This is a genomic window from Telluria sp. BA11 (assembly GCF_056680305.1).
Map to the genome: position 1 here is coordinate 1,204,057 of NZ_CM155275.1, position 56,757 is coordinate 1,260,813.

The window sequence follows — 56,757 nt, forward strand, 5'->3', positions numbered from 1 at the left end:
TCGGTCGAGCCATCCGGCAGGCGCTCGAGGCGCGTGCGGAACTTGTCGCGCTCGCCGGTCGAGTAGGCGCTGTCGAACACGCGGCCGATGGCACGGCGCACGAAGTCTTGCGGAATCTTCGAGCGGTTCTCGACCCAGGCGGTTTCCATGGTGCCGGTGGTGGCCGACTCGGTCTCGAGCGCGAAGCCCTGCTCTTCCCAGAACTGGCGCAGTTGCGGCCACAGCTGTTCAGGCGTTTGCTTGACCACCAGCCAGCGCTGGTCGCCATTGCGCTGCACGCTGACAGCGTCGGTCGAGATCGGGCCGATCGGCTGGCCGGATGCCGACATACCGGCAACCGACGGCACGCCGCCGGCAGCCGCTGCGGCCTGGCCCTGCTGGAATTCGGATGCGGTGGCAACGCCACGGCCATCCGGAATCGCGTAGCGGTTGTCGCGCTGCAGCTTGGTCAGGTCGGGCGGCACGTCCAGCGGTGCGGCCTTCTTGGTACCCTTGTAGTCGACTTTGTCGCCACTGAAAATCGTGGTGCAGGCTGCCAGGCTGAACGCGATGACCGTGAGCGAGAGCACACGGGCGGCGGCAGGAGCGTTGATCAGGGATGCGCCGTTTGAATTCTTAGTCTTGCGAATAGTCATGTCGTTCGATATCAGGTCAGTAACCCGAACCCTTGCGGATTCAGGATGGGGAATGAACGCCGGCTTCCACCAGGGCGGCACGTACGATCTCGTGGTATTGGGAGGACAGCGGCGCGAGCGGCAGGCGCAGGCCCGCCGGCATCTTGCCCATCTCGGCCAGCGCCCATTTGACGGGCACCGGATTCGGTTCGACGAACAGCCTGGCGTGCAGGCCGAGCACGCGGTTGTTGATCTCGAGCGCGCGTGCGATGTCGCCGTTCATGGCAGCCACACACAGTTCGTGCATTGCGCGCGGCGCCACGTTGGCGGTCACCGAAATATTGCCGGCGCCGCCGCAGAACATCAGCGCCATCGCGGTCGGATCGTCGCCCGAGTACACGGCGAAGGATTTATCGACCATCTTGAGCAGTTCGATGCCGCGCCCGATATTGCCGGTGGCGTCCTTGATGCCGACGATGTTCTCGATCGGCGCCAGACGCGCGACGGTCTCGTTGGCCATGTCGGCCACGGTACGGCCCGGCACGTTGTACAGGATGATCGGCAAGTCGACGGCTTCGGCAATCGTGCGGAAGTGGCGGTACATGCCCTCTTGCGTCGGCCGGTTGTAGTACGGCACGACCTGCAGGGACGCGTCCGCGCCGACGGCTTTCGCATGGCGGGTCAGCGCAATGGCTTCCACGGTCGAATTGCCGCCGGTGCCGGCGATGACAGGGATGCGGCCGGCGACATGGTCGACAGCCAGCTTGACGAGTTCGCAATGCTCTTCCGGCGACAGGGTCGCCGATTCGCCGGTCGTGCCCACGATGACGATCGCGTCGGTACCTTCGGCGATGTGCCAGTCGATCAGCGCGCGCAGGGAATCGCGGTCGACGGTGCCATCTTCGAACATCGGGGTGACGATTGCTACGATACTGCCCTTAATCATAATCTTTGGACCGTGCCATTCATTTAAAAATCTGATTGTAGCGGATAGCCCGCCCCTATGGTTCATTCCTGACCACAATATGGTCGAGCCAGGCCTCGGTTTTGCGGTACGCATGGCCGGCGGCGCACAGGCGCTGCACCTGCGCCGGATGGGGCCGCTCAACGTGGCCATCCTCATACGCCAGCACCTGCAGACCGCCATCATGGGCCAGCGCCAGCAGTTCGCCGGGCGCGAGCAGGAACGCCGGATTCGACGGCTTCCCATAGACCTCGTTGCCTTGCGCGAAGGTTTCGTAGATCAGGATCCCGTCGGGCCGCAGGCTGGCCGCGATCTGCGCAAACAGCGGCCGGTGCAGGTAATTGGTAACGACGATGACGGCAAAGCGCCCTGCTTCGAATGGCCAGCTTGCGCCATCGGCTTCGAGATCGCAGGCCAAGGTCGTCACGCCCTCGCCCGCGCTGGCGGCCAGCGCAGCCGGATTGCGATCAACGGCCAGCACCTGGAAACCTTGCGCCGCGAGCAGGCGCGTGTGGCGCCCGTTGCCACAGGCCAGATCAAGCGCTTCGCCTGGCCTGGCCAGCGGTGCGAAGCGCGCTACCCAGGGCGACGCGGGCAAGGCCGCCATATGTGTGCCGGTGGTCATCGGCTCAGAGCAGGAAGAACGTGAAGGGCGTGGCTGCCAGCTGCACCAGATAACCACCCAGCGCCATCACCGGCGTGAGCCAGTAGCCGACGACCCTGAGCATGACCAGCGCCAGCACGATGAAGAAGCCGTATGGCTCGATGCGGGCAAACGCATAGGCCGCGCGATGCGGCAGCATCGCCGTCACGACCCGGCCACCATCGAGCGGCGGGATCGGGAGCAGGTTGAAGGCCATGATCAAGAGGTTGACGACGATGCCGGCCTGCGCCATCTTGTGCGGGAATTCTTCGCCGACCTGGAAGAATACGAGCAGCACGCCCAGGATCAGCCACAGCACGGCCATGACGAAGTTGGCAAACGGGCCGGCCAGCGATACCCACGCCATATCGCGCTTCGGATTGCGCAGACGCCCGAATTCGACGGGCACCGGTTTGGCATAGCCGAACACGAACGGCGTGAACAGGAACATCAGAACGGGGATCACGATCGTGCCCCAGATGTCGATGTGCACCAGCGGGTTGAGGCTCATGCGCCCCTGCGAATAGGCGGTATTGTCGCCAAAGTACTTGGCGGCGTAGGCGTGGGCGGCTTCGTGCAGCGTGATTGCAAAAAGGACCGGCAGCGCATACACCGCGATGGTGCGAATCGTTTCTTCCATGGGGGCTGATTCTATCAGAGCGCGGCGCGTACTTGACCGGTGGAATACTTAAGGCAGCCTTGCAGGCTGCAGCCCGGTTGATTACAGGCCGAACGCCGCCGGGTCGCCCCTGCCCTCGCGAATCAGCACCGGCTCGGGACCGGTCAGGTCGATCACGGTGGTGGCTTCCAGCATGCCGGCGCCGCCGTCGATGATCAGTTCGATCTGCTTTTCGAGGCGCTCGCGCACTTCATCGGGATCGGACAGCATGTGCTCGTCGCCCGGCAGTTGCAGCGTGGTGCCGATCAGCGGCTCGCCCAGCTCTTCGAGCAGCGCCAGCGTGATGCGGTTTTCGGGCACGCGCAGGCCAATCGTTTTGCGCGATGGATGCGACAGGCGCCGCGGCAGCTCGCGCGTGGCCTCCAGGATCACCGTGTACGGCCCCGGCATCGTGGCCTTGAGCAGGCGGTATTGCGTGTTATCCACGCGCGCATACTGTGCCACCTCGGACAGGTCGCGCACCAGCAGCGTCAGGTGGTGCTTGTCATCGACGCCACGAATGCGGCGCAGCTTCTCGACCGCGTTCTTGTCGTCCAGCCGGCAGACGAGTGCGTATGCGGAATCGGTTGGCAGCGCGACGATGCCGCCGGCGCTGACGATCTGCGCGGCCTGCTTGATCAGGCGCGCTTGCGGGTTTTCAGGGTGGATCTGGAAAAACTGGCCCATGGATGGTGTCCTTGTTATTGGTTAGGCAGCGACTGGAGCGCGGCAATACGCTGCTCCATCGGCGGGTGGGTCGAGAACAGCGCGCCCCAGCCGCCGCCGCTGCCGGAAATGCCCGAGGCCGACATCGCTTTCGGCAGCGCGCCCGGCGCGAAGCCGCCCAGACGGGCCAGCGCGTGCTGCATCGGCACCGGGCTGCCCATCAGCTTGGCGGCGCCGGCGTCGGCGCGGAATTCACGCTGGCGCGAGAACCAGGCCACGATGATCGAGGCCAGCAGGCCGAACAGGATTTCGCAGACCATCACGGTCGCGTAATAGCCAATGCCGGGCGCGTCGCCCTCTTTACGGAACAGCACCTTGTCGACAAAGAAGCCGACCACGCGCGCGAAGAACACGACGAAGGTATTGACCACGCCCTGGATCAGCGTCAGCGTGACCATGTCGCCATTGGCGATGTGGGCGACTTCGTGGCCCAGGACGGCTTCGACTTCATCCTGATTCATGCTTTGCAGCAGCCCAGTAGAAACGGCGACCAGCGCCGAATTCTTGAACGCGCCGGTGGCGAACGCATTTGGCTCGCCATCGTAGACGGCGACTTCGGGCATGCCGATGCCGGCACGTTCGGCCAGGCGGCGCACGGTGTCCACCAGCCATTGCTCGGTGGAGTTGGCCGGTTGCTCGATCACGCGCGCACCGGTCGACCATTTGGCCATCGGTTTGCTGATCAACAGCGAGATGAACGAACCGGTAAAGCCGATGACCAGCGACATCACGGCCAGCGAAGCGAAGTCGATGCCCTGCGCCGAGACGGCGCGGCCAAGACCGAGCACGTTCATGACCAGCGACAGCACCAGGACGACGGCAAGATTGGTGGCGAGGAAAAGAACAATGCGCTTCATGGCAGACAACTCCTGAATTAATGACAGGATGCCAATATTGGGCTGCCTGTCGGAAAATTCAAGGGCACAGTCGCGCGTGCCTGCCGTATCAGCGTTGTGCGCCCAGGAAGAAGCGCAGCATCTCCTTCGACGCCGATGGCCCCGCCGCATCGGTATGCGATCCTGCCGCATTGCCACCGGCCCAGGCATGCCCTGCGCCCTGCACGACCCACTGCTCCGCCATCGCCCGGCCCGCATCATCGCGCCAGACACTGCGGCGGCAACGGCGCCCGCCATGGGCGGCATCGTCGTGGCGCACGCTCAGCGGCGCAGCGTGCAGGCCGGCGTGAGCGCCCACATACTGCTGCAGCACGGCGTCGCCATTGGCCGGCGTCACCACGTGATCGGTGCTGCCATGGAACACGATGACAGGCACTGCTTCGCGCAAGGTGCGCCCCTTGGCCGGCTTCTTCATGGCCTGCAAGCCGGTGATCATGTCGCGCCCGCTACCGGCCGGCAAACCGGAGTGCACGCCCACTGCCGCGAACAGGTCCGGATACTCGGCGCCCAGCACGGCCGCCATCGCCCCGCCCGCCGACATGCCGGCCACAAACACCTGCGCCGGATCGGCGCCGTGTTCCTTGACGATTTGCCGCGTCAGCCCGGCAATGATGCCCGGTTCGCCCGCATCGCGCGCCTGGTGGCCTGACTCGAACCAGTTCCAGCACTGGGTGCGGTTCGACGCGCTGTCCTGCTCCGGATACAGCACGAGGCAGTTGGCTTCTTCGGCCAGCCGGTTCATGCCGGTGCCGAGCGCGAAATCGTCGGGATTCTGCGTGCAGCCGTGCAGCATGACGATCAGCGGGCGCGGCGCGGTCGCCGGTTGCGACGGAATGTACAGCTTGTAGCGGCGGCGGCCGGCGGCGTTTGAAAAGACGCCCGCCGTGAAGGTGCCACCGGCGATGTCGTCCATGACCGCCACATCGTCATCTTGAGGCATGCCAATGCCGACACCGACGCCGGCGGCGCGCATGGCGGCCTGACCCTTGCGCAGCTGGGCTTGCCAATCCGGCGCCGGGTTGATGTCCACAAATGCCGTAGCGTCCTTGCTGGCAGGTGCGGTGCTCTGCCCTTGTCCATGCCCCTGCCCCGGCATCAGGCCGGCCTGCGCCAGCGCTTGCTGGATCGTGGCGGTGGCCGAGGCCACATCCTTGTTCTGCACGAGGCGGGCAGAGGTCATCATCTTGTTCATGAATTGGTCGAGCGATTTCATAGCATTCCAGTCTAGGTAAGGGTGCGATCTGCCAGCGCGGCGCGCACGGCAGGTGATGCAACAAAGGCGCCCAGGACCTGGATCGAAGCGATCGCATTCCGGGCAAGTTCGGGTGATACGTTGTCTTCGATGACCGCGAGGCCCAGCACATGGATATCCAGTTGCTGACCCTCTGCCACCAGTTGTTCGAGTTCCTGCACCGAGTAGCGGTACAGGCCCATCACATAGCGCTTGCGCACGATGGTCTGGCGGATCACGTCGGCATGCTGCGTGAGCAGGTTGCGAATGGCCGTGCGCACCAGATCGGTACGGTTGGAATAGAACCCTTCCTCGACGAGCAAGTCCACCTGGGCCAGGTCGACCAGGCCAACGTTGACCGTGACCTTGTCGCTGTCGGGGAGTTTCTGTTGGGGTAAAACTGCTTTCATTGTGCTCTCCATACGCTGCATATACTCCAATTGGAGTATAAAACGGCTTTTACAAGAGCTAGTCGGCAAATTCTTTATAAAAATAGGAAAGCAAAAGGCGTAACGCGGCCAGCCGCAGAAGCGGCAGCCGTACAGTCAGACGCCAGGGAGGGTTAGAACCAGTCGTGCCAGACCGGCGTCACGCCAGATGGCAATGGGGGCAGTTCGGCGAACTCGACCCGCGATTCGCCGGGCGCGTGGAAGTCGGTGCCGCGCGATGCAAGAAAACCATAACGGCGCGCGACTTCGGCGTAGGTGCCGTACTGGTCCGGCGTGTGGCTGCCGGTGACCACCTCGATGGCAGTGCCGCCCAGCTGGCGGAATTCATCGAACAGTGCGCCCTGGGCCGTGTCGCTGAAGCGGTAGCGGCCCGGATGCGCGATGACGGCGATGCCGCCCGCCCCCTGGATCCAGCCCATTGCTTCGCCGAGCGTGGCCCAGCGATGCGGCACATAACCCGGCTTGCCTTCGGTGAGGAAGCGGCGGAACACGTCGGACGTCGTCGTGCAGACGCCGATCTCGCACAGGTAGCGCGCAAAATGGGTGCGCGACATCAGGTCGGGATTGGCGACGTAGCGCAGCGCGCCTTCATACGGCGTGGGAATGCCGGCCTGCTCGAGCTGCGCCGCCATTTCGCGGGCCCTTTTTTCGCGCCCATTGCGGGTTGCGGCCAGGCCGGCGATCAGCGCAGGGTTGTTTTCATCGACCTGTAGCCCGACGACGTGCACCGTCTCGTTGGCCCAGGTCACCGAAATCTCGACGCCCGCCACGAAACGCATGCCCAGCGTCGTGGCCGCCTGCCGCGCAGCCTTCACGCCGCTGATTTCGTCATGGTCGGTCAGCGCCCATACATTCACGCCACTCTTGCCGGCGTAAGCGGCCACGTCCGCTGGCGCGAGAACGCCGTCGGAAACATTGGAATGGCAGTGCAGGTCGACTTTCAGCATGGAATTTTCAGCAGGCAGGATGGACGCTCCATTGTACGCGCATCAAACTGTCGGTGCAGCGAGGAAGTCTTCGATCATGCGCGCCAGCAATTCGGGCTGATCGTGGTGCAGCATATGCCCCGCCTGCGGCACCATACGCGCCGTGACGTGCTGCAGATACCCCATGCGGCGGTCGACTTCGGCGCGCGCCTGCTCCTTCGCGCCCATCCAGCGCCACATGTCGGTGTCCTCCGCCTCGACCCACAGCACCGGCGCCGTGATGGCCGACCAGGCCGCCATCATTTCGTCGACGTGGTACAGCAGCGGCCCCGTCATCTTGTGCGCCGGATCCCCCAGGATGCGCCACTGGCCGTCGCGGTCCTGCTCGGACCAGTGGGCAGCGAGAAAGCTCGAGCGCTCGTAGGAAAGGCGCGGATTGGTCTTGCGCAGGCGCGCGGCCACCTCGTCGAGGCTCGCATAGCCACGCATCTCGGGTGGCGCGCGCAATTCGTCGAGCCAGTTGGCCAGCCGTTTTGGATACTGCGCCGCCTTCGTGGCCGGCAGGCCGAAACCTTCCAGGTTGATCAGCTTGCCCACGCGGTGGGGCCGCACACCGGCGTACAGGCCAGCGATATTGCCGCCCATGCTGTGGCCGAGCAGGTTCACGGCCTCGTCCGGAGCAAACCGGTCAAGCAGCGCATCGAGGTCGGCCACGTAATCCGGGAACCAGTAAGTATCGGCGCCCGAGCGGTCGCTGTGTCCGAAGCCGCGCCAGTCCGGCGCGATCACGTGCCAGTCGCCCTCCAGGGCATCGACGACGAACTGGAACGAGGCGGCCACGTCCATCCAGCCGTGCAGCATGAACAGCTTGGGCGCGCCCTCGTTCCCCCAATGGCGCACGTGAAGGCGCAGGCCGCGCACGGTGACAAATTCTGAGCGTGAAAGTTTCATGAAGCCTCGAAAAAAGTACGATCGTTCAGGCAATTATATCGCCGGGCCGTTGAATTCGCGCAGCGTGGCCCCATCTGCCGGTCTTCGGGCGATGGCGAAGCCGGCGCTGCCCGGGGCATGGGGCGGTAAAATAGCGCCATTCCAACCTTCTGCGAGCGCATCCATGGCCATTTACCAGCTGGGCGAACATGCACCCGAGATCGATCCGTCGGCGTTTGTCGCCGATTCGGCCACGCTGATCGGCAAGGTCACGCTGGCGGCCAATACGTCGGTGTGGTTCGGGGCCACGCTGCGGGGCGACAACGAACGCATCACCATTGGCGAAGACAGCAATGTGCAGGAAGGCACCGTGATGCACACCGATATGGGCTATCCGCTCGACATCGGCCAGGGCGTGACGATCGGCCACCAGGCCATGCTGCACGGTTGTACGGTCGGCGACGGCTCGCTGATCGGCATCGGTGCGGTGATTCTCAACGGCGCCCGCATCGGCAAGGGTTGCCTGGTCGGCGCCGGCGCGCTGGTCACCGAGAACAAGACATTTCCCGATCACTCACTGATCCTGGGTTCGCCCGCGAAAGTGGTGCGGACACTGACACAAGAAGACCTGCTGCGCCTGCAGGGCAATGCCGCGAGCTATGTCGCGCGAGGCCAGCTATTCAATACACAGCTAAAGAGAATCGGATAAAGAATGACGACACCAGACACCACGCTTGACATCACGCGCACCACCGGCGACACGCTGCAAAAATTCATCTTCGACAACGCCGCCGTGCGCGGCGAGCTGGTCGAGATTTCCGACACCTGGCGCGAGATCCAGGCGCGCCACGGCTACCCGAAAGCGGTGCGCTCGGTGCTGGGCGAGATGGTGGCCGCCTGCGCCCTGCTGTCGGCCAACCTCAAGTTCAACGGCTCGATCGTGATGCAGATTCACGGCGACGGCCCGGTGCGCCTGCTCGTCGTCGAATGCGACGCCGACCTGCGCATGCGCGCCACGGCCAAGCTGGCACCGGACGTCGACGTCACCGACGACGCCACGCTCGGCCAGCTGGTCAATGTGCAGGGCACCGGCCGCTTCGTGATCACGCTCGACCCGCTCGAAAAGATGCCGGGCCAGCAGCCGTACCAGGGCATCGTCCCGCTGGACGGCGACGACGTCGCCACGGTCATCGAAAACTACATGCTGCGTTCGGAGCAGCTCGACACGCGCCTGTGGGTTGCCGCCGACGACAAGGTCGCGCGCGGCATGCTGCTGCAAAAGCTGCCGCGTCACAGCGGTGGCGAAGACCAGACCAAGCAGGCCTCCGAGGCAGAAGACCTGGAAACCTGGAACCGCGCCGCAGCGCTGGGCGGCACGCTCAAGCACGAAGAGCTGCTGTCGACCGACATTTCGACGCTGCTGCACCGCCTGTTCTGGGAAGAGACGATCCGCGTGTTCGACCCGATGCACCCGCAATTCCATTGCAGTTGCAACCGTGAAAAGGTCGGCAACATGCTCAAGATGCTGGGCCAGCAGGAAGTGGAAACGGCGCTGGACGAGCTGGGCGAACTGGGCATCAACTGCGATTTCTGCGGCAAGCACTACTCGTTCGATAAGGTCGATTGCGCGCAGCTGTTTGCCGTCGATACTGCAGCCCAGACGCTGATCCCTCCGAGCGGCAGCACGCACTAAAGCAATGCCGTGACGCGTCGCAGCCCATCAGGGCTGCGGCGCCACCCACACCAGATTCCACAGATGACCATCGAGGTCCTCGAATCCCTGGTCGACCATGAAACCATGGTCTTCCAGCGAATGCGGAATACGGGCGCCCGCAGCGCGCGCCCGGGCGATCAGTCCTTCGAGTTCTTCGCGGCTCTCGCAACTCAGGCAAATAATCACCTCGTTGGCCTGATGCGCCGACGCCACGGGTTTATCGATCAGCGAAGCGAAGAAGGCTTCGGTCATCAGCATGGCGTGGATGCAGTCGTCGACGACGACCATGTAGGCCGTGTTGTCGCTGCTGTATTGCGGCTTGAAGTGAAAGCCAAGGCTGGCAAAGAAGGCCTTGGACCGGTCCAGATCGCTGACCGCAAGGTTGAAGATGACCTGCCTGTTCATGATGCCTCCAGTCTGACAAACGATGGGATCACGCATCTGCACCACTCACCGTGGCGCGCTTTCGTCGACACACCCTCCAAGGTAGCAGCGTTGCGCGCCCCTGTATTGCCCCGATTTCAGAAATTCTCGTGGACTTCAACTTTTCGCGCGAAGTGATAAGCTGATGCTTGTTTGATACTGTTGTATTTTCAGACAGTGGCACCAAATACATCTCACTGACTAACGGAGAAACGCATATGAACATCGATATTGGCATCAACACCGAAGACCGCGCAAAAATCGTCGAATCGCTCTCGACCGTGCTGGCCGACAGCTACATGCTGTACCTCAAGACCCACAACTTCCACTGGAACGTGACCGGTCCGATGTTCCAGACCCTGCACGTGATGTTCCAGGAGCAGTACACCGAACTGTGGACCGCACTGGACGATATCGCCGAGCGTATCCGCGCACTGGGCCACTTCGCACCAGGCACCTACAAGCGTTATGTGGAACTGTCGACCATCACCGAAGAAACCGACGTGCCGTCGGCCAAAGAGATGATCCGTCAACTGGTCGAAGGCCAGGAAGCCGTGATCCGCACCGCGCGCGCCGCCGTGCGTATTGCTGACGAAATCGACGATTTCCCGACCGCCGACATGCTGTCGACCCGCATGGAAGTGCACGAGAAAAATGCATGGATGCTGCGCGCATTCCTGGAGCAAGGCGCAGGCCACGAGCAGGGCGACGCATCGTCGCAGTCGAAAGAGTAAAAACCACTGCGGCCCTTCATGGGCCGCTGTATCGCTGATAAGTTAGCGCAAAAACGTCGTTCCAGCGCAGGCTGGAACCCAAGTAGTTCACGCAGCCGGCAACGTTGAATCAGCCGGTCTGCATGCAAACTTGGGTTCCCGCCTTCGCGGGAACGACGTTTTTTTACGTACGTGGCGAAGCGTCTTACTTGCCGCCACTCATGTGCAGGTCGACCACCTTCATGATCTCGAGGGTCAGGTCCATGTCGAACTCCCCTGCCGTCATCGCCGCCTGCAGCGCGTCGCGCGGCATGCCCACGCTGGCGGCCAGTTCACCCAGGGCGGGCGCTTGCGCCACTGCCTGCAGGGCTGCCGTAATCACGGCGCCATCGCCATCTTCGAACGCTTCGGCCAGGCAGTCTGCGATCGCATCGAGCGAATCGAGGCTGGCGGGATCGATCGGGGTAGTTTCTTCGGTCATGATGATAGGGTTCAGTGTGCGGCAGCGCCAGCTGGCTTGGCGCCCGGTTTCGGCGGTGGCGGTGGTGGCGGCACGGTCATCGATTCGACCGGGATTTCATTCTTGCGCAGCACCTGCACGAAAATCTCGTTCTGCTTGATCATGCCCAGGTCATAGCGCGCACGCTCTTCGACGGCGCCCGTGCCTTCGGTCAGGTCATCGACTTCGGAGTCGAGCTTGCTGTTGCGCGCGGCGAGCTGCTCGGTCTTGATGCGCGTGGTTTCGACCTGGTTCTGCATGTCGGCCACGGACAGCCAGCCGCCTTTGCCAAGCCAGAGGGGATACTGGATCAGCACGAGCAGAACAGCCAGGGCAATCGTGATCAGGCGCATGGTGAAAAACAAAGGAGATGAAAAAGCCGACGCGCGGGTGGGATGATCCCATCCCGCGCGCCGGCCCCAGGGGATTACTTCAGGTTGTAGAACGCGTCACGGCCCGGGTAGCTGGCGATGTCGCCCAGGTCTTCCTCGATGCGCAGCAACTGGTTGTACTTGGCCATGCGGTCCGAACGCGACAGCGAACCGGTCTTGATCTGCAGTGCGTTCAGGCCCACTGCGATATCGGCGATGGTCGAATCTTCGGTTTCACCCGAGCGGTGCGAGATCACGGCGGTGTAGCCGGCGCGCTTGGCCATCTCGATGGCGGCGAACGTTTCGGTCAGCGTGCCGATCTGGTTGATCTTGATGAGGATCGAGTTGGCGATGCCCTTCTGGATGCCCTCTTTCAGGATCTTGGTGTTGGTGACGAACAGGTCGTCCCCCACCAGCTGAACCTTCTTGCCCAGTGCCGCGGTCAGGGTGGCCCAGCCTTCCCAGTCACCTTCGTGCATCGCGTCTTCGATCGAGATGATCGGGTACTTGTCGCACCAGGTCGAGAGCATGTTGGTGAAGTCGGCTGCCGACAGGCTCAGGCCGCCTTCGCCTTCGAGCACGTAACGGCCATCCTTGTAGAACTCGCTGGCGGCGCAATCGAGGCCCAGCGCGATGTCCTTGCCGGCAACGTAACCGGCCTGCTCGATCGCTTCCATGATCAGCTTGATGGCTTCTTCATGGTTGGCCACCGACGGGGCGAAACCGCCTTCGTCGCCGACTGCCGTGTTCAGGCCGCGTGCGTGCAGGATTTTTTTCAGCGTGTGGAACACCTCGGCGCCGTAGCGGATGGCTTCCTTGAACGATGGGGCGCCCACCGGGATGATCATGAATTCCTGGATATCCAGGTTGTTGTCGGCGTGCGCGCCGCCATTGATGACGTTCATCATCGGCACCGGCATCTGCATCGCGCCCGAACCGCCGAAGTAGCGGTACAGCGGCAGGCCCGCTTCTTCGGCGGCGGCCTTGGCCACGGCCATCGACACGGCCAGCATGGCGTTGGCGCCCAGGCGGCTCTTGTTTTCGGTGCCGTCGAGATCGATCAGGGTGCGGTCCAGGAACGCTTGCTCGTTCGCGTCCAGGCCCATGATCGCTTCGGAGATCTCGGTGTTGATATTTTCGCAGGCTTGCAGCACGCCTTTGCCGAAGTAGCGCTTCGGATCGCCGTCACGCAGTTCGATCGCTTCGCGCGAGCCGGTCGATGCGCCCGACGGCACTGCCGCGCGGCCCATCACGCCCGATTCGAGCAGGACGTCACATTCGACGGTAGGGTTACCGCGCGAATCCAGGATTTCGCGGCCGATGATATCAACGATAGCACTCATGTTTCTCAGTCTCCAGAAGGTAGGTAATCTTGGGGGGACCACCGTGCTCCGGGTCCCCCAGGGATACCCGCAACACGGTGCATCCAAACCTGAACGGTTACTTGAAGTCGAATTCCAGGAACGGTGACTTCTTGACGACGCGGTCGATCTCGACCAGCGTCGTCAGGAGCTCCTTCATGCGCGCCAGCGGCACCGCATTCGGACCATCCGACATCGCATTGGCCGGATCCGGGTGCGTTTCCATGAACAGGCCGGCAATACCCGACGCCACGGCGGCGCGCGACAGCACAGGAATGTGCTCGCGCTGGCCGCCCGACGACGTGCCCTGCCCGCCCGGCAGCTGCACCGAGTGGGTCGCATCGAACACCACCGGGCAGTTCGATTCGCGCATGATGGCCAGGCCACGCATGTCCGACACCAGGTTGTTGTAGCCGAACGACGCACCGCGCTCGCAGGCCATGAAGTTATCTTCTTCGAGGCCGGCGTCGCGCGCAGCGGCGCGCGCCTTGTCGATGACGTTCTTCATGTCGCCCGGGGCCAGGAACTGGCCCTTCTTGATATTGACCGGTTTACCCGAACGCGCGCAGGCGTTGATGAAATCGGTCTGGCGGCACAGGAACGCTGGCGTCTGCAGCACGTCGACGATGCTCGCGACATGCGGGATCATCTCGGCATCATGCACGTCGGTCAGCACCGGCACACCGATTTCGCGGCGCACGTCAGCCAGGATCTCGAGACCCTTGTCGATGCCAGGACCGCGGAACGACTTGCCCGACGAGCGATTGGCCTTGTCGAACGACGATTTGTAGATGAACGGAATACCCAGCGCTGCGGTGATTTCCTTGAGCGTACCCGCCGTGTCCATCGCCATCTGGCGCGATTCGATCACGCAGGTGCCGGCGATCAAAAAGATCGGGTGCTCGAGGCCGACGTCGAATCCGGCAAGTTTCATGCTGCGTCTCCTTGGAGTGCTGGTGCAGCCAGTTCAACGTTGGCGGCAGTGTTGGTGTTCGATGCCTGGTGCGTCAGGGCGGCCTTGATGAACGACGTGAACAGCGGGTGGCCGTTGCGCGGCGTCGACTTGAACTCCGGGTGGAACTGCACGCCCATATACCAAGGGTGCGAGTTCGCGCCGGTGCGTGGCAGTTCCATGATTTCGCACAGGTCTTCGTTCGGCGTACGCGCCGACACGGTCAGGCCGGCAGCCTCGACCTTTGGCAGGTAGTGGTTGTTGCCTTCGTAGCGGTGGCGGTGACGCTCGGTGACGACGTTGCCGTAGATTTCAGCGGCCAGCGTGCCCGGGTTGACGGCGCAGGTCTGCGCGCCCAGGCGCATCGTGCCGCCCAGGTTCGAGTTGGTGTCGCGCTTTTCGACCTTGCCGTCGTGGTTCTGCCACTCGGTGATCAGGGCCACGACCGGCTGGTCGGTTTCCGGATCGAACTCGGTCGAGTTGGCGTTGGCCAGGCCCGCCATATTGCGTGCGTACTCGATCAGCGCGACCTGCATGCCGAGGCAAATGCCCAGGTACGGGATCTTGTTTTCGCGGGCATAGCGGGCAGCGGCGATCTTGCCTTCGACACCGCGCTTGCCGAAGCCGCCCGGCACCAGGATCGCATCGTACTTGGCCAGGTGGTCGCAGCCGCGGGTTTCGATTTCTTCGGAATCGAGGTACTCGATGTTGACGCGGCTTTCGGTATGGATGCCAGCGTGGCGCAGCGCTTCGGTCAGCGACTTGTACGACTCGATCAGGTCGACGTACTTGCCGACCATGCCGATCGTGACTTCGTGCTTCGGATTCTCGAGCGTGTGGATCAGCTTGGTCCACATCGACAGGTCGGCTTTTGGTGCTTCCAGGCCGAGCGCCTCGAGGATGATGTCATCCAGGCCCTGGTCGCACAGCACTTGCGGCACCTTGTAGATGGTGTCGACGTCCCACACCGAAATGACGGCCTGCTCTTCGACGTTGGCAAACAGCGAAATCTTGGCGCGCTCGTCGTCCGGGATCGGGCGGTCGGCGCGGCACAGCAGCGCGTTGGGCGAGATGCCGATTTCGCGCAGCTTCTGCACGCTGTGCTGGGTTGGCTTGGTCTTGAGTTCGCCGGCCGAGGCGATGAACGGCACAAGCGTCAGGTGCACGAATGCAGCGCCCTTGCGGCCCGAACGCAGCGACAGCTGGCGCGCCGCTTCGAGGAACGGCAGCGACTCGATGTCGCCGACGGTGCCGCCGATTTCGACCAGCGCCACGTCGACGCCTTCGGCGCCGCGGCGGATGTAATCCTGGATCTCGTTGGTGATGTGCGGGATCACCTGCACGGTCTTGCCGAGGTATTCGCCACGACGTTCCTTGCGGATCACCGATTCATAGATCTGACCCGTGGTGAAATTATTCACCTTTTTCATGCGGGTGCTGATGAAACGCTCGTAGTGGCCAAGGTCGAGGTCAGTCTCGGCGCCGTCGTCGGTGACGAACACTTCGCCGTGCTGGGTTGGACTCATGGTGCCCGGATCGACGTTGATGTACGGATCGAGCTTGAGCATGGTGACTTTGAGACCGCGGCTCTCGAGGATTGCGGCGAGGGAGGCGGCTGCAATCCCTTTGCCCAGGGAAGAGACGACGCCGCCAGTGACGAATACGAATTTGGTCATTGTGCTGATGGTGCCGAACGGCACACGCGGGAAATAGAAATTATACCTTATAGCGGCAAATATCGCCTCATATCAAGGCGTTAACTTCTCTGGCAGCACTGTCGCTGGCCGGTCACAAAACCACCAATTACCACCCATTCTGGGTGCATTTTCATTTCAGTTGGGCAATAATTGTGACAGGCAACTTTAAACTTTAAGTAAATTACAACACCGGTCGAGACAGTCGACGGGTCACCCATCCCCGGTCCTGGGCCGCGCCGCATTCACCTACTTCACGCAGATCAAAACATGGGCAACTTCATCAAACTCAATATCGGAACGCGACTGGCAGCTGGGTTCTTAGTGACTCTCATGATGACGGTCATCATCGCGACCGTTGGCGTCTGGCGGCTGAATCAGGTCGCGCAGGAAACGCAGATCATCCTGGCCGAGCCACTGGCGAAAGAACGCATGATCGCCGAGTGGTACACGCAGATTTTCGCCGCCGTGCGCCGCACCGCCGCCATCGTCAAGAGCAGCGACGGCTCGCTGACCGCCTACTTCAAGGAAGACGCGGCCGCCACCGGCAAGCTGTCGGCCGATCTGGTCAAGAAGATCGAACCGTTGATTACGGGTGACGAGGAAACGGCCCTGTTCAAGTCGGTGATGGAACACCGCGCCGCCTACAGCAAGGCACGCGACGGCGCCATCAAGGCCAAGGCCGAGGGCAATACCGAACTGGCTGAACAGATTCTGAACCAGCAATTCACGCCGGCCGCCAAGGCCTATGAAGGGCGCGTCCGTGACCTGGTCAACCTGCAGCAAAAGCACATCAGCGACAGCGCGGCAATGATTGCCGGCACCGCATCACGGGGCAAGGTCGTCATCGGCTCGCTGGCAGCCGGCGCCCTGCTGCTGGGCGGCGTCTTCGCCTGGCTGCTGACCCGCTCGATCACCGGGCCGCTGCGCCGCGCCGTGCAGGCTGCCGAACAGGTCGCTGCTGGCGACCTGACCGTGCGCATCGACAGCAGCGCCAGCGATGAAACGGGCGCCCTGCTGCGCGCGCTGGGCAACATGAATGCCAGCCTGGCCAGGATCGTCGACGAAGTGCGCACCGGCACCCAGACCATCAGCGGCGCCTCGGGCGAAATCGCCGCCGGCAGCTTCGACCTGTCGAGCCGCACCGAACAGCAGGCTGCAGCGCTGGAAGAAACCGCCGCCTCGATGGAAGAACTGACGGGCACCGTGCGCCAGAATGCCGACAATGCCCGTCAGGCCAACCAGCTGGCGATTGCCGCCTCGAGCGTCGCGACGCAGGCCGGCGCCTCGGTCGACCAGGTCGTCGCCACGATGGGCTCGATCAACGAGTCGTCGCGCAAGATCGTCGACATCATCAGCGTCATCGACGGCATCGCGTTCCAGACCAATATCCTGGCCCTGAACGCTGCCGTGGAAGCAGCACGCGCCGGCGAACAGGGCCGCGGCTTTGCCGTCGTCGCGTCCGAAGTGCGCACGCTGGCGCAACGCTCGGCGGCCGCCGCCAAGGAGATCAAGGGCCTCATCGGCGATTCGGTCGAGAAGGTCGACACGGGCACCAAGCTGGTCGACCAGACCGGCGCGACGATGCGCGAAGTGGTGGACTCGATCCGCCGCGTGACCGACATCATGGGCGAGATCTCGTCGGCCAGCCAGGAGCAGATCACCGGCATCGACCAGGTGAATCAGGCCATGGGCCAGATGGACAACGCCACCCAGCAGAACGCCGCACTGGTCGAGGAAGCCACCGCCGCCACGGCGTCGCTGCAGGATCAGGCCAAGCGCCTGGCGCAGGTGGTCGATGTGTTCAAGCTCGACGCCGCGCACACGACGCCCGTCGTCGCCAGCGCACCGGTCAAGCGTCCGCCACCGGCACGGCCGGCGCTGAGCAAGCCGGCGCCGCGTGCGGCTGCCAAGCCTGTGGTGACGCCTGCAGAGGAGCCGGTCAGCAAACCGGCAGAAAAGCAGCCAGCCAAGCCAGCCAGCAAGCAGATCGGCAAGCCGGTCAACAAGCCGGTCGCTGCTGCGAAGATGAACGAAGCGGAGTGGGAAGAGTTTTAAGCTTCCAGCCACTGCCTGCAAAAACCGCCGTCCCCGCTCCGGGCACGGCGGTTTTTTACATCCTGATCGTATCTTTCAACAACGTCGCACATCCGCACGAAATTTACTAACAAGTTAACACATTTGTGCAAATGTGATACTATTTGGAAAGATCAACTCCGGTCTTCCGTAATGGCGCGGTCACGTGTCGTTGCTTGCCGTTCCCACGGCATGTCACGGGCATCCTTGCCCTGAGTTCCTCTCCGGAACTGCCTTATTACGCGCCTCCGCCGCGCGCACTTCGCCCCTTCCGGGTTGCCCATCGCGTTCATGAACGCCACGATTTTGCAGGTGCTAATTTGTCTCCAACAACAAACCGCATGCCAACGGCATCGCCACATCTTCCAACGGCATCGCCACATCTTCCCTCTTCCCCACCGGGCATCCTTGACAGGCTATGCGAGAAACTCGGGATTCCCCGCTCACTGCTGTGGGGCTTCGTCGGCCTGCTGGTCTTCATGATCGGCGATGGCGTCGAGCTCGGTTACCTGGCGCCTTACCTGGCCCAGAAAAACATGGTCGAAGCCGACATTGCGGTGCTGTTCACCGTGTATGGCGTAACGGTGGCGATCGGTTCCTGGTGTGCCGGTGCGCTGTCGAATATCTGGGGTCCAAAGAAAGTCATGCTGATCGGCGCCGGTATCTGGGTCGTGTTCCAGGTGGTGTTCCTGACGTTCGGCGTCGGGCAGATGAGCTATCCGATGATGCTGGCCGGCTACGCGCTGCGCGGCTTCGGCTATCCGCTGTTCGCCTACGGCTTCCTGGTCTGGATCGTGGCCGCCACGCCGGCCAAGAAACTGGGCCTGGCGATGGGCTGGTTCTGGGTTGCCTATGCAGCCGGCCTGCCGACCCTGGGCGCGCTGGTCGCCAGCTTCTCGGTGCCATTGATCGGTGCGCTGGCCACGTTCTGGCTCTCGCTGATCCTGGTAATTGCCGGCGCCGCGCTGGCCCTGCTGTGCGTGAAGGACGCCGCCGGCACCAGGCGCCTGGCACCAGTTGGTGAAAAGCCGCTGACGTCACTGATGGGCAGCGTCTCGATCATGTGGGAAGAGCCGAAGACCTCGCTCAGCGGCGTGGTGCGTACCATCAACACGGCGTCGATGTTCGGTTTCTTCATCGTGTTGCCGGGCTTCTTCATGGACGTCATCGGCTTCACGCTGGAGCAGTGGCTGCGCCTGGTGACGGTGATTTTTGTCGCCAATATCGCCGGCAACATCATCTCGAGCCGCCTGGCCACCCGCTTCGGCCTGCGCAACACCGTGATCTGGATGGGCGCCGTCGGCAGCGCCATCACGACGCCGCTGTTCTTCTACATGCCGCAGCTGTTCATCGGTAACTTCTACGTCGCCGCGCTGTTCGGCGCGATGTATGGCATGACGCTGGGCGGCTTCGTGCCCCTGTCGGCACTGATGCCGCTGCTGGTGCCGAAAAACCGCGCCGCCGCACTGTCGGTGCTGAGCCTGGGTGCGGGTGCATCGACCTGGGTCGGGCCGGCGATCGTTGCCATCTTCAGCGCATCGCTGGGCGTGGCGGGCATCATCTGGATCTTTGCCGGCCTGTATGCGCTCAGTGCGTTCCTGATGATTCCGCTGCGCGATCCGGAAGAACTGCGTGACGACAAGGTGCCCAAACGTGCTTCGGCGCCGGTCGCGGCGGCACCGGCAGCGGCGCACTGACGGGATCAGAATCCCAGCTGCATATTGCCCTTGATGCCGTCCCTGATGACACGGCCAAGCTTCTTGGCCGTGTCGCCATGCCGCGAGAACTCGGCGTTGACCGATGTTGATTTGTCGAGCTTGAGTTTGGCACCAGCGCCCGTATACAGCCCCGTATCGGACCCGGAATCGATTTCCGGACCAGCGCCGTTGTGAACCCATGTATCGGGCCCGGCATTGATGCTGCGCTTGATTTCGCTGTAGGCGATCCCCGCCTTGGCATAGGCCGACAGGCGCGCATCCTCGGGCGTCGATAGCTTGACGGCCAGATGGTTGCTCGAGCCTTTCTCGCCAAGCCCCTGCGATGCATCCTCGGCCCTGCCCTGCTCCTCCCGATACAGGCCGCGGTCGGGCAGATTGACGTAACCGGCCTCAATCGCGACATGCGGGGCGACCTTGACCCCGGCAATCAGCCGCGGATCGCGCCGGAAGCCCTTGAAGATGTGGTCATTGGGTTGTGCGGCAACGTTCGCGCTGTACACGCGCGACGCGCTCGTGCGCGTTCCGGCAAACGGGTCGGGTTCGTGCAACTGATCGGCCTTGAGCACCGCCGGTCCGGCCGGCGTCTGTACCGGCAGCAGTTCCTGCGCCTGCGCTGCACACGCGGCGAGCACGCCAACGGCCAGCGCCATGATCCGGATTATCGTCATCTTCATCGCTCCAATTGACAGACCTGAAGCTTACGCCGGAAAGCGCCGTGTGCAACATGCGTATTGCATGGTTTGGTAACAAGTTGTCGCGGCGATCTGCGTGCAAGAGGGCATGCGTGGCGGGGAGCGCTCATTCCATCGCCGCATCACCCGGCACGCATGCCGGTCACCAGTAGTCAGCATGCCGGCGGCGCAGTTGCGCAAGATCTGGCGCGAAGTCGAGGGCGGCTGCCGACCGTGCCAGGGCTTCGTCAGCCTGGCGCTGCGCCATGGCGCGCAGGTGCGGATCGCCGCAGCGCCCCAGTTCGCCGCACACCCACTGCAGGTGCAGCGCGATTTCGAGCACCCCGGCGCCATCGCGGGCCAGTGGCGGGAAGATATCGTTGAACATGTCGTCCAGCGACAGCGGCGGCACCTCGACGCGGTCATGGTCCGGCTCGGCGCCAAAATCGGGATGGGTCCACGCATCGAAGATCCGGTAGACCGCATTGAGCACGACGATGGCTGTGCCCGGATCGTTGATGCCGGGGGACAGCGCGCGGCTGCCGATCTCGGTCAGCACGACCAGCCCGAAGCCAGGGTCTTCGTCGAACTGGCGCAATGGTCCGATGGTAAATGCCTTGGCGATCAGGTCCGGTTCGATCGTGCCGGCGTCTTCGCCATCGGGCAGCACGTACCCGATCGGGCGCGAGCAGACGATCAGCGCGCCGGGCGCAACCGCCAGCGTGATGCGCAGCTTGCGCTCGGCGGCGATGCGCTGCAGGGCATCCATGTCCACCCGCTGCAGATAGCCGCTCGCCAGGCTGTGAAAGGCCAGGCCGGCCGGCGGCCCGAAGGCCACCATGCCGCCCATGCAGGGCATCCGGGTGCGGCGCGCCATCGCTTCGGCGGCCGCCCGTTCGACCCGGGTAATCACCGCACCCAGGCGCCCCAGGCGGGCGATGCTGTCGACCCAGCGCACGAACACGAGCACCACAATCACCAGCGTGAGCAGAGTCAGCACGAACAGCGTGAAGCGGCCCGGCTTGCCGAAGTAATCGTTGGTGGTCGCGCTCAGGCCGATGATGGCGAAGATGAAGGCGCCGACAAAGATCGACAGCGCGTTCTGCGAGACGTCATCGGCGATCACGAGCGGAAACGCGCGCTCGGTGGCCGACTGCCCGGTCGACGCATACGCGGCCACCATCGACGCGACAGCGAACGTGGCGACGCCCAGCATGCTGGCGGCGATCACCTTGAGCAGGTCGACGATCGAGCCTTGCGCAATTTCCGGTACCTTCCAGTCGATCGGGATGCTGTCGACCAGGTGCGCCAGCGCCACGCCGGCAACGGAGAGAACGCAGGCGATCATGGGTTTGACCCACAGGCGCTCGCGCAAACGGTTCATCAGGAATTGCATCCGGGCCGGCAGGATCATGGTGGTCATCGACTCCTCTAGTCAAAACGTGGTAGGGCTAGCTGCCCCCGCAGTGTAGAGCAATGATCAAAAACACCATATTTCAGTACGGTGCCTCCGTACGCCGCAGTGTGTTGACACGCCATGCCGGCAGCGCCATACTTGCCCGATGTTAGCGTTATCAGTCAACGCTGGCATCACCATAAAAATATCTGGAGACAATCAATGTTCAAGCGCGGGCCTGAGACACCTGTAGCGACGGGCGGTAACCTCGGCTGGCGAGAAAAGATCAGCTATGGCGTGGCCGACATGGGCTTCAATTTTTATTGGGCCAATATCGCGACCTTCCTGCTGATCTTTTATACCGACACGTTCGGTATCTCGGCAGCGCAGGCGGCCACCCTGCTCGCTTCGATCAAGCTGATCAACGCCTTCACCGACCCCGTGATCGGCGCCTTTGCCGACCGCACCAATACCCGCTTCGGCAAGTTCCGCCCCTACCTGATCTGGATGTCGATCCCCCTTGGCGCGGCGGCCGTGCTCACCTACACCACGCCCGACCTGGACGCCAACGGCAAGCTGCTGTGGGCCTACGGCAGTTATCTGGCGATGATGGTCTGCTACACCTGCGTGAACATTCCCTACAACGCGCTGTCCGGCGTGATCTCGAACGACCCGCAGGAACGCTCGACAATCAACGGCCTGCGCTTCATCTTCGCTTTTGCCGGCAGCACGCTCGTCACAGCCGCCACGCCGGCGATGGTGGCGTGGCTCGGCGCCGGAGACGACGTGCGTGGCTGGCAGCTGACGATGCTCGCGTGGAGCGTGGCGGCATCGGTCATGTTCCTGATTACGTTCCTCAATACCCGCGAGCGCGTGCTGCCCCCGCCCGGCCAGAAGAACGACGTCTGGCGCGACATCCGCGACCTGGCGTCCAACCGGCCCTGGGTCGTGCTGTTCGTGCTGGCCCTGGTCATCATGGTGACGATCACGCTGCGCACCACGACCTCGGCCTACTACTTCAAGTACGTCGTCGGCCGCCCCGAACTGATGGCGACCTTCGTGCCGACCTATATGGTGTTTGCCGCCATCGGCGCGGCCTGCACGCCGCTGCTCACGCGCTTCATCGACAAGAAGCGCCTGATGATCCTGTTGATGAGCTGCACCGCCGTGCTGTCGTCGCTGTTCTTCCTGATCCCCGCCGACCGGATCGACCTGATGTTCGTGCTGCAGGCGGGCCTGGGCTTCGTGCTGGGGCCCAAGTCGCCGCTGGCGTTCTCGATGTATGCCGACACCGCCGACTACAACGAATGGCGCACCGGCCGGCGCGCCACCGCGATGACCTTCGCCGCCGCGACCTTCTCGCAAAAGCTCGGCACCGCGGTGGCGGTCAGCGTCATCGGCGCCGTCTTTACCTGGCTCGGCTACGTGCCCAACGCGGCGCAGAGCGTCGGCTCGCAGGCCGGCATCGTCTGGCTGATGTCGTTTGTGCCGGCCGCCTTTGCGCTGGTGGCCGTGCTGGTGATGTGCTTGTATAACCTCGACGCCAAGGCCCTGGCGCGCATGGGCGCCGAACTGGCCGCGCGCAAGGCGGCGCCATGACTTCAACGGAGATTGCCCTAATGCTGTACCCGCAAGACGACCGCTATGTGCTCACCAGCCCGACCGCCATGCCGCAGGCGGGCGGCTTCCTGTGGAACCGCAGGATGATGATCCAGACCACCTGCCGCGGCTACGCCACCGCGCAGTTCATGCAGCCCGAACCCGGCAAGTACTCGCACGGCCCGAACATGGAAGCCAAATCGTTCATGCAGCCGGAGCAGAATTACTATGCCCACCATCCGGGCCGCTTCGTGTACGTGAAAGACGAAGACACGGGCGAGCTGTTCTCGGCGCCGTACGAACCGGTGCGCGGTGGGCTCGACCGCTATGCGTTCTCGGTCGGGCGCACGGACCTGCAATGGACGATCGAAAAACTCGGCATCCGCATCGACCTGACGCTCGCGCTGCCGGTCGATGACGTGGCCGAACTGTGGGCCGTGGCCGTCACCAATCTGTCGGAGCGCCCGCGCCGCATCAGCATCTACCCGTACTTCACGGTCGGCTACATGTCGTGGATGAACCAGTCGGCCGAGTACCGGCACGACCTGGGCGGCATCGTCGCAACCTGCATCACCCCGTACCAGAAGCTGGACGACTTCTTCAAGAACCGCCTGCTCAAAGACCGCACGGTACTGCTGTGCGAGCAAGCCCCGGACGCCTGGGAAACCGGGCAAAAGGTCTTCGAAGGCGAAGGCGGCCTGCATGCGCCATCGACGCTGGCGCCCGCCCTGCTGCCCTGTGGCGACGCGCGCTACGAAACGCCAGCTGCCGTCGTCCAGTACCGCCTGGCCCTGGCGCCCGGCGAGGCCGCCACGCGCCGCCTGCTGTTCGGCCCCGCATTCGACGATGCCGAGATTGCCCTGCTGCGCCAGCGCTACCTGAGCGCGGAAGGCTTTGCCGCTGCCGCCCGCGACTACGCCGCCTACATCGCAGAAGGCGATGGCGTGCTGCAGATCGCCACGCCCGACCCTGAGCTGGATAATTTCGTCAATACGTGGCTGGCGCGCCAGGTGTATTACCACGGCGACGTCAATCGCCTCAGCACCGACCCGCAGACCCGCAACTACCTGCAGGACAATATGGGCATGGTGTTCGTCAAGCCGGCCGCTGCCCGCGCTGCCTTCCTGCATGCACTGAGCCAGCAGGAAGCCAATGGCGCCATGCCGGACGGGATCCTGCTGTTTGAAGGCGCCGAACTCAAATACATCAACCAGATTCCGCACACCGACCACTGCGTCTGGCTGCCAGTCTGCCTGCAAGCCTATCTCGACGAAACGGGCGACGCGGCCATCCTCGATGTGCCGGTAACCGCACACGATGGCGACGTCAAATCCGCATTCGAGCGCATCTGCCTGGCGATGGACTGGCTGCTGGAGCGGCGCGATGCGAGGGGCCTCTCCTACATCGAACAGGGCGACTGGTGCGATCCGATGAACATGGTCGGCTACAAGGGCCGCGGCGTCTCGGGCTGGCTGACCGTGGCGGCCGCCTACGCGCTGAACCTGTGGGCCGATGTCTGCGCTGCACGCGATGATGGGCCGATGCAGGCGCGCTACCGCGATGGCGCAGCGGCCATGAACGCCTCTGCCAACGCGCACCTGTGGGATGGCAGCTGGTTCGCACGCGGTATCACCGACGACGACGTCAAGTTCGGCGTGGCGGCCGATACCGAAGGCCGCATCTACCTGAACCCGCAAAGCTGGGCGTTCCTGTCGGGCGCCGCAAACGATGCACAGCGCGCGCAGATGCTGCCCGAGATCGACGCCCAATTAAAGACACCCTACGGCGTGCAGATGTTCGCCCCGCCCTACGGTGCCATGCGCGAAGACATCGGACGCGTCACGCAAAAGCATCCCGGCTCGGCCGAGAATGGCGCGGTCTACAACCATGCCGCCGTGTTCTACATCTTCAGCCTGTACACGATTGGCGAAGCGGACCGCGCTTTCGACGCGCTGCGCAAGATGATTCCCGGTCCGGACCTGGCCGACTACCTGCAGCGCGGCCAGCTGCCGGTGTTCATTCCGAATTACTACCGCGGCGCGTACCACGAGTACCCGCGCACGGCCGGGCGCTCGAGCCAGTTGTTCAACACAGGCACTGTGGCCTGGGTGTATCGCTGCCTGATCGAGGGCCTGTGTGGCCTGAAAGGTGATGTGGACGGCTTGACGGTCAATCCGCAACTGCCATCAGGCTGGCCCGGCATGACGGTCACGCGGCGCTTCCGTGGTGCGACGTTCGAGGTGGATATCCGGCGCGGCGCAGTCGAGCGCGTGACGGTGACGTGCGACGGCGTCGAACTGGCTGCGGCCCGCGTCGACAACATCGATGCGGGCCGCAGGTATCACCTGCAGGTGCTGGTGCCCTAGATCACTGCATTGTGTAGGTCTGCTGCGCCGTATCGACGGCAGCGTTGCGCGCCGTGTCCCAGTACGTGAAGGTGTAGCGCACCACGTTGCCGATCGCCAGACCGCCGGCCGTGAACGTGTTCACGCCATTGGCCAGCTGCATGCGCACGTTTTGCTGCGGGCCGTTGTTGACCGTGTAGTGCACGTCGGCCCAGCTGCCGGTGGTGGTGCGGAACTGCAGCATCGTCGATGAGGTCTGGCTCACCGATGTCGGCCCGGTCTGCGCTGGCGGCGTCGTGGTGCCGCCACCGCCCGACTCCCAGACGATATCGTCGATCGCGAACTGGAAGCTGGACGTGGGCAGGCTGCCGTCGATACTCGAGATCATGAAGATGTCGTACAGCGACTGCGCCGCCACCAGGGGCCCGAGCAGCGTCGAGACGGGGACCGATGCCTGCGCCCACTGTCCGTTGCGCGTGAGCCCATAGGCGGTGGTATTGGCCGGGAAATTCACCCAGTTCTGGTTGGTGAATGTATCGCCCACGCCGATCCGGAAGCCGACGTTGGCCGGAATCTTGATGCGGAACTTGACCGTGCCATTGGTGCGATAGTTCGACAGGTCGCGCACCTGGCGCGCCTGGATGCCGCCGCCGAACCACTGGCCGGGCGAAGTGTAGTTCCAAGCGATGACGTTGCTGCCTTCGTACGGCGCCGTGTTGCCGGTGCCGGTGGACGCCGCATTCCACAGGAAGATGTCGGAACTGGTGCCTGCTACCAGCTTGGCGTTGACGGCCGTGTTATCGGTGAAGATGCCGAACTTGCCCGCCACTTCGGGCACGCTCTGGTTGCCCAGCTTGACCTGCCCCTTGCCATCGAGCTGGTACACGCGCACATAATCGACATACATCGTGCCCGGCAGCGGCGCCGTGACCTGGCTGGCATTGGCCGCATCGGTAAAGTTGCCGCCCACGGCCATGTTCAGCAGCAGGTAGAACGGCGCCTGCAGCGCGCTCGAATTGACTGGCAGCGGCGCGTTGTACAGATTGTGTTCGACGCCGTTGTCGACGACCGAGAAGCGCATTTCACTCTCGGTCCAGTAGAAGCGGTAGGTGACGAACCGGTTCGCCAGCGACGTGGTCGGCACGTGCCAGTTATCGGTCTGCCACGCGGTCGATGCGGCGCAGCTCTCGTTGCCGGACACGCAGGCGGCCTGCTGCCAGGTGATCACGTTCGCGCCGACGAAATGGTTGGACGACGGCGCCCCGCCCTCGGCCCGCACCGCAGCCTTGTGCCCCATCTCCATCATGTCGATCTCGCCGTTGCGCGGCCAGGTCTGGGGACTCACGCCCAGCAGCCAGGCAGCGGGCCACAGGCCGGTGCCCAGGTTCGGCGTGGCCATGCGCACCTCGATCATCCCGTACTGCACCTGCACCTTGTTGCGGGTGTCGAGCCGCGCCGACGTGAACAGATTGCTGCCCACCGTCTGGCTGCGCGCCTGGATCGCCAGTGCGCGCGTGCCCGATTCGAACGGCACGTTGGCGATGGTGGCGTTGTTCGGGCTGTAGTACTGCAGCTCGGCGTTGCCGTAACCGCACAGGCCGATCTGGCAACCGTTCCCGTCCTGCAGGTTCCAGACGCCCGTATTCACGCTGGTGCCGTTGAATTCTTCGGACCACAGCAACTGGCCGATGACGGGGTTGGTGACGCTGGCGGTGGCTTGCGCGCTGCAGGCCAGCGCGAGGCCGGCGACAAGCAGCTGGAACGGCTTCCATTTGGAGTGGTGTTGCTGGGGTAGATGACTCACGTTGACTCCTCTTTTCTCACGACAAGAAAATGTGGCCGTGCCGGATTGCCGTGCCACACGCCGCCAACTTTGCGTTGGTCTCGAATGGTTTTGGTGCGGAATACCCAATTGGAAACGTTTCCAAACTCATGTGAAAAATATAGTCTGATTTTGTAAGTGCGTCAAACACATCTGCATGCCGCGCACCGGGTTATTCGGTGCGCATAATGCAGTCGCCTTTTCGGTTGGCGGGGTGATGCCTAGTAGCCCACACCGCGCACGCCGCCGGCAGCGCGCAGCGATTCGCCGGTGACCCAGTGCGCGTCGTTTGAAGCCAGGAACACGGCCACCGGCGCGATGTCTTCCGGCTCGCCGAAGCGGCCAAGGGGCGTCCCGGCAATCAGCGTCTTGCCGAAATCGCCGTCGAAATTGCCGGCGGTGGCGGGCGTGTTCGTGTGGCCCGGCAGGATCGCATTGACGCGGATGCCGCGCGGTCCCAGTTCACGCGCCAGCGCGAACGTCAGCGTATCGACGGCGCCCTTGGTGGCGGCGTACACGCTCGACGCCAGGTAGGGATCGGTGCTCAGGATCGAGCTGATGTTGATGATGCTGCCGCCATCCTTGAACACCTTGAGCGCTTCGCGAATCGCCAGAAAATAGCCAAGCACGTTGACATTGAACTGCTTGTGGAACGCGTCCTCGGTCATCTCGGCCACCATCTCGAAGACGGCCACGCCGGCATTATTGACGAGGATGTCGAGCGTGCCGTAATCGGCCTTCACGCGCTCGAACAGCCCCGCCACGTCGGCGGCCTTGCTCATGTCGGCCTGCAGCGCGACTGCCTTGCCGCCGGCGGCCTCGATCGAGGCGACCACCGCATCGGAGCCCGCCTTGCTGCTGGCGTAGTTCACGATGACGGTGGCGCCCTCGGCGCCGAATGCGCGCGCAATGCCGGCGCCGATGCCGCTCGATGCGCCGGTGACGACAGCGATTTTATTGGTCAGTTTCATGGTGTGTCCTTGGTCGATGTGTCCCGAAGCCCAATGGCTCCGGCGACCAGGACGATGCTACGCAGGGGCAGCACGCACCACATGCCGGTTCTTCGCGCATGCTTGCCTATTCTTCTCAAAGCCCGTTGCGCCGGCGTGGCCAGTGCTATATTCGGGCATGGATAAAGCGATCACCGATGCGACAGGCGAAGCAGGAAACGTCTCGATGGATGCGCTGCGCGCCATTGCGATGAGCGCGGGCGACACCTGGACCGCGACCGGTCTGCCGCGGGTGGCCATGGTGCGCGCCGAAGCGTGTTCGAACCAGGTCTATGGCCCGATGCTGCACCTGGTGCTGCAAGGGTCAAAGAGTCTGTCCATCGGCGGCCAGGTCGTGCACATCGAGGCGCCTGGCTACTTCGTGGTGCCGGTGGCGTTGCCGGCGCTTGGCCAGGTCACCGCGCAATCGGGCACGGCGCCGTATCTCGCGGTCAGCCTGGCGCTGGATCCGGCCATCATTGCCGCCATGCTGGCCGACCTGCCCGCTGCCGGCAAGGTCCCGCATGGTGCCGACGTCGGCGTGGCACAGGCAGGCCCCGACCTGATCGATGCCTGGCTGCGCATGATGCAGCTGGTCGCGCGGCCAGACGACGTGGCAATGATGGCGCCGCTGATCGAGCGCGAGATCCTGTTTCGCGTGCTCCAGGGGCCGCATGGCGACTTGCTGCGCCAGATCGCGCACGCCGACAGCCGCCTGTCGCAGGTGCGCCGCGCGATCGACTGGATTCGCGAGCACATGGCGCAGCCGCTGCGCGTCGGCCCGCTTGCGGCGCTGGCCGGGATGAGCGTCGCGGCCTTCTATCGCCACTTCAGGGCGGTCACCGCGATGACGCCGATCCAGTACCAGAAAAGCCTGCGCCTGTTGAAGGCGCGCCGGCTGCTGCTGTTCGAGCCGTTCGATGCGGCGTCGGTGGCATTTACGGTCGGCTACGAAAGCGCATCGCAGTTCAGCCGCGAGTATGCCCGCATGTTCGGCCTGCCGCCGATGCGCGACGTGGCCCGCTTCAGGACACCGGCGCCAGGCGCGCCGGCAGGCAGCGCTTAGGCGCGGGCGAGAATCTGCGCCACCAGCTGCGCCGGCGTGTCGCGGATGTCGAGCGTGATGCCCGCTTCGTCCGGCTGCAGCGGTTCGAGCGTTGCCAGCTGGCTGTCGAGCAGCGATGGCGGCATGTAGTGGCCGGGGCGGTTGCTGACACGCTCGGCCAGCAGGCTGCGCTCGCCGGCCAGGTGCACGAAGCGCACATCGCCGCCGGCGCCGCGCAGCAAGTCGCGGTAGCTGCGCTTGAGCGATGAGCATGACAGCACCGCCCCGCCCTCGCGCCGCGCCAGCAGGTCACGCAGCGTCACGAGCCAGTCGTGGCGGTCGTCGTCGGTCAGCGGCGTACCCGCCGACATGCGTGCGATGTTCACGTCGGAGTGGTAAGCATCGCCCTCGATGAATTCCACGCCGAGCTGGTTGCCCAGGCGCGCGCCGATCTGGCTCTTGCCGCAGCCGCTCACGCCCATGATGACCCAGGCCGTTCCCTTGTTATCGCTCGTTGGTTCTGTCGTCATTGCCTTATGTTACCGCTAACAAACATACCGCGATTGTGCGCGCCCCGCCTGGAAATGTAAACCCACAGGCCATGCACCCATTTCGGGCGGCTGCGCCCGCGCAGTGCGCATTTCGCTGAGATGCTGCTGGCTTCTTGCTGGCGCGGCAGGCCCGGTGTGTCTGCTTCGTCGATTTGATGCATGGCACGCGCCTTGCTGAGGTAAGGCGTGAGCACCTACCTTCCCCACTTTCTGGAGCAGCCAACATGATTTCATGCCGTGAAGATGTCACCAAACTGATCGTATCCGCGAAAGTCCGCAAGGGCATCAAATGGCGCGACGTGACCGAGGCCACGGGCCTGTCGAAGGAATGGACCACCGCCGCTTGCCTGGGCCAGATGACGCTGACCAAACCCCAGGCCGAAGCAGTCGGCAAGCTGTTCGAGCTGTCCGACGAAGCGATCGCCTGGCTGCAGATCGTGCCGTACAAAGGCTCGCTGCCGACGGCCGTGCCGACCGATCCGCTGATCTATCGCTGGTATGAGCTGGTCAGCGTGTACGGCACCACGATCAAGGAACTGATCCACGAAGAATTCGGTGACGGCATCATGAGCGCCATCGATTTTTCGATGGATATCCAGCGCACCGAAGACCCGAAAGGCGACCGCGTAAACGTGGTCTTGTCGGGCAAATTCCTGCCCTACAAAACCTACTGATGCCCCTTATGCGCTCTCGCGGTCGCGCAGCGTGAAGCCAAGGTCGATGCGCCGCTCGGCCGGCTCTTCGCCCTTGATCACCTGCAGCAGCAGGCCGGCGGCTTCGAAGCCGATCTGGTAGCGCGGCGTGTCGACCGTCGTCAGTGACGGCATCATCCAGGCCGAAGCGGGCAAATCGTTGAAGCCGCATACCGCGATGTCCTGCGGGATGCGGATGCCTTGCCGCTGGCAGTGGAACACGGCGCCGTGGGCCAGGTCGTCGTTGCAGCAAAAGACGGCGTCGCAGTCGGGCCGCAGCGCCAGCATCTGCGCCATCAGGCCGGCGCCCAGCGCGATGGTCGAGCGTTCGGGCACCATCAACTCGAGGCCGGGATCGGCCAGGCCCGCCGCCGCCATCGCGGCGCGGTAGCCGTCGGCGCGGCGCAGCGTGCGCTCGTCGAGTTGGGCGCCGATGAAGCCGATGCGTGTGTAACCCTTGGCGATCAGGTGGCGCGTCATCGCCATGCCGGCCTCGTACTGCGAAAAGCCGACCGACAGCACGGCCGGATCATCGGACAAATCCATCATGGCCACCGCCGGCACCTTCGATGCCGCCAGCATCTTGGCCACGGCGGGGCTGCGCACCTGGCTCGAGAACAGGATGCCGTCGGGGTTCGACTGCAGATAGGTGCGCAGCAGCTTTTCTTCTTCGAGCTGCGAATAATAGGTATTGCCGATCAGGAGCTGGTACTGGCCAGGCGCGACGGCGTCGTGGATGCCTTCGAGGACGGCGGTGAACACGGCATTCGACAGCGACGGCACCAGCACCACGATCACGCGCGACTGCGACGACGCCAGCGCCCGCGCGGCACGATTCGGCACGTAACCCAGTTCGGCCACGGCGTGCTCGACCTTGATGCGCGTGGCCTCGGACACCAGCTTCGGCTGGCTCAGTGCGCGCGAGGCCGTCATGATCGACACCCCGGCCATGCCCGCAACCTGCTCGAGCGTCGCACGCCCCGTCCCCCTGCCCCGGCTTCGGCTTGTCTTGTCCATGCTGTTCCCGTGATATTTACGCAATGACCATTCTATCAACGCAGCAGCCTGCCGCCACAGGAAAGTTGGCGACCAGAAGAAAAGCCGGGGTCAGGTCTGACATTCGGACACGACCTCGACAGAAAAGCCGGGGTCAGGTCTGACATTCGGACACGATCTCGACAGTCGAGTAATCGGAAATAGCTGGCACAGAGCCATGCTAATAATGGGCAAGAGACTTTTGGAAGTGACTAAAGCTGAGGTCGTGTCCGAATGTCAGACCTGACCCCGGCTTTGGAGTCTTTTGGAAGTGACCAAGGCTGAGGCCGTGTCCGAATGTCAGACCTGACCCCGGCTGTGCGGCTGTGCATCAGCAGAAATCCCTGCTGCGCGTATCGAGAGCACCGAGCAGGTGCGACAGATCCACCAGCCGCTTGGCGACCAGGTGGCGCACTTCGCCCTCGCGTTGCCAGATGCCGTAGACGCCGAGCAGTGGTGCGCTCAGGACCTCGCGCCGCTGCTGCTCTACCAGCGACGGCCACACGATCACGTTGACGTTGCCGGTTTCGTCTTCCAGCGTCAGGAACAGCACGCCCTTGGCGGTGCCGGGGCGCTGGCGCACTGTCACCAGGCCGCAGCCGCGCGCCAGCTGGCCGTTCTGGAAATCCATCAGCGTCGACGCGGGCAGGAAGCGCTGCGCCAGCAGGCGTTCGCGCAGCAGCGCCAGCGGATGGCGGCCCAGCGTGAGGCCCTGCGCGCGGTAGTCGCCCACGATCTCTTCGCCTTCGCTTGGTGCTGCCAGCACCGGTGCTTCTTCGCGTGGCACGGTCGGACGCAGCAGGTCCTTGTCGGGTGCGGCGCCGGATGCTTCCCACAATGCTTCGCGCCGGTGCCCCGCCAGCGACTGCAGCGCGCCGGCCGCCGCCAGTACCTGCAGGTCGCTGCGGTCCAGGCCCGCGCGGCGCGCCAGGTCGGCGACATCGACAAACGGCCGCACGGCGCGCGCCTGCTCGATACGCTCGGCCGCATCGACCTTCATCCCGCGCTGCAGCGACAGGCCGAGGCGCACCGCCGGCTGGCGCGTGCGCTCGTGCGGATCGTATTCTTCAAGTGCCGAATCCCAGCCGCTGACGGCGACATCGACTGGCCGCACTTCGATGCCATGGCGGCGCGCGTCCTGCACCAGTTGCGACGGGCTGTAAAAGCCCATCGGCTGGCTGTTAAGCAGCGCGCACAGGAAGGCAGCCGGCTCGTGGCACTTGAGCCACGAACTCGCATACGCCAGCAGCGCGAAGCTGGCCGCATGCGACTCGGGAAAGCCGTATTCGCCGAAGCCCTGGATCTGGCTGAAGATCGCTTCGGCGAATTCCAGCGTGTAGCCCCGTTCGAGCATGCCGGTCGTGATGCGCTCGTAATAATGTTCCAGCCCGCCCTTGCGCTTCCAGGCTGCCATCGCGCGGCGCAGCTGGTCGGCCTCGCCCGGCGTGAAACCCGCGCCCAGGATCGCCACCTGCATCACCTGCTCCTGGAAGATCGGCACGCCCAGCGTGCGCTCGAGCGCCACCTTCATTTCGGCGCTCGGATACACCACCGGCTCGAAGCCCTGACGGCGCCGCAGATAGGGATGGACCATGCCGCCCTGGATCGGGCCGGGGCGCACCACGGCCACCTCGATCACCAAGTCGTAGAAGACGCGCGGGCGCATCCGCGGCAGCATGCTCATTTGCGCGCGCGACTCGATCTGGAACACGCCCACCGTGTCGGCCTGGCAGATCATGTCGTAGGTGGCCGTATCGTCCGCCGGAACGTCCTGCATCTCGAACACGTTGCCATAGCGCTGGCCCACCAGCTCCAGCCCGCGCCGCATCATCGACAGCATGCCCAGCGCCAGCACGTCGACCTTCATCAGCCCCAGTTCTTCGAGGTCGTTCTTGTCCCACTGGATGACGCTGCGGTCGGCCATCGCCGCGTTCTCGATCGGCACCAGGCGCGAGAGCTTGCCGCGCGCGATGACGAAGCCGCCCGGATGCTGCGACAGGTGGCGCGGAAAGTTCAGCAGCGATTGCGCCAGCGTGGCCCACTGGCGCGACAGCGGCGCCTCGGGATCCAGGCCGCTCTCGGCCAGGCGCCCCAGCAGGTCGGCGCGGCTGTCGAACCAGTGGTGGGTCTTGGCCACCTTCTCGACGATACCAAGGTCGATGCCCAGCGCGCGGCCGCTGTCGCGCAGTGCGCTCTTGGGGCGGTAGCTGATCACCACCGCCGCCAGCGCCGCGCGATCGCGTCCGTATTTGTTGTAGATGTACTGGATGACTTCTTCGCGCCGCTGGTGCTCGAAGTCGACGTCGATGTCGGGCGGCTCGTTGCGCTCGCGCGAGATGAAGCGCTCGAACAGCAGGCTGGCGCGGGCCGGATCGACCTCGGTGATGCCCAGGCAGTAGCAGACGGCAGAATTGGCTGCCGAGCCGCGGCCCTGGCACAGGATGTGCTGCGAGCGGGCGAAGCGCACGATGTCGTACACCGTCAAGAAGTAGTGCTCGTAGCGCATCTCGGAAATCAGCGCCAGCTCGTGCTCGATCTGCGCCTGCACCTTGGCCGGAATCCCGTCGCGAAAACGCCGGTGCGCGCCGATCCAGGTTTCGGCGCGCAAAAAGCTCGCCGCCGTGTGGCCGGGCGGGACCACTTCGTCCGGGTATTCGTAGCGCAGTTCGTCGAGCGAGAACGTGCACAGGCGCGCCACGCGCACCGTTTCGGCCAGCACTTGGGGCGTGTACAGATTGGCCAGGCGCAGGCGTGAGCGCAGGTGCTGCTCGGCGTTCTGCGCCAGCCCGTAGCCGCAGTCGGCCACCGCCTTGTTCAGGCGCGTGGCGGTCAGCGTGTCCTGCAGCGGCTTGCGCGAGCGCACATGCATGCACACGTGGCCCAGCGCCACGATCGGCAAGCCATGCTGCCAGCCGACTTCTTCGACCGTGGCGCGGTGCGCATCGTCGAACGCGCGGTGCAGCGACGTCAGGCCGAGCCAGGCGCGCCCCGGGAAGGTGGTCGCCATCCACGCCGCCTGCGCGTGCAGGCGATCGACATCCTGCGCCTCGTGCCCCGGATACGGCGGCAGCAGGATCGCCAGGCAGTCGGGCATGTGGCGCAGGTGCGCGTTCTCCGGCGCCGGGTCGGCCAGGTCATCGGGTGTCAACAGGTAGGTCCCCTTCCCGGCCCGCGTACGCCCTAGCGTGATGAATTCGGACAGGTTGCCGTAGCCCTCGCGGTTCTGCGCCAGCAGGATCAGCGACGGTGCCGGGCTGCCATCGGGATTCTGCAAATGAAAATGGGCGCCGATGATGAGCGGCAGGCCCGCTTCCTTGGCTTCGGCATGCGCGCGCACGACACCGGCCAGCGAGCATTCGTCAGTGATCCCCAGCGCGAAGTACCCGAGCTGCACTGCGCGCAGCACCAGTTCCTCGGCATGCGACGCCCCTTGCAGGAACGAGAAGTTCGACAGGCAGAACAACTCGGCATAGGGAGGCAGAGTCGTGACTGCGGGAGGCTGGTTGGTCGGAGGCTGTGTCACGCCGGGCTCATGTCAAATGACAAATACTGTATAAAAACACAGTATAGCCGACCTTTTTCAGAGCACGTACTTTATTTACCCCAGGAAATTACTTATGCAACCGAGTTGATAATACAAAGTTATACAACAAGAACGTTGTGTTAATGCCACATTGCAACGGCAATCGAAGGATCCATTGATAGTATCCGAACATCCTTCGGAGATACCAGTGCTCAAACTCAAAATCATGCCCCGTTCCGTGTTGGCCAGTCTGTATGGCAGCACCATTCTTGCTTCCCTTGCCCTCGCCCCTGGCATCGTCCAGGCGCAAACCGCACCAGCCATTACCACTGACGCCGTCGTGCCAAGCGTGAGCGTCGTCGGTTCGCGCCGCGTCGGCGCTGCCTCCAGCACCGACACCCCGGTCGCCATCGACTTCATCCCGATGACGAAAGCAGCCGAACAAAGCGGCCAGTTCGACCTCGCGCAGGTGCTGAGCAACCTGTCGCCGTCATTCAACTCGACGCGCCAGACGGGCGCCGACGGCGCCGACCTGATCGACTCGGCCGCCCTGCGCGGCCTGGGCTCGGACCAGACCCTGGTGCTCGTCAACGGCAAGCGCCGCCACACGGTCGCGCTGGTGAACCTGTTCGGCGCGCGCAACCGCGGCAACACCGGCACCGACATGAACGGCATCCCCGTGATGGCGATCCGCGAAGTGCAGGTGCTGCGCGATGGCGCCGCCGCCCAATACGGCTCGGACGCGATTGCCGGCGTGATCAACATCGACCTGAAGAAAAGCCTGGGTTGCGAATCGGTGGCCGGCTACGGCCAGTACACCGAAGGCGATGGCGAGAACTGGCAAGCGTCGGCCTACTGCGGCGTGGCCCTCGGTGGCGGCGTGCTGGGCATCACCGGCGAATACTCGGACCGCGGCCGCTCGAATCGTTCGGAGCCCGGCAACCCGCGCATCATCGGCGACACCAAAGCCGACAACCAGACCATTTACCTGAACGGCGAATTCCCGGCCGGCGCGGGCGGCAAGTTCTACTTCACCGCTGGCGTGCAGCAGCGCGACGCGTCGTCGGCCGCCTTCGGCCGCGAAGGCCTGGGCTCCGAAGACATTCCGTCGCGCAATTCGGCTGCGATGTACCCGGACGGGTTCGTGCCGTTCATTAACGGCAAGGTCGATGACCGCTGGGGCACCGTCGGCTACCGCTGGACGGCCGGCGAATGGAATGCCGACCTGTCGCAGACCTACGGCTACAACCGCCTGAAGTACGACATCGCCAACACGCTCAACGCCTCGATCGCCAACCTCGATCTGCTGGGTGGTGGCCAGGGCCGCAGCGCCGACCGCTTCTACGCAGGCGCGTTCTCGTTCCGCCAGGCGACCACCAACGCCGACATCAGCCGCTTCTACAGCGACGTGTTCAAGGGCATGAACGTCGCGTTCGGCCTCGAGCACCGCCGCGAGAACTACCAGATCTTCGCCGGCGAAGCCGGTTCGTACATCGACGCCGATGGCGTGGGCATTGGCGGCAACGCCGGCAGCCAGGGCTTCCCGGGCTTCCAGCCGGGCGACGAAACCGACACCGACCGTCACAGCAACGCGGCCTACGTCGACATCGAAACGGATCTCACCGACCGCCTCAAGATCCAGACCGCGCTGCGCCATGAGCGCTACTCGGACTTCGGCTCGACCACCACCGGCAAGCTCGCCGCCGCCTACCGCCTGGCGCCGGACCTGCTGCTGCGCGGCTCGGCCAGCACGGGCTTTCGCGCACCGTCGCTGCAGCAGGCGTACTTCTCGTCGACCTTCACCGACTTCGTCAGCGGCCAGCCGCTGGACGTCGTGCTGGCGCCGAATGGTGGCCGCGTGGCTGCCGCCGCCGGCATCCCGCAACTGAAGGACGAAGAATCGAAGAGCTACACGCTGGGCCTGACCTGGTCGCCAACGCAGGCACTGTCGGTCACGGCCGACCTGTACCGCATCGACATCGATGACCGCATCGTGCTGTCGGGCCGCTTTGACGCCGACAACTACCCGGCGCTGGGCGCGACGCTGCAGCAGCTGGGCGTGGGCCAGGCGCAGTTCTTCGTCAACTCGGTCGACACCAAGACGCAGGGTCTGGACCTGACGGTCTCGCACCGCGCCAACGTGGCCGCGGGCCGCCTGACGACGTTCCTGGCCGCGAACTTCAGCAAGACCGAAGTGCAGCGCGTGAAAGCGCCAGCCGCGCTGGCAGGCTTCGAAGACGTGCTGCTGTCCGAGCGCGAGCGCCTGTTCATCGAAGAAGGCGCGCCGCGCCGCAAGGCCACGCTGGGCTTCGACTACGTTCAGGGCAAGCTGGAAACCGCGCTGCGCGTGATCCACTTCGGCCCGCAGACGCTGGGCACGTTCTCGGGTCCACCGGTGCCGAACCAGAAGTACGAAGCCAAGACGTCGGCCGACCTGGCCTTCACGTGGGCCTTCACCGAGAAGACCCGCCTGACGGTCGGCGGCACGAACATCTTCGACGTCAAGCCAACCGTGCAGGATGCGAACGAGACCGACAACGGCTTCAAGTACGAGAGCGTGCAGTTTGGCCTGAATGGCGCGGCGCTGTTCGCGCGCCTGGCACACCGCTTCTGATCTAATCTGGCCCCGCGGTGAAACAACGGCCTGCAAGCGATTGCAGGCCGTTGGCGTTTACGCCCGCTGCCGCGGCCTGCGCCTGCGCGCCGCCAGCCACCCCGCAGCAGCAATGCCGCACAGCGCCAGCGTCCCCGGCTCCGGCACCGCGTTCGGCGTCGTAGCGGATGCCGTGAAGGCATCCATGGCCCACTGCGTACCGCTGCTGTTGTAGATCGTGAGCGTGTCGATGCCGCGCCAACCGAGTTCGATCCACTGCGGCGCGAACGTGTCGATCCCGTACGACACGTCGGTCGCGAACAGCAGCTGGCCTGCACGGCTGCCCTCGAACGAGAGTTCCTGTTCATACCAGGCCGACGTGAAGAACGCGCCGATGAAATCGAAGCCGGTCGCATTCAAGATCGTGACGGTGCCGCCCGCATGATTGAAGGCGACGTTGGCCGCCGAGACCACGCCGTTGGCAAAGCCACTGTCGGGATAGGCATCGGCGCCGATGACGCCAGCGCCGGTCCAGTTGAAGCCCGCATAGCCGTCGGCGATGACCGCGGTCTCGCTGCTGGCCAGGTCGTCGAAACCAATGACGTCGGCGTGCGCACTCGCGCAGCATGCCGCCAGCAGGAACGAAAGAATACTGTGTTTCATAGGGTGCTCCTTGATGTGTGGAGATAGAGGCGTGGCGGGTTACTGGCGCACGAGCGCCGCGATGTCGGCGTCGCTCAGTGCCGAGCCATAGATGCGCAGATCGTCCATCGCGCCCCGGTATGGCGCATCCCACCAGTTCACGCCCAGCGCAAACACGCCGCTGGTGCCGGTAAACACGTTGGGGAAGCCCGCGCCGCTGAATCGCTTGCTGCCGTCGACATACACACTGACCGCGCCGTTTCGCACGGTGAAGGCCACGTGCGACCAGCGGCCGACAGGGAGCGTCATGCCAAGACCGGCGTCATACCAGGCCGTGCCCGACCACAGCATCGATGCGCCCCCCACGCCCCCATGGCCCATCGGCAGCAGGCTGACCCAGGATTCGGTCGTGCGCGCGCCAAAGAAGGTGGTCGAAAACGCCGTCAGTGCCGCCGGCTTGAGCCACAGCGCCACGCTGTAGTTCTGGCTCGCGATGAGGCCATTGGGCAGCCGCACGCCGCTCGCGCCGTCAAAGACGGCCGCCCTGCCCTTCACGCCGGCCTCGAAGACGATGCTGCCGCCTGGCGCGTCGATCCGGTTGCCGGTCACGCTGCCGTTGCCAAAGATGCCGTTCGCGTCGGCCAGGTTGCCATCGAAGGTGTAGTGGGCCAGCAGGCCGCCGGCCTTGCGCACGGTGACGACAAACGTCTTGGTAACCGCCGTATTGCCCTTGGCGATGCGCGCCGTGAGCGTGACATTGACGTCCCCGCTGGCCGGACTGGTAACCACCCCGGTGTTGCTGATGACGGCCGGATTGGACGACGTCCAGGTAATCACCGCGCCGCGCGTGCCGCGCGTGGGCAGCGCAAGATTGGCCGTGACGGCGCTCGTGTTGCCCAGGCTGAGTTCTGCGGCGACGGCATTGACCACCTGCGCCTCGGTGCGTGGCGGCAGCCGGCTGCCGAACAGTGAGACGCCCTCGCGCGAGACCGCCGAGAAGGTCATTGCAGGGCTCTTGGCCGTTTCATCCCAGCCGTTGACAAAGACACCCTTGTACGGCGAGGCGCCGGGCAGACGGATCTCGATCCCGTTGCTGCCGGTGAGCAGCCAGCTGCCGCTCACGGCGCCCGTGATCGTGCCGTCGGCGTTGAGTGCAATGGACTGCGACTTCTTGATGGCGGCCGAGATGTCCTTGCCATGATTGACGAGCATGTAGTCGCCCTGCACGAATTCGCGCCGCACGGCGCCCAGCGTCTCGCCCGTGTAGCGGCGCGGCGCGACGACCGGCCAGCCGTCCGCATTCATGAACAACTGGTGCGTGCGGATTTCATGCTGCTCGCCGCGCTCGGGGAAACGCGCATGGAAGATCAGGAAGTGCTTGCCGCTGGCCGGATCGACATACGCCGAGTTGTGGCCGGGCGAGACGTAGCCGGTGCCGATGCCGGTGCCGGCGTCGCCCAGGCTGCGCTCGAACAGGAAGCTGCCCATCAGCTTGACGCCGTAGGGCGCGATCGATGCGTCGTCGAACAGCGGCTTGGTGGGGTCGGATTTGACAGCCGCCATGTCGTTGCCCTGGGCGTCGACGTACGGCCCGTCCGGATTGAGCGAGCGCGCGACGCGCATATTGTAGCCACCGGTCGAATCCAGGCCGCCGAAGGACGTGAACAGGTAATAGTGCGACGTGGCCGGGCTGTACATCACGTAAGCGCCTTCGATGCGTGCGTGGTTGCCGCCCATCAGGCGCTTGCCGTAGCCCTGCCCCGGCAATGGCATGCCGGTCGAGGGATTGAGCGCCAGGATGAAAATCCCGCCCGAATACGAGCCGTACACCATCCACAGTTTGCCGGCACGGTCCGAAAAGACGTGCGGATCAACGGCATTCGGGTGCTTCAGTGCGTCGTAGATCGTGCCATCATGGCTGGGCTGGCCCCACATGCCGGATTTTAAAATGATGCCTTTATCGACATAAGGACCTTCGATATTATTCGCTACCGCAATACCCAATGCGGAACGTGGCGAATCGCCCTTGCAGGCGTTGTAATACATATAGAATTTTCCGTCCGGCATACGCTTGACATCGGCCGCCCACAGTGTGGACGATTGCGCCCAGCTGAATGTTTCGGCCAGTTCGGTGAATACATTCGATGCGCCATTGAGAAATAATGGATTGCTCGCGGTGACGCCGTCGCTGACCTGCTGCCATTTCATCAAATCACGCGATTTGGCAGCCGCCAGGTGCGAGCCGAACACATAGAACATGTCATCCACCTTGATGACCGACGGGTCGTGCACGGCTGCATTCTGGAAGACGATCGGGGTGGGCGCGGCCTGGGCTGCGGCGAACGAAGGAAGCATGGCCGATGACAATACGGCCCATGTTCCAAATGAGGAAAGGGTGTGATGCACGCTGGTCTCCGTTATATTTATTTGAATTCGCATTCTGATGATCGAATGCCGGAAACGAGAATGCGATATTTTTAAATGGTTTGCAACCGGATTGCATACGCTTATTTAGAGCGTTTCTCGAGATAAATATTTGCGATAACTTAAATAGCGCAATTGCTTATAAAAGCGATTGAAAGAATATCGCAGCCACTTCTGCGATATGTTTTTTTCGCCGGAATCGTTTTAAATCCGCAAAAAAGTAATCGCCTGGTTTTTCACGCAAGAATGGCTGTTGGCGCCGCACCACAGCATCCCCAGGTACGCGATGTGTCAAAATGCCCCCTTTCCAGCGAGAACACCATGCACAAACTGATTGCCGAATTGATGCGGCTGTATCTTCCCGCCGATGTGCTGCCATCCGACATCCTCGCATTGCCGGTCAGCCTGACGGGCGGCGACGGCCAGACGCGCGCCATGATGATCCCGTTTCGCAAGACGAAGGGCGCCGACAACGAAGCGCACTGGACACGGCTGTGCGAAGTGGCCAATGCGCTGCAGACGACGCTCAAGCTGCCCGCGCCCGCAGTGAGCATCTCGGGCGGCGACGCCTATTATTTGTGGCTGTCGCTCGCGACGCCGGTGCCGGCCGAGCGTGCGCAGGCTTTTCTCGAACGCCTGCGCGATGCGTACTTCCCCGAGGTCGAGCTGGCGCCGGACGCGGTGCGCGCGCCGGTCGCCCTGCCGCCCTGCCTGCACCCGCGCACCGGCAAATGGGCCGCCTTCATCCACCCGGGAATGGGCGCGTCGTTTGCCGACGAACCGGGCCTGGACATGCAGCCGCCGCCGAACGGCCAGGCTGGATTTTTGGAAGGGTTGGAGAGTATCGATGCGGAGCAGTTCGAGCACGCGTGGCGCCTGCTCGAACCGGCCGCGGTGAGTGCGCCGGTGGTAGCGGCACGCGATACGCCGGTCGTGGCCAGCGAAGCCGCGCCCATGTCCGCGCCGCCAGCAGGCCTGCTGCTGAAAGACGCGACGCTGGAAGACATCGTGCGCCATCTGCACGCGAAGAATATCGAGCCGACTTTCCGGCACCTGATGATGTAGGCGTAGGGTGGACGGGTTTCCCGTCCACGCGTTCAAACAGTCATCGTGATGTAGCTACGCAGGCTCGGTTTGAACGCGTGGACGGCGCAGCCATCCACCCTACTTGGTCACCGTGATCAAGGAGCGCTTGCCACCCTTGAAACCGTACAGCGTGATCGTCCCGTCACGCACATCGCCGCGCGCATCGAACGCCACCGGCCCGGTCACGCCCTTGTAATTGGCTTTGGCCAGGAATGGCAGGTACTTGGCTGGCGCGGCCGATCCGGCCTTGACCATCGCATCGGCCATGACCATCGTCGCGTCATACGCATACGGCGCGTTGATCTGCACATCGATGCCGAAGCGCTTCTTGTAGTCGGCGCGGAACTTGTCCATGCCGACCTTGCCTTCACCGCGCACGCCGCCCGCTTCCGCGCACACGACCTGGCCGTCGACCATCGTGCCGCCGGAGAGCTTGAAGATCTCGTCCGAGCAGATGCCGTCGCCGCCCATCATGCGCACGTTCATGCCCAGCTGCTTCATCTGGCGCAGCATCGGGCCGGCCGTGGCGCTCAGGCCGCCGAAGAAGACCATGTCCGGCTTGGTGGCGCGAATGCGGGTGACGATGGCGCTGAAGTCGGTCGCCTTGTCGTTGGTGAACTCGCGCGCGACGATCGTGCCGCCCTGCTGCTGCAGGCTTCTGGAAAATTCCATCACCAGGCCCTGGCCGTAGGCGGTGCGGTCATCGACGACGGCCACGCGGCGCACCTTCATGGCGCCGGTCGCGTAGCGGCCCAGGGCCTGGCCCAGCTGCACGTCGTTGGCAATCGTGCGAAACGCCGTATTGAAGCCCTGCTGCGTGTATTTCGGGCTGGTGCTCGACGGCGAAATCTGCGGGATGCCGCCCGTGTGATAGATCTTTGACGCGGGAATCGTGGTGCCCGACGTCTGGTGCCCGATCACGCCATTGACCTTGGCGTCGACCAGCTTCTGCGCCACGCTGGTGGCCTGTTTCGGGTCGCCCGCGTCGTCTTCTGCCACCAGCTGGAACGTCACCTTACGGCCGGCGATCGTGGTGCCGCGCGCGTTGAGGTGTTCGATCGCCATGCGCGTGGCGTTCTCGGTGTCCTTGCCAAAGTAGGCCACCGGCCCGGTGATCCCGGCCACATGGCCGATCTTCACGATGTCCTGGCTTGACGCCAGGCCGGCCGTTGCCGCCAGTACGCTGGCGGCCATTATGTTCTTGTTCATGGGTTCCCCGGTATGCAAACAGGCGGACAAAAAGCCGCCAAACCGGTTATTTTACCGTGAGTATGCACACCGCGTCAGCGTGACAATTAACGCTATTTTGCCCCTGCCTGCTGCGGTATCCTGCCTGGCTTGACAGCACGGCGGCGGCAGACACCATGTACACCATCCCATTCAAAATCAACACTGCCATCGCTGGGAAGCTGTTGTTGCTACTTGCCTCGCTGCCCGCGCATGCGCAGCTGCCGGCACCCAGCCGCACGATCTACAAATGTGAGGTGGCCGGCAAGATCGCCTATACCGACGTACCGTGCCTCGGTGCAAAGCGGCTCGACGTGGTGCCTGCGCGCGGTGTCGACAAGCTGTCGGGCACGTCCCGCGTGGGCGCGACAGTCGCGCGTGAATATCAACAGGAGGGCATGGCCCGCGCCTTGAAACCGCTTCTGGGAATGAACGAGCAACAGTACGCCACAGCGGTGCGACGTCAAGCGCTGGATGCGAGAGCACAGCGCGAATGCCGCGCACTCGAAGCGGCGATCGTCGACCACGAACGCATCGAGCAGCACGGGCTCGCGCGCGATTCAGGGGAGACGCTGGCGCATGACACCCTCAGCCTGCGCCAGCGTTATCACGAGCTGCGCTGCTAGAGGCTTGTCTGTACCGGCGTCTTGAACGTGACGGTCGCCATCAAGCCCCCCAGTCGCTCGGACGAACCCAGCGTCAACACCGCACCATGGCGCTCGGCGATCGCCTTGATGATGGCCAGGCCCAGGCCGCTGCCGGCGGCCTCGCTGCCGGCCACGCGGTAGAAGCGGTCGAACACGCGTTCGCGTTCGTCCGGCGGGATGCCGGGGCCGCTGTCTTCCACTTGCACCGCCACCGTGCCGGCGCCGCTGAGTACCGAGATGTCGACGGTGCCGCCACCTGGGGTGTACTTGACCGCGTTGTCGACCAGGTTGCGCAGCAGGATCTGCAGCGCGTCGGGCTGGCCGTCGATGCTGGCCGGGTCGGCCTGCTGCAGGCCCAGGTCGACGCCCTTGGCGGCGGCCACGCTGGCCATGTCGGCGGCGGTGCGGCGCGCCAGGTCGGCCAGGTCCACCGGCCGGGTCTTGGCCGCCGAGCCTTCGGCGGCGGTGGCCTCTTGCCGCGCCAGGATCAGGAGTTGCTCGACCAGACGCGTGGCGCGATCGATGCCGGCCGTCAGGCGGCCCACCGCGACCTGGCGCGCTTCGGGCGTATCGGCGCGGTCCAGGCTTTGCGCCTGCAGGCGCAGCGCCGCGAGCGGCGTGCGCAGTTCGTGCGCGGCGTCGGCCACGAAGTTCTGCTGGGCCTCGAACGCAGTGCGCACGCGGCCAAACAGCAGGTTCAGTTCTTGCACCAGCGGGCGCACTTCGTCGGGCAAGCCGGTATCGGACACGGGCGACAGATCGTCGGCCTGGCGCGACGCCACCTGCGAGCGCACGCGCGCCACCGGTTGCAGCGAGCCGCTCACGACCCACCACACGACCAGCATCAGGATCGGCATCATGACCGCGATGGGCCCCAGCGTACGCAGTGCCAGATTGCCCGCCATATTGCGGCGCACGGCCAGGTCCTGCGCGACCTGCACGGTTTGATTCGAGGTCTGGATCGAGAAAACGCGGTAGGTCGTGCTGTTGGCGCGCACGTTCGAAAAGCCCAGCACCGCGCGCTGCGGCAGGCGCGCACGCGAGACGCTATGGAACATCTGGGCGCCGTCGGGGGACCACATCTGCACCACCATGTCGTCGTTGCCACCAGCGCTTTCGGCTTCCTGCCGCGCGCGCGCTTCGTCGTTCGACAGCGGTGTGCTCGAGCGCAGCGACAGGGCCATCTGCTGCATGTGGTAATCGAAGATCTGGTCGGCGTCGTGCAACGCGGTGCGGTAGGCGATCGTCGCCTGCGCCACCGCTGCAATCGTGATCGCCGCGAGCAGGAACCAGAGCAGGCGCCCGCGCAGCGAGTGCGTCATTTTCATGCTTTCGGCACCATGTAACCGACGCCGCGCACGTTCTGGATCAGGTCACTGCCCAGTTTCTTGCGCAGGCCGTGGATATACACTTCCACCGCATTGCTCGAGACTTCATCGCGCCAGCTGTACAGCTTTTCTTCGAGCTGCGCGCGCGACAGCACGGCGCCGGGCCGGGCGACCAGCGCTTCGAGCACGGCCCACTCGCGCGCCGACAGCGACACCTGGGTGCCGTCGACCATGATTTCGCGCGTGACCGGATTGATCGTGATGTTACGGTATTCGAAAATCGGCTCGGCGCGGCCGGCAGCGCGCCGCAGCAGCGCGCGCAGGCGCGCGAGCAGTTCGTCGAGATCGTAGGGTTTGAGAACGTAGTCGTCGGCGCCGGCATCCAGGCCCGCAATGCGCTGGGCCACCGAGTCGCGCGCGGTGGCGACCAGCACCGGGGTGCGGTCCTTGCGCGCGCGCATCGAGCGCAGTACTTCGAGGCCATCCTTGCGTGGCAGCCCCAGGTCGAGCAGCACCAGATCGTAGTTCTGGTTCTGCAGCAGGGCCGTGTCGGCCATTTCGCCGTCCTTGACCCAGTCGACTGCGTAGTGCTCGGCCCTGAGCAGGTCGAGCACTACTTCGCCGATCATCGTATCGTCTTCCACCAGCAGCAGCCGCATACATCCCCCGTTGTAAAAGTGCGACCCGAGGGCGCTACGCTATCTTAACCAATTAACCGATCCGCACCGGGATGAAGATTTTCTCACCGCCGCGCTGGATCAGCAGGGCCACCGACTTGCTGGCCTTGGCCACCATCTCGCGCACCTGGACTACCGACGTCACGGGCCGGCCGTTGACCGAAATGAGCACATCGCCCGGTTCGATGCCCGCCATCTCCGCGGCGCCCGAAGCATCTTCGATCAAGAGGCCAGCGGCGATGCCGCTCTGGCGACGCTCGATCGGCTCAAGGGGCCGCAACGACAGACCCAGTCTGGCGCTGTTGTCAACGGCGTTGCCCACGTCTTCTGCTTGAGCGCGGCGCGGTTTCTCGGCCGCGTCGGCCAGCGTCGCATCGATGCGTACCAGTTTGCCGTCGCGCCAGACGTCCATTGCCACCTTGTCGCCCGGCTTGGCCAGCGTCATCATCGCCGGCAGATCGGCCGAGGCGACAATGGGCGTGCCATTGGCAACGCGAATCACGTCGCCGGACTTCAGGCCCGCGCGTTCCGCAGGACTGCCACGTTCGACGCTCGACACCAGCGCACCCTCGACCGATTCAAGCTTGAACGAATCGGCGAAACTCTGCCCGACTTCCTGCACGCTCACACCGAGCTTGGCATGCTGCACCTTGCCGGTGGCGACGATCTGGTCCTTGATGCGCACGGCCAGATCGATCGGGATCGAGAACGACAGGCCCTGGTAGCCGCCGGTCTGGCTGTAGATCTGCGAATTGATGCCGACCACTTCGCCCCGGGTGTTGAACAACGGACCACCCGAATTGCCGGGATTGACCGCAACGTCGGTCTGAATGAACGGCACATTGCTGTCGCCCTGGATCGAGCGGCCGGTGGCGCTGACCACGCCGGCGGTGACGGTGCTTTCGAGGCCATATGGCGAACCGATGGCCAGCACCCATTCGCCCACCAGGACCGCTTTTGATTTGCCGATCGGCGCCACGGGCAAGCCCTTGGCATCGATTTTCAACACAGCCACGTCGGTGCGCGGGTCGGAGCCCAGGACCTTGGCGCGAAACTCGCGGCGATCCTGCAGCTTGACCGTGACTTCGTCAGCGCCCTGCACGACGTGTGCGTTGGTAAGGATGACGCCGTCCGGGCTTACGATGAAGCCCGATCCAGCGCCGAAAACGGGCGCTTCACGACCACCGCGCTCACCACCGGAGCGCGGGTCCTGAAACTGCTTGAAAAACTCATACAACGGATGGCCCGGGTCGAGGCTTGGCATGCCGCCGGCACCGCCGCCACCACGGGCGGCCGTCTTGGTGCCGCCAACGACGCGGATATTGACCACGGCCTTGCCCTGTTGCGCGGCGATGCGCGTAAAGTCGGGCAGCGCCACGGTCGACGACGGTGCGCCCACGGCAGCAGCAGGCGCGGCGCCAGGGGCGGCCGCGACGACAGCCGGCACGCTTGGGGCTGCGGCATTGGCAGTGGCGTTGTTGTGATTGACAGCGATGGCACCGACCGCGCCACCGATGACGCCCGCGGCACACAGGGCCAGCGTCAGGCGTTTGGCAGTGATGGCAGTAACGGCACTTGGGTTCGACATGGATGTGCTCCTGATGAAAATTCGGTAAATCGGTGATCGAGATTCGATGAGGCTAGTGTCGCGCAGCCGTCTTAGACCATACTTAAGTTGACAGACAACACCCCTTAGACACGGCTTAATGCACACGGTTTGCGACTGCACAGACACAAGGCTCGCCAGATAGGACAAGGGCGCCCCGATGCTGCAGGCGCCCTCCGTTCAAACCGTTATTGCATCATGTGCGCCAATTCAGGCAGCGCGCTGTTCCAGTGCCTGGACGTTGTCGCCGCTGATCGTGGTGCCGGCAGCATCGCCGATGGCGATCTTGCGCGGCTTGAGCGCCTCGGGCACTTCACGCACCAGTTCGATGGTGAGCATGCCGTTGTCGAACGACGCCGTGGTGACCTTCACGTGGTTGGCCAGCTGGAAGCGCTGCTCGAAATCGCGCGCTGCGATGCCACGGTGCAGGAAAGTGCGCTGGGCGTCGTCCTTCTGCTTGCGGCCAGTAACGTGCAGGCTGTCACGCTCGGTGATGATCTCGACTTCGTCGCGGGTGAAGCCGGCCAGCGCCATCACGATGCGGTATTGGTCTTCGCTCACCAGTTCGATGTTGTACGGTGGGTAGCTTGGCTGCGACTCGGCGCGTTGCTCGAGCAGGCTGGCCAGGCGATCGAAACCGATGGCGGAACGGTAGAGAGGGGTCAGATCGTAAGTACGCATGATAGTTATCCTTGTAAAGTTAAGCGATAAGGGTGCGGACCTCAGTTGAGCATCCGCTGGTACCAATCTAATGCCATCCATCGCGAAATCAAGACAAGCAAAATACGGAATTTAAAATATTTTTCCAAATTTTGTTTGCATGATGTATCAAGGGAAATTCAGCCCGACGGGCAGTGCTACACTGCCCGGCTTCCCTTCCCTGCCTTTTCCCATGACCGCATTCCGCACCTTCTTCGCACGCGCTGCCCGTCCGGCGAGCGCTTTGGCCCTGACTCTGGCCCTGGCGCTGGCCCTGCCTGCCGCAGCCCAGATCCCCGCCGTCGGCGACGCGCCGTATCCCGGCACGATCGCGCTGCATGTCGACGCGAGCAATCTGTCGCAGCAGGTCTTCAGGATGCGCCTGTCGATGCCCGTGCAGCCCGGCGCGATGACTCTGCTGTATCCGCAGTGGGCGCCGGGGAACCACGGCCCGAACATCCCGCTGACCCAGCTCGCCGGCCTGAAATTCCGCGCCGGCGGCAAGCCGGTCGAATGGAAGCGCGACCCGGTCAACGTGTATGCGTTCCACGTCGTCGTGCCGGAGGGCGCAACGACGCTGGAAGCCGAATACCAGTTCCTGTCGCCGCTCGATACGACGCAGGGCCGCATCACGATGACCGACGACATCCTCGGCGTGCAGTGGCAGTCGGTGGCGCTGTACCCGGCCGGCTACCAGGCGCGCCGCATCACCGTGCAGCCGACGCTGCGCCTGCCCGCTGGCTGGCAGTTCGCCAGCTCGCTGGCGGTCGAAGAACGCACCGGTGACGAAGTGCGCTTCAAGCCGCATGATCTCGACACGCTGGTCGATTCGCCCCTGTTTGCGGGCCGCTACTTCAAGCGCATCGACCTGGCGCCGGGCGCGAAGCAGCCGGTGATGCTCAATGTCGTGGCCGACAATCCCGAAAACCTCGAGGCCAAACCGGACCAGATCAAGCTGCACCGCGCGATGGTCGACCAGGCGCTCAAGCTGTTCGGTTCGCACCACTATCGCCAGTACGATTTCCTGTTTGCGATCTCGGACGAATTCGGCGGCATCGGCCGCGAGCACCAGCAGTCGAGCGAGAACGGCGTCAAGCTCGGGTACTTCACAGAGTGGAACCGCAACGAAGCCGGGCGCGAACTGCTGCCGCACGAATTCGTCCACTCGTGGAACGGCAAGTTCCGCCGGCCTGCGGGCCAGGATGTCGCCAACTTCAATACGCCGCTGCAGAACGAGCTGCTGTGGCTGTACGAAGGCCAGACCCAGTTCTGGGGCAAGGTGCTCGCCGCGCGTTCGGGCCTGGTCTCGCAAACCCATGCGCGCGATGCGCTGGCGGCCGACGCGGCGCGCTACGACGCCACCCAGGGCCGCGACTGGCGCGCAGTGCAGGACACCGTCAACGACCCGATCATCAACGGGCGCCGTCCGATCGGCTGGGGCAACTGGCAGCGCAGCGAGGATTACTACACCGAGGGCATGCTGATCTGGCTCGACGTCGACACGATGATCCGCGAGATGTCGGGCGAGCAGCGCGGCCTGCAGGACTTCGCGCGCGCCTTCTTCGGCATCGACAACGGCAGCACCCAGACCACCTACTACACGTTCGACGATGTGGTGGCCGCCCTGAACAAGGTGCAGAAATACGACTGGGCGCCGTTCCTGCGCGCGCGCCTGGACGGCCACGGCCCGGGCGCCCCGCTCGATGGCCTCAAGCGCGCCGGCTGGAAGCTGGTCTACGGCGACACGCCAAGCGACGCGGCGCGCGGCGCGGAAGAGCGCAACAAGACCACCGACTTCACGTACTCGCTGGGCTTCCAGGTGCGCGCCGACGGCGGCATCACCGGCGTGATCTGGGACGGCGTGGGCTTCCGCGCGGGCCTGGCAGCCAACACGACGATCGTCGCGGTCAACAACCGCGTCTACAAGGGCGACGTGCTCAAGGCAGCAGTGCGCGCGGCCAAGGATGGCAAGGCGCCGCTCGAACTCCTGGTACGCAAGGGGAACAACCTGCGCACGATCTCGCTCGATTACCGCGACGGCCTGCGCTATCCGCGTCTGGAACGCATTCCGGGCACGAAGGACCGGCTCGAGGTGTTGTTCAAGGCACTGAAGTAAGCGCTGAAGCACGCACTGAAGCAAGCGTCGCGGCACTGCCCCGACGCTTGACGCATGCGCCGGCATGCGGCTAAGATCGATCCATGACTTTCATCGTGACTTCCTCAGCCAGCTATTACGCCTACCGCACCTCGCAGCGGTAGGGGCTTTCACGCAACCCGGTCCGCTTCAGGCGGACATGTACGGGTAACCGGTCTTCCTGGGCGTTCCATCTCCAGGAGACTCTATGTCCATCCCGATCGACCTGCTCGACGTTCTGCAAGAACGCGGCTTCATCCACCAGTGCACCGACGTCGCTGGCCTGCGCCACGCCATGGCCACGCCCATCACCGCCTACCTGGGCTTTGACGCAACCGCCGACAGCCTGCATGTCGGCCACCTGCAAGGCCTCATGCTGATGCGCTGGCTGCAGCGCGCGGGCCACCACCCCCTGCTGCTCATTGGCGGGGCTACCACACGCATTGGCGACCCGAGTTTTCGCGACACCACGCGGCCGGTACTGGACGGCCCGGCGATCGACGCGAACATCGCCGGCATCGGCCGCGCCTTCGCACGCTACCTCGGCCCGGACGTGCCGGTGGTCGACAACGCCGCATGGCTCGATGGCCTGGGCTACCTCGATTTTTTGGGCCAGGTGGGGCGCCACTTCAGCGTCAACCGGATGCTGACCTTCGACGCGATCCGCTCGCGCCTCGAACACTCGCTGTCATTCCTGGAATTCGGCTACACGCTGTTGCAGGCGTACGACTTCACCGAACTGGCACGCCGTCATGGCTGCACGCTGCAGATCGGTGGGGCCGACCAGTGGGCCAACATCATCAACGGCATCGATCTGGGCCGGCGCCAGTCGGGCCTGGACCTGTATGGCCTGACCATGCCGCTGCTGGCCACGAGCGACGGCAAGAAGATGGGCAAGTCGGCGGGCGGCGCCGTGTGGCTCAACGCCGACCGCCTGTCGCCCTACGGCTTCTGGCAGTTCTGGCGCAATGTCGACGACCGCGACGTGGCGCGCTTCCTGGCGCTCTTTACCGAACTGCCGATGACCGAGGTGCGGCACCTGGGCGCGTTGCAGGGCGCGGCGCTGAACGATGCGAAGATCGTGCTGGCCAATGAAGCGACGCGACTGGCGCACGGACAGGACGCGCTCGACGCGGCGCTGCGCGCTGCAGCGGCGGCCTTTGGCGACGCCCGGCGCGACGACATGCCGACGTTCACGCTCGATGCCGCGCGCTTCGCGGCCGGGATCACGCTGGCCGAACTTGCCGTCGATGCCGGCCTGGCGGCGTCGCGCGGTGCAGCGCGGCGCCTGGCAGCGGGCGGCGGCTTGCGGCTCGATGGCGTGGCGGTGAACGATGCCGATATGGCGCTTCCCGCCGGTAGTGAATGGCTTCTGTCGGCCGGGCGCAAGCAGCATGTGCGCATCGTGCTTGCGGAGCGCGAAGGGTAACGCTGCGAGGCCGGCGGGCACAGGCTGTGGCACACTGGCGGCACTGCCGATTCCTGAGCCTTCACCATGCATCGCCTCAGCGCCAAGCCTTACTTGCAACGCGTGTGGGCCGACTTCGGCAACGAAGTCGGCTTCGATGACTTCCCGTTCAACATTCCTGCCGTGCGCGAACTGCAATCGATCGAGTTCCACGCCGACGTGACCTTCTTCGTTGGCGAAAATGGCAGCGGCAAGTCGACCATTCTCGAAGCGATTGCGCTGGCACTCGGCTTTGGCATCGAAGGCGGCACGCTGAACAACCGCTTGCTGAACACGTCCGGCGAGCACACCCGGCTGGCGGATCACATTCGGATGTCGCGCAGCACGCGCAGGCCCAAGGACGGCTATTTTCTTCGGGCAGAGAGCTTCTACAATCTCGCGACCTACCTCGACCAGATGCCGCAGACCACCGGCTATGGCGGCAAGCAGCTGCATGCGCGCTCGCATGGCGAAGCATTCATGAGTGTGCTGCTCGACAAATTCAGGGGCAATGGCCTGTACCTGCTCGATGAACCCGAGGCGGCGCTCTCGCCCAATCGCCAGCTGGCCGCATTGCGGGCGATTCACATGCTGGTGCAGGAACAGTCGCAGTTCATCATCGTGACGCACTCGCCGATTCTGCTTGCGTATCCTGGCGCGAAAATCCTGGCATTCGACGGCAACGGCATTGCCGAGATCGCCTATGAGGACACGGAACATTACGCCGTGACGCGCGACTTTTTGAATCACTATCCGCGCCGGCTGGAACAGTTGCTGGCGCCGGATTGAGCGTCAGCGGTTTGACTGAGCGAAGCACCAGTTCGGACATGTGCCTTTTATCGTCGCGAACAATGAAATCGAGGCGTTGAACGAGCTGAACCCGCGCAAAGCGGCACAGGCAGTGTAACAATGAAAAGGCGCGCGGAATTGGCCGCGCGCTTTACGTGCTTAGTCGTCTTCGTCCTCCGACTCGTCGCTACCTTGATATCGTTCATTGTTAGGATTTAGTTGGTCTGAACGATTATCTTGGCTCGAATCGTGCGTATCACTGTTTGGATTCAAGCTATCACTGCGGTCGTCGTTTGGCGTTCTGCTCATCATTTACCCCAAATTGTTGACCGACATATGTCGGCGAGATTGATTGTGCACGAATGCAAATCCATGCGGCGCGTAATTCCATCAACCTCATTCATCAGCCAGCCGGTAACACCTGTGACCATCCTCGACCTGTCAGGCGTGGAGACCAGGACTATTTCCATTCACCACGCTGATTCACCAGCGTTTTCTTGCCCTCGGTGACCACCAGCCGGCCATCGGCGAACACGGTGTAGTTCACGCGGCCCGAGCGAAACACATAGCCCTGGAAGGCGCCGGGCGTGACGCCATCGGCTGCCATCGAGTGCATGGTCTTGCCACGCAGCTTGATCGCCTTGCCGGTTTTCTTGCTGGTGCCGGTGTAGCGCACGTCGTCGCAGGTGACATTGCCCTCTTCGCACTGCTGCACGATCTTGACGGTAAAGCCGGACGTTTCAAGCGTCTGCTGCGTGGCGGCGTGGGCGGAAGCGGCGAATGCAAAGGCGGCTAGAGCGGTGAGATGAATGGATGGTTTCATGGGTTCTCCTGTCGACTGTCGATCGCTGAAGTATGCCTGACAGTGGCAAACGGTCCGTTCGCTGCCGCGCGCTGGCGACACGTTGACAGGCATCGCCTCACCCGAACAAGCCATGCAGGAACCAGCGCGGCGCCGCATCCTCGCCCGAGCCATTGATGCGTTCGCGATAGATCCAGTACAGCGCGTGGTCCTTGCCTTCGGCAATGAAGTAATCGCGCGTTTGCGTCTGGCTCCACCACCCCGCTTCGATGCGTTCGGGATTGGACGCCACCCGCAATGGCGAGCCATAGAACGGCCGGTGGTCGCGCATCAATAGCGCAAGCGGCTTGGCCAGCAGCCAGCTTGGCCGGGGCAGGCTTTGCACGTCGGGCGGCATCTGCGCCGCGCGCGCCGCCGCGCTCATTTTCTCGTGCACCGGCACCCAGGCGTTGGCAATCTCGGGCCGGTAATCGGCATGGGGCAGCGCCTGCAGCACGTTGTCGGGGCCCAGGCGCGCGACCAGGAGTTCGATCATGCGCATGCGGTCTTCTTCGCTGCCGCCGGGATCGGGAAACAGCGAATCGGTCGGCGGCGCCATCGCCTGCAACTGCTGCGCTTCGAGCCGGATGCCGATCACGGGCGCGACGAGTTCAAGCTTGCCCAGGCGTTCGCGCAGCAGCCGCATCAGGTGTTCGTCGCGCCACGTGGGTTCGGCCAGCGCGACCTCGACCGCCGTGGGCGGACAGGCCACCCTGCCCCGCTCGTGTTCGAGCAGCAGCAGGATGCGTTCGACTGCCAGTTGGCGCGCGCACAGCCAGCCCGTCATTTGCAGCACCAGATGGTGGGCGCCGGCCAGCAGCAGGTCGGCGTGTTCGAGCCGGTCGAACAGTTCGAGCCGGGCCTGGAAGCGTTCGGGCGGCTCGATCCATTGCAAGAGTTCGGGACTGTGGCCATACGCGGCGTCGAGCATGTCGAGCAGCGCGCGCCCGCAGCGCCGTTGCAGGCCGGGCCGGGGCAGGCGCTGCAATTCGTCCAGCCGGCGACAGCCCAGGCCATCGAACCAGGCCGCGAACGGCCGCGCCGGCGGCAGCAGACTCACGGGCAGACGATTGAGCCGCCGCACGAGCGAGTCCATCTTGACCGCACGCCCGGCATCGCGGCGCGCCAGCAGCCAGGCGCCGCGCGCGGTGGGCGCGCAGGCAATGCACCCTGTAAAGCCGAGCGTGCGCAGGTTGGCGCGCACCTGCGCGCACAACTGCCGGATGCCACCAAACAGGCGCAGGCTGGCGCCGATGTCGAGCAGCAGCGTGGCTTCTTCGGCCAGCGCCACTTGTGGCGTGTACTGCAGCATCGCCATCGCCACTGCCTGCAAGGCCTCGGCCTCGCGCTCGTGGCTGCGCTGGACGATGCGCGCGTCGGGCATCAGCATCAGCACGCCACCACGCCGCATGCCGGGCAGCACGCCTTCGATGTGCGCCGCCTTCGACAGGGCCATCACCCGCTCCTGTTCCAGAACCACGATGCCGGGATCGCCCGCAGCAGCAGCAGCTACAGCAACAGCAGCAGCGTCGGCAGCATCGGCGCCATCGGCACCGCCGCCATTGCTACTGCTATTGCACCAGCGTGGGCTGAAGACTTCGAGCGGTAGCTGGGGCAAATACAGGCCGATCCAGAGGCGCATGGCGTTGCAGTAGTGAAGAACCAAGGGGCAGGAACAGCGGCGCGTCGCGCTGCGGTCCCCGGCGTTTGATGAAGTCGACCGTCATGCCGCCAGCGGCCGGGCGCAGCGCAAGGCGCAGCGGCGCGGGCGATGCATCCTGCGCGGCAGACAGGGGACGGAGCATGAAGAACAGGGTTTCGCCACCCTGCGCCGCCAGGTGCAGGCGGCGCAGGCTGTCGCTGCGCACGTGGTTGGCCCAGAACAGCAGCGCGCCGCAACTGCCGCTACGCAAGACCTGTTCGGCCGCCCACAAGGCATCGGCGCTGCGCGTCGAGCGCAGCCACAGCAATTGGGATGGATCGAGGCCCAGCGCGGCCAGCGCCAGCGCCTGGGGTGGATGGGGTGGTTGCAGCAGCACGATGCGGCGCGATGCGCAGGCGGCCAGCGCCGGGCGCAGCAGCCGCATTTCGCCGATGCCGGGTTGTTGCAGCAACAGGTCGACTAGAGTGCCGCCGGGCCAGCCACCGCCCGGCAACTGGCCAGACAAGGTGGCATGGCCCGTGTCGATGCAGCGCGTGTCGGCATGCGCCAGCTGCGAGGCACGCCACAGCGATGGATGCAATGCCTCTGGTGCAGCAAAGATGGAAGAAGGATTCATGATAGTGATAACAATGCAAGTACTGTATAAACGTACAGTACTCGTTGAAACGGGGCTTGGCAAGCGCTTTTCATTTTGTCTACCGTATCCGCACCTTGTAGATCGGCGCTTTGGCGCCATATATCTTCTTGGTGTCCAGTGATCATGGAGTTGTTAATGAGCAACGCAGTGAGTACCGATCTTCTTCTGAAGAAAGCCGGCATCATCGAACGCTGCTGCAACCGCGCCCGCGAAGAATACGAGCGCGACCCCACGACGTTCACCGACGACATCACGCGCCAGGATGCGGCCACGCTCAACGTGATCCGGGCCTGGGAAGCGGCGATCGAGATGGGCGACCATGTGATCGGCTGCGCGCACCTGGGGCCAGCGCAGGACGAGCGCGAGGTCATCACGCTGCTCGCCGAGCATGGCTGGATCACCCCGATCGTGGCCGAAAACCTCAAGCGCACCGGCGAATTCTGCCGCGCCGAATGGGATTACCAGGCCGCTCCCCTGCCCGCCCTCGTCACGATCATCAAGCGCGGCCTTGGCGATTTCACCGATTACGCAGCAGCGCTGACGAGCGGCGCGCGCGCTGTCGGCCAACCCTGACCATGTCTTGTCAGTGCGCTAACGGTGCGCCTGCTGGTATCATGCGCCTCTTTTGGGAGCGGCATTCTCTGGCGCCGGATGCGCCGGGTCGCCGCTTTCGCACTGACCAATCAAAACAACCATGACCCAACAGACCAATTTGCCCGGCTTCTTCAGCCGCTTGTCGATCGCCTTCGGCGCCTTGTTCAAATCGCTCGGCGACGCCGAATTCGCTGCGCGCGTGCGCGATGACGGCGTCGGCCCGACCGCCGCTCCGGCACCAGTGCCGGCCCCGGCACCGGCACCTGCACCTGTCGTAAAACCAGCGCCAGCACCGACGCCCCTGCGCGCACCGACGCCGGATTCGGCCCTGCAGCTGCTGAGCCTCTTCCAGCGCGAAGCGCGCCTGATCGACTTCGCCCACGAAAACCTCACCAGCTATTCGGATGCCGACATTGGCGCCGCCGCACGTGTCGTGCACGAAGGCTGTGCGCGCGTGCTGCGTGAACACTTCACGATCGAACCGGTGCGCAGCGAAG

Annotated in this window: 50 protein-coding genes (2 of these 50 cut by a window edge); 17 read left to right on the top strand and 33 right to left on the bottom strand. The window is 64.2% G+C overall.

The genetic code is table 11. The features are described from left to right. The 10 genes from bamC to AC1MGT_RS05310 form a co-directional block, all read right to left on the bottom strand. On the bottom strand, positions 1 to 635 hold the 5' portion of the coding sequence (gene bamC / locus AC1MGT_RS05265; protein WP_499503297.1) for an NlpB/DapX family lipoprotein. It extends 559 nt beyond the left edge of the window; only the first 635 of its 1,194 coding nucleotides appear in the window; its start codon is at positions 633 to 635; its stop codon lies beyond the left edge, outside the window. Between the two features lie 40 nt (positions 636 to 675). Next, on the bottom strand, positions 676 to 1,560 hold the full coding sequence (gene dapA / locus AC1MGT_RS05270; RefSeq protein WP_499503299.1) for a 4-hydroxy-tetrahydrodipicolinate synthase: 885 nt from the start codon (positions 1,558 to 1,560) through the stop codon (positions 676 to 678). Positions 1,561 to 1,615: 55 nt separating this feature from the next. Continuing rightward, positions 1,616 to 2,203 (bottom strand): class I SAM-dependent methyltransferase, encoded by a 588-nt coding sequence (locus AC1MGT_RS05275; protein ID WP_499503300.1) that lies wholly within the window; start codon positions 2,201 to 2,203, stop codon positions 1,616 to 1,618. A 4-nt stretch (positions 2,204 to 2,207) separates the two neighbouring features. Continuing rightward, positions 2,208 to 2,861, bottom strand: a complete 654-nt coding sequence (locus AC1MGT_RS05280) for a site-2 protease family protein (RefSeq protein ID WP_332531464.1) — start codon at positions 2,859 to 2,861, stop codon at positions 2,208 to 2,210. A gap of 81 nt (positions 2,862 to 2,942) precedes the next feature. Next, complete coding sequence (locus AC1MGT_RS05285) at positions 2,943 to 3,566, bottom strand: L-threonylcarbamoyladenylate synthase (protein WP_183555570.1); 624 nt, start codon at positions 3,564 to 3,566, stop codon at positions 2,943 to 2,945. Between the two features lie 14 nt (positions 3,567 to 3,580). After that, positions 3,581 to 4,462: a protease HtpX gene (htpX, locus tag AC1MGT_RS05290; RefSeq protein WP_258835197.1), complete on the bottom strand. Its 882-nt coding sequence runs from the start codon at positions 4,460 to 4,462 to the stop codon at positions 3,581 to 3,583. Positions 4,463 to 4,550: 88 nt separating this feature from the next. Beyond that, on the bottom strand, positions 4,551 to 5,714 hold the full coding sequence (locus AC1MGT_RS05295; RefSeq protein ID WP_499503301.1) for an extracellular catalytic domain type 1 short-chain-length polyhydroxyalkanoate depolymerase: 1,164 nt from the start codon (positions 5,712 to 5,714) through the stop codon (positions 4,551 to 4,553). Positions 5,715 to 5,725: 11 nt separating this feature from the next. Next, entirely contained in the window at positions 5,726 to 6,142 is a 417-nt protein-coding gene (locus AC1MGT_RS05300) for a ribbon-helix-helix domain-containing protein (RefSeq protein WP_229424778.1), read from the bottom strand. Between the two features lie 152 nt (positions 6,143 to 6,294). Continuing rightward, entirely contained in the window at positions 6,295 to 7,128 is an 834-nt protein-coding gene (locus AC1MGT_RS05305) for a 3',5'-nucleoside bisphosphate phosphatase (RefSeq protein WP_499503302.1), read from the bottom strand. Positions 7,129 to 7,170: 42 nt separating this feature from the next. Further along, the gene (locus tag AC1MGT_RS05310) at positions 7,171 to 8,058 is read right to left on the bottom strand and encodes an alpha/beta fold hydrolase (protein ID WP_499503303.1); all 888 of its coding nucleotides are present in this window, start codon (positions 8,056 to 8,058) and stop codon (positions 7,171 to 7,173) included. 163 nt (positions 8,059 to 8,221) lie between these two features. Between AC1MGT_RS05310 and AC1MGT_RS05315 the strand changes: the two genes are divergently transcribed. Together AC1MGT_RS05315 and hslO are read left to right on the top strand one after the other, a co-directional pair. After that, positions 8,222 to 8,746 (top strand): gamma carbonic anhydrase family protein, encoded by a 525-nt coding sequence (locus AC1MGT_RS05315; RefSeq protein ID WP_499503304.1) that lies wholly within the window; start codon positions 8,222 to 8,224, stop codon positions 8,744 to 8,746. Positions 8,747 to 8,749: 3 nt separating this feature from the next. Next, on the top strand, positions 8,750 to 9,730 hold the full coding sequence (gene hslO, locus AC1MGT_RS05320) for an Hsp33 family molecular chaperone HslO (RefSeq protein WP_499503305.1): 981 nt from the start codon (positions 8,750 to 8,752) through the stop codon (positions 9,728 to 9,730). 27 nt (positions 9,731 to 9,757) lie between these two features. Here hslO and AC1MGT_RS05325 read toward each other — a convergent pair whose 3' ends face one another. Further along, the gene (locus AC1MGT_RS05325) at positions 9,758 to 10,156 is read right to left on the bottom strand and encodes a VOC family protein (RefSeq protein WP_499503306.1); all 399 of its coding nucleotides are present in this window, start codon (positions 10,154 to 10,156) and stop codon (positions 9,758 to 9,760) included. A 236-nt stretch (positions 10,157 to 10,392) separates the two neighbouring features. Here AC1MGT_RS05325 and AC1MGT_RS05330 point away from each other — a divergent pair, with 236 nt between their 5' ends. Then, positions 10,393 to 10,908, top strand: coding sequence for a Dps family protein (locus AC1MGT_RS05330; RefSeq protein ID WP_183555578.1), 516 nt, complete (start codon positions 10,393 to 10,395; stop codon positions 10,906 to 10,908). A 184-nt stretch (positions 10,909 to 11,092) separates the two neighbouring features. Here the strand turns inward: AC1MGT_RS05330 and AC1MGT_RS05335 are convergent, their stop codons facing one another. From AC1MGT_RS05335 to pyrG, 5 genes are all read right to left on the bottom strand, one after another. Continuing rightward, positions 11,093 to 11,368, bottom strand: a complete 276-nt coding sequence (locus AC1MGT_RS05335; RefSeq protein ID WP_258835204.1) for a helix-turn-helix domain-containing transcriptional regulator — start codon at positions 11,366 to 11,368, stop codon at positions 11,093 to 11,095. Between the two features lie 11 nt (positions 11,369 to 11,379). Continuing rightward, positions 11,380 to 11,739, bottom strand: a complete 360-nt coding sequence (gene ftsB, locus AC1MGT_RS05340; protein ID WP_499503307.1) for a cell division protein FtsB — start codon at positions 11,737 to 11,739, stop codon at positions 11,380 to 11,382. Positions 11,740 to 11,813: 74 nt separating this feature from the next. Beyond that, on the bottom strand, positions 11,814 to 13,100 hold the full coding sequence (gene eno / locus AC1MGT_RS05345; RefSeq protein ID WP_499503308.1) for a phosphopyruvate hydratase: 1,287 nt from the start codon (positions 13,098 to 13,100) through the stop codon (positions 11,814 to 11,816). 97 nt (positions 13,101 to 13,197) lie between these two features. After that, positions 13,198 to 14,052 carry a 3-deoxy-8-phosphooctulonate synthase gene (kdsA, locus tag AC1MGT_RS05350; protein ID WP_343025115.1) on the bottom strand — a complete coding sequence of 285 codons (855 nt, stop codon included), beginning with the start codon at positions 14,050 to 14,052 and terminating at the stop codon, positions 13,198 to 13,200. Further along, positions 14,049 to 15,746, bottom strand: coding sequence for a CTP synthase (gene pyrG / locus AC1MGT_RS05355; RefSeq protein WP_499503309.1), 1,698 nt, complete (start codon positions 15,744 to 15,746; stop codon positions 14,049 to 14,051). Before pyrG ends, kdsA begins: the two co-directional genes overlap by 4 nt. A gap of 288 nt (positions 15,747 to 16,034) precedes the next feature. Between pyrG and AC1MGT_RS05360 the strand changes: the two genes are divergently transcribed. Both AC1MGT_RS05360 and AC1MGT_RS05365 read left to right on the top strand, forming a co-directional pair. Further along, on the top strand, positions 16,035 to 17,822 hold the full coding sequence (locus AC1MGT_RS05360; RefSeq protein WP_499503310.1) for a methyl-accepting chemotaxis protein: 1,788 nt from the start codon (positions 16,035 to 16,037) through the stop codon (positions 17,820 to 17,822). 359 nt (positions 17,823 to 18,181) lie between these two features. Continuing rightward, on the top strand, positions 18,182 to 19,537 hold the full coding sequence (locus tag AC1MGT_RS05365) for an MFS transporter (protein WP_499503311.1): 1,356 nt from the start codon (positions 18,182 to 18,184) through the stop codon (positions 19,535 to 19,537). Between the two features lie 5 nt (positions 19,538 to 19,542). On the opposite strand, the gene AC1MGT_RS05370 is transcribed toward AC1MGT_RS05365, so the two are convergent. Together AC1MGT_RS05370 and AC1MGT_RS05375 are read right to left on the bottom strand one after the other, a co-directional pair. Then, a complete protein-coding gene (locus AC1MGT_RS05370; RefSeq protein WP_499503312.1) occupies positions 19,543 to 20,226 on the bottom strand; it encodes an outer membrane beta-barrel protein in 684 nt (227 codons plus the stop codon). Positions 20,227 to 20,392: 166 nt separating this feature from the next. Further along, positions 20,393 to 21,652, bottom strand: a complete 1,260-nt coding sequence (locus AC1MGT_RS05375) for a DUF2254 domain-containing protein (protein ID WP_499503313.1) — start codon at positions 21,650 to 21,652, stop codon at positions 20,393 to 20,395. Between the two features lie 195 nt (positions 21,653 to 21,847). Here AC1MGT_RS05375 and AC1MGT_RS05380 point away from each other — a divergent pair, with 195 nt between their 5' ends. Together AC1MGT_RS05380 and AC1MGT_RS05385 are read left to right on the top strand one after the other, a co-directional pair. Next, positions 21,848 to 23,224 carry an MFS transporter gene (locus tag AC1MGT_RS05380; RefSeq protein ID WP_499503314.1) on the top strand — a complete coding sequence of 459 codons (1,377 nt, stop codon included), beginning with the start codon at positions 21,848 to 21,850 and terminating at the stop codon, positions 23,222 to 23,224. A gap of 20 nt (positions 23,225 to 23,244) precedes the next feature. Further along, positions 23,245 to 25,590, top strand: a complete 2,346-nt coding sequence (locus AC1MGT_RS05385) for a GH36-type glycosyl hydrolase domain-containing protein (protein WP_499503315.1) — start codon at positions 23,245 to 23,247, stop codon at positions 25,588 to 25,590. 1 nt (position 25,591) lies between these two features. On the opposite strand, the gene AC1MGT_RS05390 is transcribed toward AC1MGT_RS05385, so the two are convergent. Together AC1MGT_RS05390 and AC1MGT_RS05395 are read right to left on the bottom strand one after the other, a co-directional pair. Continuing rightward, positions 25,592 to 27,373, bottom strand: a complete 1,782-nt coding sequence (locus tag AC1MGT_RS05390) for a glycoside hydrolase family 16 protein (RefSeq protein ID WP_499503316.1) — start codon at positions 27,371 to 27,373, stop codon at positions 25,592 to 25,594. A 239-nt stretch (positions 27,374 to 27,612) separates the two neighbouring features. Beyond that, positions 27,613 to 28,362 (bottom strand): SDR family NAD(P)-dependent oxidoreductase, encoded by a 750-nt coding sequence (locus AC1MGT_RS05395; protein WP_499503317.1) that lies wholly within the window; start codon positions 28,360 to 28,362, stop codon positions 27,613 to 27,615. Positions 28,363 to 28,519: 157 nt separating this feature from the next. On the opposite strand from AC1MGT_RS05395, the gene AC1MGT_RS05400 reads away from it, so the two are divergent. Further along, entirely contained in the window at positions 28,520 to 29,446 is a 927-nt protein-coding gene (locus AC1MGT_RS05400; RefSeq protein WP_499503318.1) for an AraC family transcriptional regulator, read from the top strand. Here the strand turns inward: AC1MGT_RS05400 and AC1MGT_RS05405 are convergent. Continuing rightward, complete coding sequence (locus AC1MGT_RS05405; RefSeq protein ID WP_332531443.1) at positions 29,443 to 29,955, bottom strand: gluconokinase; 513 nt, start codon at positions 29,953 to 29,955, stop codon at positions 29,443 to 29,445. The two genes, AC1MGT_RS05400 and AC1MGT_RS05405, sit on opposite strands and share 4 nt — an antisense overlap. A 245-nt stretch (positions 29,956 to 30,200) precedes the next feature. Here AC1MGT_RS05405 and cynS point away from each other — a divergent pair, with 245 nt between their 5' ends. Beyond that, entirely contained in the window at positions 30,201 to 30,650 is a 450-nt protein-coding gene (cynS, locus tag AC1MGT_RS05410; RefSeq protein WP_499503319.1) for a cyanase, read from the top strand. Positions 30,651 to 30,656: 6 nt separating this feature from the next. On the opposite strand, the gene gntR is transcribed toward cynS, so the two are convergent. Continuing rightward, a complete protein-coding gene (gntR, locus tag AC1MGT_RS05415) occupies positions 30,657 to 31,685 on the bottom strand; it encodes an HTH-type transcriptional regulator GntR (RefSeq protein ID WP_499503321.1) in 1,029 nt (342 codons plus the stop codon). 349 nt (positions 31,686 to 32,034) lie between these two features. Beyond that, on the bottom strand, positions 32,035 to 35,226 hold the full coding sequence (locus AC1MGT_RS05420) for an error-prone DNA polymerase (protein ID WP_499503323.1): 3,192 nt from the start codon (positions 35,224 to 35,226) through the stop codon (positions 32,035 to 32,037). A gap of 208 nt (positions 35,227 to 35,434) precedes the next feature. Between AC1MGT_RS05420 and AC1MGT_RS05425 the strand changes: the two genes are divergently transcribed. Beyond that, entirely contained in the window at positions 35,435 to 37,840 is a 2,406-nt protein-coding gene (locus tag AC1MGT_RS05425) for a TonB-dependent receptor plug domain-containing protein (protein ID WP_499503324.1), read from the top strand. Positions 37,841 to 37,897: 57 nt separating this feature from the next. Here the strand turns inward: AC1MGT_RS05425 and AC1MGT_RS05430 are convergent, their stop codons facing one another. Both AC1MGT_RS05430 and AC1MGT_RS05435 read right to left on the bottom strand, forming a co-directional pair. Beyond that, entirely contained in the window at positions 37,898 to 38,482 is a 585-nt protein-coding gene (locus tag AC1MGT_RS05430; protein WP_499503325.1) for a PEP-CTERM sorting domain-containing protein, read from the bottom strand. A 39-nt stretch (positions 38,483 to 38,521) separates the two neighbouring features. After that, entirely contained in the window at positions 38,522 to 40,816 is a 2,295-nt protein-coding gene (locus AC1MGT_RS05435; protein WP_499503326.1) for a family 43 glycosylhydrolase, read from the bottom strand. Positions 40,817 to 41,206: 390 nt separating this feature from the next. Here AC1MGT_RS05435 and AC1MGT_RS05440 point away from each other — a divergent pair, with 390 nt between their 5' ends. Then, positions 41,207 to 41,950 (top strand): hypothetical protein, encoded by a 744-nt coding sequence (locus AC1MGT_RS05440; RefSeq protein WP_499503327.1) that lies wholly within the window; start codon positions 41,207 to 41,209, stop codon positions 41,948 to 41,950. Positions 41,951 to 42,049: 99 nt separating this feature from the next. On the opposite strand, the gene AC1MGT_RS05445 is transcribed toward AC1MGT_RS05440, so the two are convergent. Further along, complete coding sequence (locus tag AC1MGT_RS05445) at positions 42,050 to 43,180, bottom strand: branched-chain amino acid ABC transporter substrate-binding protein (protein WP_499503328.1); 1,131 nt, start codon at positions 43,178 to 43,180, stop codon at positions 42,050 to 42,052. A gap of 155 nt (positions 43,181 to 43,335) precedes the next feature. Between AC1MGT_RS05445 and AC1MGT_RS05450 the strand changes: the two genes are divergently transcribed. Further along, positions 43,336 to 43,824: a hypothetical protein gene (locus AC1MGT_RS05450; RefSeq protein ID WP_499503329.1), complete on the top strand. Its 489-nt coding sequence runs from the start codon at positions 43,336 to 43,338 to the stop codon at positions 43,822 to 43,824. On the opposite strand, the gene AC1MGT_RS05455 is transcribed toward AC1MGT_RS05450, so the two are convergent. The 4 genes from AC1MGT_RS05455 to AC1MGT_RS05470 form a co-directional block, all read right to left on the bottom strand. Next, entirely contained in the window at positions 43,821 to 45,173 is a 1,353-nt protein-coding gene (locus AC1MGT_RS05455) for an ATP-binding protein (protein ID WP_499503330.1), read from the bottom strand. The genes AC1MGT_RS05450 and AC1MGT_RS05455 overlap by 4 nt on opposite strands. Then, positions 45,170 to 45,832, bottom strand: a complete 663-nt coding sequence (locus tag AC1MGT_RS05460) for a response regulator (RefSeq protein WP_258835222.1) — start codon at positions 45,830 to 45,832, stop codon at positions 45,170 to 45,172. The genes AC1MGT_RS05455 and AC1MGT_RS05460 overlap by 4 nt, the downstream gene beginning before the upstream one ends. Positions 45,833 to 45,884: 52 nt before the next feature. Beyond that, positions 45,885 to 47,438 carry a Do family serine endopeptidase gene (locus tag AC1MGT_RS05465; protein WP_499503331.1) on the bottom strand — a complete coding sequence of 518 codons (1,554 nt, stop codon included), beginning with the start codon at positions 47,436 to 47,438 and terminating at the stop codon, positions 45,885 to 45,887. A gap of 228 nt (positions 47,439 to 47,666) precedes the next feature. Next, the gene (locus AC1MGT_RS05470) at positions 47,667 to 48,137 is read right to left on the bottom strand and encodes an Hsp20 family protein (RefSeq protein WP_183555607.1); all 471 of its coding nucleotides are present in this window, start codon (positions 48,135 to 48,137) and stop codon (positions 47,667 to 47,669) included. Positions 48,138 to 48,348: 211 nt separating this feature from the next. On the opposite strand from AC1MGT_RS05470, the gene AC1MGT_RS05475 reads away from it, so the two are divergent. The 3 genes from AC1MGT_RS05475 (at position 48,349) to AC1MGT_RS05485 (ending at position 52,525) form a co-directional block, all read left to right on the top strand. Further along, positions 48,349 to 50,271, top strand: a complete 1,923-nt coding sequence (locus AC1MGT_RS05475; RefSeq protein WP_499503333.1) for a M61 family metallopeptidase — start codon at positions 48,349 to 48,351, stop codon at positions 50,269 to 50,271. A gap of 226 nt (positions 50,272 to 50,497) precedes the next feature. Further along, on the top strand, positions 50,498 to 51,718 hold the full coding sequence (gene tyrS / locus AC1MGT_RS05480; protein WP_499503334.1) for a tyrosine--tRNA ligase: 1,221 nt from the start codon (positions 50,498 to 50,500) through the stop codon (positions 51,716 to 51,718). 66 nt (positions 51,719 to 51,784) lie between these two features. Further along, complete coding sequence (locus AC1MGT_RS05485; RefSeq protein ID WP_499503335.1) at positions 51,785 to 52,525, top strand: AAA family ATPase; 741 nt, start codon at positions 51,785 to 51,787, stop codon at positions 52,523 to 52,525. Positions 52,526 to 52,985: 460 nt separating this feature from the next. Here the strand turns inward: AC1MGT_RS05485 and AC1MGT_RS05490 are convergent, their stop codons facing one another. The 3 genes from AC1MGT_RS05490 to imuA all read right to left on the bottom strand — a co-directional run bounded on the left by AC1MGT_RS05490 (position 52,986) and on the right by imuA (position 55,645). Then, positions 52,986 to 53,348 carry a hypothetical protein gene (locus AC1MGT_RS05490; protein ID WP_499503336.1) on the bottom strand — a complete coding sequence of 121 codons (363 nt, stop codon included), beginning with the start codon at positions 53,346 to 53,348 and terminating at the stop codon, positions 52,986 to 52,988. Positions 53,349 to 53,445: 97 nt separating this feature from the next. Next, complete coding sequence (locus tag AC1MGT_RS05495; RefSeq protein WP_499503337.1) at positions 53,446 to 55,008, bottom strand: Y-family DNA polymerase; 1,563 nt, start codon at positions 55,006 to 55,008, stop codon at positions 53,446 to 53,448. Next, entirely contained in the window at positions 54,938 to 55,645 is a 708-nt protein-coding gene (gene imuA, locus AC1MGT_RS05500) for a translesion DNA synthesis-associated protein ImuA (protein WP_183555614.1), read from the bottom strand. The genes AC1MGT_RS05495 and imuA overlap by 71 nt, the downstream gene beginning before the upstream one ends. A 156-nt stretch (positions 55,646 to 55,801) precedes the next feature. On the opposite strand from imuA, the gene hepT reads away from it, so the two are divergent. Both hepT and AC1MGT_RS05510 read left to right on the top strand, forming a co-directional pair. Further along, positions 55,802 to 56,239, top strand: a complete 438-nt coding sequence (hepT, locus tag AC1MGT_RS05505; protein WP_499503338.1) for a type VII toxin-antitoxin system HepT family RNase toxin — start codon at positions 55,802 to 55,804, stop codon at positions 56,237 to 56,239. Positions 56,240 to 56,360: 121 nt separating this feature from the next. Next, positions 56,361 to 56,757 carry the 5' portion of a DUF2760 domain-containing protein gene (locus AC1MGT_RS05510; RefSeq protein ID WP_499503339.1) on the top strand. 194 nt of this gene lie beyond the right edge of the window, so only the first 397 of its 591 coding nucleotides appear in the window; it begins with the start codon at positions 56,361 to 56,363; its stop codon lies off the right edge, out of view.

Bases quoted from the DNA above. Each gene is read 5' to 3' on its own strand.
- dapA (WP_499503299.1), bottom strand. From the start codon at position 1,560: ATGATTAAGGGCAGTATCGTAGCAATCGTCACCCCGATGTTCGAAGAT.
- AC1MGT_RS05275 (WP_499503300.1), bottom strand. From the start codon at position 2,203: ATGACCACCGGCACACATATGGCGGCCTTGCCCGCGTCGCCCTGGGTA.
- AC1MGT_RS05280 (WP_332531464.1), bottom strand. From the start codon at position 2,861: ATGGAAGAAACGATTCGCACCATCGCGGTGTATGCGCTGCCGGTCCTT.
- AC1MGT_RS05285 (WP_183555570.1), bottom strand. From the start codon at position 3,566: ATGGGCCAGTTTTTCCAGATCCACCCTGAAAACCCGCAAGCGCGCCTG.
- htpX (WP_258835197.1), bottom strand. From the start codon at position 4,462: ATGAAGCGCATTGTTCTTTTCCTCGCCACCAATCTTGCCGTCGTCCTG.
- AC1MGT_RS05295 (WP_499503301.1), bottom strand. From the start codon at position 5,714: ATGAAATCGCTCGACCAATTCATGAACAAGATGATGACCTCTGCCCGC.
- AC1MGT_RS05300 (WP_229424778.1), bottom strand. From the start codon at position 6,142: ATGAAAGCAGTTTTACCCCAACAGAAACTCCCCGACAGCGACAAGGTC.
- AC1MGT_RS05305 (WP_499503302.1), bottom strand. From the start codon at position 7,128: ATGCTGAAAGTCGACCTGCACTGCCATTCCAATGTTTCCGACGGCGTT.
- AC1MGT_RS05310 (WP_499503303.1), bottom strand. From the start codon at position 8,058: ATGAAACTTTCACGCTCAGAATTTGTCACCGTGCGCGGCCTGCGCCTT.
- AC1MGT_RS05315 (WP_499503304.1), top strand. From the start codon at position 8,222: ATGGCCATTTACCAGCTGGGCGAACATGCACCCGAGATCGATCCGTCG.
- hslO (WP_499503305.1), top strand. From the start codon at position 8,750: ATGACGACACCAGACACCACGCTTGACATCACGCGCACCACCGGCGAC.
- AC1MGT_RS05325 (WP_499503306.1), bottom strand. From the start codon at position 10,156: ATGAACAGGCAGGTCATCTTCAACCTTGCGGTCAGCGATCTGGACCGG.
- AC1MGT_RS05330 (WP_183555578.1), top strand. From the start codon at position 10,393: ATGAACATCGATATTGGCATCAACACCGAAGACCGCGCAAAAATCGTC.
- AC1MGT_RS05335 (WP_258835204.1), bottom strand. From the start codon at position 11,368: ATGACCGAAGAAACTACCCCGATCGATCCCGCCAGCCTCGATTCGCTC.
- ftsB (WP_499503307.1), bottom strand. From the start codon at position 11,739: ATGCGCCTGATCACGATTGCCCTGGCTGTTCTGCTCGTGCTGATCCAG.
- eno (WP_499503308.1), bottom strand. From the start codon at position 13,100: ATGAGTGCTATCGTTGATATCATCGGCCGCGAAATCCTGGATTCGCGC.
- kdsA (WP_343025115.1), bottom strand. From the start codon at position 14,052: ATGAAACTTGCCGGATTCGACGTCGGCCTCGAGCACCCGATCTTTTTG.
- pyrG (WP_499503309.1), bottom strand. From the start codon at position 15,746: ATGACCAAATTCGTATTCGTCACTGGCGGCGTCGTCTCTTCCCTGGGC.
- AC1MGT_RS05360 (WP_499503310.1), top strand. From the start codon at position 16,035: ATGGGCAACTTCATCAAACTCAATATCGGAACGCGACTGGCAGCTGGG.
- AC1MGT_RS05365 (WP_499503311.1), top strand. From the start codon at position 18,182: ATGCCAACGGCATCGCCACATCTTCCAACGGCATCGCCACATCTTCCC.
- AC1MGT_RS05370 (WP_499503312.1), bottom strand. From the start codon at position 20,226: ATGACGATAATCCGGATCATGGCGCTGGCCGTTGGCGTGCTCGCCGCG.
- AC1MGT_RS05375 (WP_499503313.1), bottom strand. From the start codon at position 21,652: ATGACCACCATGATCCTGCCGGCCCGGATGCAATTCCTGATGAACCGT.
- AC1MGT_RS05380 (WP_499503314.1), top strand. From the start codon at position 21,848: ATGTTCAAGCGCGGGCCTGAGACACCTGTAGCGACGGGCGGTAACCTC.
- AC1MGT_RS05385 (WP_499503315.1), top strand. From the start codon at position 23,245: ATGCTGTACCCGCAAGACGACCGCTATGTGCTCACCAGCCCGACCGCC.
- AC1MGT_RS05395 (WP_499503317.1), bottom strand. From the start codon at position 28,362: ATGAAACTGACCAATAAAATCGCTGTCGTCACCGGCGCATCGAGCGGC.
- AC1MGT_RS05400 (WP_499503318.1), top strand. From the start codon at position 28,520: ATGGATAAAGCGATCACCGATGCGACAGGCGAAGCAGGAAACGTCTCG.
- AC1MGT_RS05405 (WP_332531443.1), bottom strand. From the start codon at position 29,955: ATGACGACAGAACCAACGAGCGATAACAAGGGAACGGCCTGGGTCATC.
- cynS (WP_499503319.1), top strand. From the start codon at position 30,201: ATGATTTCATGCCGTGAAGATGTCACCAAACTGATCGTATCCGCGAAA.
- gntR (WP_499503321.1), bottom strand. From the start codon at position 31,685: ATGGACAAGACAAGCCGAAGCCGGGGCAGGGGGACGGGGCGTGCGACG.
- AC1MGT_RS05430 (WP_499503325.1), bottom strand. From the start codon at position 38,482: ATGAAACACAGTATTCTTTCGTTCCTGCTGGCGGCATGCTGCGCGAGT.
- AC1MGT_RS05435 (WP_499503326.1), bottom strand. From the start codon at position 40,816: ATGCTTCCTTCGTTCGCCGCAGCCCAGGCCGCGCCCACCCCGATCGTC.
- AC1MGT_RS05440 (WP_499503327.1), top strand. From the start codon at position 41,207: ATGCACAAACTGATTGCCGAATTGATGCGGCTGTATCTTCCCGCCGAT.
- AC1MGT_RS05445 (WP_499503328.1), bottom strand. From the start codon at position 43,180: ATGAACAAGAACATAATGGCCGCCAGCGTACTGGCGGCAACGGCCGGC.
- AC1MGT_RS05450 (WP_499503329.1), top strand. From the start codon at position 43,336: ATGTACACCATCCCATTCAAAATCAACACTGCCATCGCTGGGAAGCTG.
- AC1MGT_RS05455 (WP_499503330.1), bottom strand. From the start codon at position 45,173: ATGAAAATGACGCACTCGCTGCGCGGGCGCCTGCTCTGGTTCCTGCTC.
- AC1MGT_RS05460 (WP_258835222.1), bottom strand. From the start codon at position 45,832: ATGCGGCTGCTGCTGGTGGAAGACGATACGATGATCGGCGAAGTAGTG.
- AC1MGT_RS05465 (WP_499503331.1), bottom strand. From the start codon at position 47,438: ATGTCGAACCCAAGTGCCGTTACTGCCATCACTGCCAAACGCCTGACG.
- AC1MGT_RS05470 (WP_183555607.1), bottom strand. From the start codon at position 48,137: ATGCGTACTTACGATCTGACCCCTCTCTACCGTTCCGCCATCGGTTTC.
- AC1MGT_RS05475 (WP_499503333.1), top strand. From the start codon at position 48,349: ATGACCGCATTCCGCACCTTCTTCGCACGCGCTGCCCGTCCGGCGAGC.
- tyrS (WP_499503334.1), top strand. From the start codon at position 50,498: ATGTCCATCCCGATCGACCTGCTCGACGTTCTGCAAGAACGCGGCTTC.
- AC1MGT_RS05485 (WP_499503335.1), top strand. From the start codon at position 51,785: ATGCATCGCCTCAGCGCCAAGCCTTACTTGCAACGCGTGTGGGCCGAC.
- AC1MGT_RS05490 (WP_499503336.1), bottom strand. From the start codon at position 53,348: ATGAAACCATCCATTCATCTCACCGCTCTAGCCGCCTTTGCATTCGCC.
- AC1MGT_RS05495 (WP_499503337.1), bottom strand. From the start codon at position 55,008: ATGCGCCTCTGGATCGGCCTGTATTTGCCCCAGCTACCGCTCGAAGTC.
- imuA (WP_183555614.1), bottom strand. From the start codon at position 55,645: ATGAATCCTTCTTCCATCTTTGCTGCACCAGAGGCATTGCATCCATCG.
- hepT (WP_499503338.1), top strand. From the start codon at position 55,802: ATGAGCAACGCAGTGAGTACCGATCTTCTTCTGAAGAAAGCCGGCATC.